46 protein-coding genes and 1 pseudogene are annotated in these 49,428 nt (G+C 72.1%); 26 read left to right on the top strand and 21 right to left on the bottom strand.

The annotated features are described in order from the left end of the window. Positions 1-205: 205 nt before the first annotated feature. Both QCZ28_RS31575 and QCZ28_RS31570 read left to right on the top strand, forming a co-directional pair. A complete protein-coding gene (locus QCZ28_RS31575; RefSeq protein WP_279520020.1) occupies positions 206-622 on the top strand; it encodes a YchJ family metal-binding protein in 417 nt (138 codons plus the stop codon). Positions 623-777: 155 nt separating this feature from the next. Next, entirely contained in the window at positions 778-1,164 is a 387-nt protein-coding gene (locus QCZ28_RS31570; protein WP_279520019.1) for a VOC family protein, read from the top strand. A gap of 46 nt (positions 1,165-1,210) precedes the next feature. Here QCZ28_RS31570 and QCZ28_RS31565 read toward each other — a convergent pair whose 3' ends face one another. The 3 genes and pseudogenes from QCZ28_RS31565 to QCZ28_RS31555 form a co-directional block, all read right to left on the bottom strand. After that, a complete protein-coding gene (locus QCZ28_RS31565; protein WP_279520018.1) occupies positions 1,211-2,584 on the bottom strand; it encodes an MFS transporter in 1,374 nt (457 codons plus the stop codon). A gap of 495 nt (positions 2,585-3,079) precedes the next feature. Continuing rightward, a pseudogene (locus tag QCZ28_RS31560) lies at positions 3,080-3,802 on the bottom strand (hypothetical protein); the annotation flags it as partial. Positions 3,803-4,157: 355 nt separating this feature from the next. Next, a complete protein-coding gene (locus QCZ28_RS31555; RefSeq protein WP_130400706.1) occupies positions 4,158-4,628 on the bottom strand; it encodes a DIP1984 family protein in 471 nt (156 codons plus the stop codon). 184 nt (positions 4,629-4,812) lie between these two features. Between QCZ28_RS31555 and QCZ28_RS31550 the strand changes: the two genes are divergently transcribed. The 4 genes from QCZ28_RS31550 to QCZ28_RS31535 all read left to right on the top strand — a co-directional run bounded on the left by QCZ28_RS31550 (position 4,813) and on the right by QCZ28_RS31535 (position 8,791). Continuing rightward, positions 4,813-5,943: an N-acetylmuramoyl-L-alanine amidase gene (locus QCZ28_RS31550; RefSeq protein ID WP_279520017.1), complete on the top strand. Its 1,131-nt coding sequence runs from the start codon at positions 4,813-4,815 to the stop codon at positions 5,941-5,943. 88 nt (positions 5,944-6,031) lie between these two features. Next, positions 6,032-7,549 (top strand): FMN-binding glutamate synthase family protein, encoded by a 1,518-nt coding sequence (locus QCZ28_RS31545; protein ID WP_279520016.1) that lies wholly within the window; start codon positions 6,032-6,034, stop codon positions 7,547-7,549. 124 nt (positions 7,550-7,673) lie between these two features. Next, positions 7,674-8,198, top strand: coding sequence for an N-acetyltransferase (locus QCZ28_RS31540; protein ID WP_279520015.1), 525 nt, complete (start codon positions 7,674-7,676; stop codon positions 8,196-8,198). Then, a complete protein-coding gene (locus QCZ28_RS31535; RefSeq protein ID WP_279520014.1) occupies positions 8,195-8,791 on the top strand; it encodes a GNAT family N-acetyltransferase in 597 nt (198 codons plus the stop codon). The genes QCZ28_RS31540 and QCZ28_RS31535 overlap by 4 nt, the downstream gene beginning before the upstream one ends. Here the strand turns inward: QCZ28_RS31535 and QCZ28_RS31530 are convergent. Further along, positions 8,683-9,660 (bottom strand): YafY family protein, encoded by a 978-nt coding sequence (locus tag QCZ28_RS31530; protein ID WP_279520013.1) that lies wholly within the window; start codon positions 9,658-9,660, stop codon positions 8,683-8,685. The genes QCZ28_RS31535 and QCZ28_RS31530 overlap by 109 nt on opposite strands. Before the next feature lie 61 nt (positions 9,661-9,721). Between QCZ28_RS31530 and QCZ28_RS31525 the strand changes: the two genes are divergently transcribed. The 3 genes from QCZ28_RS31525 to QCZ28_RS31515 all read left to right on the top strand — a co-directional run bounded on the left by QCZ28_RS31525 (position 9,722) and on the right by QCZ28_RS31515 (position 11,924). Beyond that, positions 9,722-10,192 (top strand): VOC family protein, encoded by a 471-nt coding sequence (locus tag QCZ28_RS31525; RefSeq protein ID WP_279520012.1) that lies wholly within the window; start codon positions 9,722-9,724, stop codon positions 10,190-10,192. A gap of 57 nt (positions 10,193-10,249) precedes the next feature. Further along, positions 10,250-11,437 carry a DNA polymerase IV gene (gene dinB / locus QCZ28_RS31520; protein ID WP_279520011.1) on the top strand — a complete coding sequence of 396 codons (1,188 nt, stop codon included), beginning with the start codon at positions 10,250-10,252 and terminating at the stop codon, positions 11,435-11,437. A 121-nt stretch (positions 11,438-11,558) separates the two neighbouring features. Then, positions 11,559-11,924 (top strand): hypothetical protein, encoded by a 366-nt coding sequence (locus tag QCZ28_RS31515; RefSeq protein WP_279520010.1) that lies wholly within the window; start codon positions 11,559-11,561, stop codon positions 11,922-11,924. A gap of 94 nt (positions 11,925-12,018) precedes the next feature. Here QCZ28_RS31515 and htpG read toward each other — a convergent pair whose 3' ends face one another. Then, positions 12,019-13,947 (bottom strand): molecular chaperone HtpG, encoded by a 1,929-nt coding sequence (gene htpG / locus QCZ28_RS31510; protein ID WP_279520009.1) that lies wholly within the window; start codon positions 13,945-13,947, stop codon positions 12,019-12,021. Positions 13,948-14,097: 150 nt separating this feature from the next. On the opposite strand from htpG, the gene QCZ28_RS31505 reads away from it, so the two are divergent. Next, a complete protein-coding gene (locus QCZ28_RS31505) occupies positions 14,098-14,796 on the top strand; it encodes an SDR family oxidoreductase (protein ID WP_279520008.1) in 699 nt (232 codons plus the stop codon). 56 nt (positions 14,797-14,852) lie between these two features. Here the strand turns inward: QCZ28_RS31505 and QCZ28_RS31500 are convergent, their stop codons facing one another. Continuing rightward, positions 14,853-16,304: a M28 family metallopeptidase gene (locus tag QCZ28_RS31500; protein WP_279520007.1), complete on the bottom strand. Its 1,452-nt coding sequence runs from the start codon at positions 16,302-16,304 to the stop codon at positions 14,853-14,855. A 202-nt stretch (positions 16,305-16,506) separates the two neighbouring features. Between QCZ28_RS31500 and QCZ28_RS31495 the strand changes: the two genes are divergently transcribed. After that, positions 16,507-19,284 (top strand): ATP-binding protein, encoded by a 2,778-nt coding sequence (locus QCZ28_RS31495; RefSeq protein WP_279520006.1) that lies wholly within the window; start codon positions 16,507-16,509, stop codon positions 19,282-19,284. Between the two features lie 14 nt (positions 19,285-19,298). Here QCZ28_RS31495 and QCZ28_RS31490 read toward each other — a convergent pair whose 3' ends face one another. Together QCZ28_RS31490 and QCZ28_RS31485 are read right to left on the bottom strand one after the other, a co-directional pair. Next, positions 19,299-20,060 (bottom strand): hypothetical protein, encoded by a 762-nt coding sequence (locus QCZ28_RS31490; RefSeq protein WP_279520005.1) that lies wholly within the window; start codon positions 20,058-20,060, stop codon positions 19,299-19,301. After that, positions 20,057-20,557, bottom strand: coding sequence for a SigE family RNA polymerase sigma factor (locus QCZ28_RS31485; RefSeq protein ID WP_279520004.1), 501 nt, complete (start codon positions 20,555-20,557; stop codon positions 20,057-20,059). Before QCZ28_RS31485 ends, QCZ28_RS31490 begins: the two co-directional genes overlap by 4 nt. A gap of 138 nt (positions 20,558-20,695) precedes the next feature. Between QCZ28_RS31485 and QCZ28_RS31480 the strand changes: the two genes are divergently transcribed. After that, positions 20,696-21,526: a DUF3152 domain-containing protein gene (locus tag QCZ28_RS31480; protein ID WP_279520003.1), complete on the top strand. Its 831-nt coding sequence runs from the start codon at positions 20,696-20,698 to the stop codon at positions 21,524-21,526. Positions 21,527-21,548: 22 nt separating this feature from the next. Here the strand turns inward: QCZ28_RS31480 and QCZ28_RS31475 are convergent, their stop codons facing one another. The 3 genes from QCZ28_RS31475 to QCZ28_RS31465 form a co-directional block, all read right to left on the bottom strand. Further along, positions 21,549-22,217 carry a hypothetical protein gene (locus QCZ28_RS31475; RefSeq protein ID WP_279520002.1) on the bottom strand — a complete coding sequence of 223 codons (669 nt, stop codon included), beginning with the start codon at positions 22,215-22,217 and terminating at the stop codon, positions 21,549-21,551. A gap of 124 nt (positions 22,218-22,341) precedes the next feature. Further along, complete coding sequence (locus QCZ28_RS31470; protein WP_279520001.1) at positions 22,342-23,523, bottom strand: snapalysin family zinc-dependent metalloprotease; 1,182 nt, start codon at positions 23,521-23,523, stop codon at positions 22,342-22,344. A 162-nt stretch (positions 23,524-23,685) separates the two neighbouring features. Next, positions 23,686-24,669, bottom strand: a complete 984-nt coding sequence (locus QCZ28_RS31465) for a winged helix-turn-helix domain-containing protein (protein ID WP_279520000.1) — start codon at positions 24,667-24,669, stop codon at positions 23,686-23,688. A gap of 72 nt (positions 24,670-24,741) precedes the next feature. Between QCZ28_RS31465 and QCZ28_RS31460 the strand changes: the two genes are divergently transcribed. Both QCZ28_RS31460 and QCZ28_RS31455 read left to right on the top strand, forming a co-directional pair. Continuing rightward, entirely contained in the window at positions 24,742-26,004 is a 1,263-nt protein-coding gene (locus QCZ28_RS31460; protein ID WP_279519999.1) for an MFS transporter, read from the top strand. Between the two features lie 130 nt (positions 26,005-26,134). Further along, on the top strand, positions 26,135-26,695 hold the full coding sequence (locus QCZ28_RS31455; RefSeq protein WP_279519998.1) for a hypothetical protein: 561 nt from the start codon (positions 26,135-26,137) through the stop codon (positions 26,693-26,695). 119 nt (positions 26,696-26,814) lie between these two features. Here the strand turns inward: QCZ28_RS31455 and QCZ28_RS31450 are convergent, their stop codons facing one another. After that, a complete protein-coding gene (locus tag QCZ28_RS31450) occupies positions 26,815-27,129 on the bottom strand; it encodes an L-rhamnose mutarotase (protein ID WP_245233636.1) in 315 nt (104 codons plus the stop codon). Between the two features lie 166 nt (positions 27,130-27,295). Between QCZ28_RS31450 and QCZ28_RS31445 the strand changes: the two genes are divergently transcribed. From QCZ28_RS31445 to QCZ28_RS31420, 6 genes are all read left to right on the top strand, one after another. Then, positions 27,296-27,976, top strand: coding sequence for a response regulator transcription factor (locus QCZ28_RS31445; RefSeq protein ID WP_279519997.1), 681 nt, complete (start codon positions 27,296-27,298; stop codon positions 27,974-27,976). A gap of 16 nt (positions 27,977-27,992) precedes the next feature. Beyond that, positions 27,993-29,462, top strand: coding sequence for a HAMP domain-containing sensor histidine kinase (locus QCZ28_RS31440; RefSeq protein WP_279519996.1), 1,470 nt, complete (start codon positions 27,993-27,995; stop codon positions 29,460-29,462). Further along, positions 29,459-30,364 (top strand): Gmad2 immunoglobulin-like domain-containing protein, encoded by a 906-nt coding sequence (locus tag QCZ28_RS31435; protein WP_279519995.1) that lies wholly within the window; start codon positions 29,459-29,461, stop codon positions 30,362-30,364. The genes QCZ28_RS31440 and QCZ28_RS31435 overlap by 4 nt, the downstream gene beginning before the upstream one ends. A gap of 138 nt (positions 30,365-30,502) precedes the next feature. After that, positions 30,503-31,132, top strand: coding sequence for a TetR/AcrR family transcriptional regulator (locus QCZ28_RS31430; protein ID WP_051708495.1), 630 nt, complete (start codon positions 30,503-30,505; stop codon positions 31,130-31,132). Positions 31,133-31,165: 33 nt separating this feature from the next. Next, the gene (locus QCZ28_RS31425) at positions 31,166-32,659 is read left to right on the top strand and encodes an MFS transporter (RefSeq protein WP_279519994.1); all 1,494 of its coding nucleotides are present in this window, start codon (positions 31,166-31,168) and stop codon (positions 32,657-32,659) included. 108 nt (positions 32,660-32,767) lie between these two features. Continuing rightward, entirely contained in the window at positions 32,768-33,559 is a 792-nt protein-coding gene (locus QCZ28_RS31420) for a maleylpyruvate isomerase family mycothiol-dependent enzyme (RefSeq protein WP_279519993.1), read from the top strand. 41 nt (positions 33,560-33,600) lie between these two features. Here the strand turns inward: QCZ28_RS31420 and QCZ28_RS31415 are convergent, their stop codons facing one another. The 3 genes from QCZ28_RS31415 to QCZ28_RS31405 all read right to left on the bottom strand — a co-directional run bounded on the left by QCZ28_RS31415 (position 33,601) and on the right by QCZ28_RS31405 (position 37,086). Continuing rightward, the gene (locus QCZ28_RS31415; protein ID WP_279519992.1) at positions 33,601-34,800 is read right to left on the bottom strand and encodes an RtcB family protein; all 1,200 of its coding nucleotides are present in this window, start codon (positions 34,798-34,800) and stop codon (positions 33,601-33,603) included. Between the two features lie 492 nt (positions 34,801-35,292). Further along, the gene (locus tag QCZ28_RS31410; RefSeq protein WP_279519991.1) at positions 35,293-35,754 is read right to left on the bottom strand and encodes a hypothetical protein; all 462 of its coding nucleotides are present in this window, start codon (positions 35,752-35,754) and stop codon (positions 35,293-35,295) included. A gap of 21 nt (positions 35,755-35,775) precedes the next feature. Continuing rightward, positions 35,776-37,086 carry an RICIN domain-containing protein gene (locus QCZ28_RS31405; RefSeq protein WP_279519990.1) on the bottom strand — a complete coding sequence of 437 codons (1,311 nt, stop codon included), beginning with the start codon at positions 37,084-37,086 and terminating at the stop codon, positions 35,776-35,778. Between the two features lie 157 nt (positions 37,087-37,243). Here QCZ28_RS31405 and QCZ28_RS31400 point away from each other — a divergent pair, with 157 nt between their 5' ends. Continuing rightward, positions 37,244-38,431, top strand: coding sequence for a spore photoproduct lyase family protein (locus tag QCZ28_RS31400; protein ID WP_279519989.1), 1,188 nt, complete (start codon positions 37,244-37,246; stop codon positions 38,429-38,431). Here QCZ28_RS31400 and QCZ28_RS31395 read toward each other — a convergent pair whose 3' ends face one another. After that, positions 38,432-39,268 (bottom strand): M15 family metallopeptidase, encoded by an 837-nt coding sequence (locus QCZ28_RS31395; RefSeq protein WP_279519988.1) that lies wholly within the window; start codon positions 39,266-39,268, stop codon positions 38,432-38,434. It lies immediately after the preceding gene. 43 nt (positions 39,269-39,311) lie between these two features. Next, entirely contained in the window at positions 39,312-39,968 is a 657-nt protein-coding gene (locus tag QCZ28_RS31390; protein ID WP_279519987.1) for a TetR/AcrR family transcriptional regulator, read from the bottom strand. A 79-nt stretch (positions 39,969-40,047) separates the two neighbouring features. Here QCZ28_RS31390 and QCZ28_RS31385 point away from each other — a divergent pair, with 79 nt between their 5' ends. From QCZ28_RS31385 to QCZ28_RS31370, 4 genes are all read left to right on the top strand, one after another. Beyond that, complete coding sequence (locus QCZ28_RS31385; RefSeq protein ID WP_279519986.1) at positions 40,048-40,527, top strand: cupin domain-containing protein; 480 nt, start codon at positions 40,048-40,050, stop codon at positions 40,525-40,527. 28 nt (positions 40,528-40,555) lie between these two features. Beyond that, a complete protein-coding gene (locus QCZ28_RS31380; protein WP_279519985.1) occupies positions 40,556-41,092 on the top strand; it encodes a hypothetical protein in 537 nt (178 codons plus the stop codon). Positions 41,093-41,208: 116 nt separating this feature from the next. Continuing rightward, the gene (locus QCZ28_RS31375; RefSeq protein ID WP_279519984.1) at positions 41,209-42,171 is read left to right on the top strand and encodes a hypothetical protein; all 963 of its coding nucleotides are present in this window, start codon (positions 41,209-41,211) and stop codon (positions 42,169-42,171) included. A gap of 192 nt (positions 42,172-42,363) precedes the next feature. Then, positions 42,364-43,401 (top strand): LacI family DNA-binding transcriptional regulator, encoded by a 1,038-nt coding sequence (locus tag QCZ28_RS31370; protein ID WP_279519983.1) that lies wholly within the window; start codon positions 42,364-42,366, stop codon positions 43,399-43,401. Positions 43,402-43,521: 120 nt separating this feature from the next. On the opposite strand, the gene QCZ28_RS31365 is transcribed toward QCZ28_RS31370, so the two are convergent. From QCZ28_RS31365 to QCZ28_RS31355, 3 genes are all read right to left on the bottom strand, one after another. Beyond that, positions 43,522-44,370 (bottom strand): peptidylprolyl isomerase, encoded by an 849-nt coding sequence (locus tag QCZ28_RS31365; RefSeq protein ID WP_279519982.1) that lies wholly within the window; start codon positions 44,368-44,370, stop codon positions 43,522-43,524. A 70-nt stretch (positions 44,371-44,440) separates the two neighbouring features. Further along, positions 44,441-45,649 carry a serine hydrolase gene (locus QCZ28_RS31360; RefSeq protein WP_279519981.1) on the bottom strand — a complete coding sequence of 403 codons (1,209 nt, stop codon included), beginning with the start codon at positions 45,647-45,649 and terminating at the stop codon, positions 44,441-44,443. Positions 45,650-45,658: 9 nt separating this feature from the next. Continuing rightward, positions 45,659-46,414 (bottom strand): MerR family transcriptional regulator, encoded by a 756-nt coding sequence (locus QCZ28_RS31355; protein ID WP_279519980.1) that lies wholly within the window; start codon positions 46,412-46,414, stop codon positions 45,659-45,661. Positions 46,415-46,580: 166 nt separating this feature from the next. On the opposite strand from QCZ28_RS31355, the gene QCZ28_RS31350 reads away from it, so the two are divergent. Next, positions 46,581-48,854 carry an excinuclease ABC subunit UvrA gene (locus tag QCZ28_RS31350; RefSeq protein ID WP_279519979.1) on the top strand — a complete coding sequence of 758 codons (2,274 nt, stop codon included), beginning with the start codon at positions 46,581-46,583 and terminating at the stop codon, positions 48,852-48,854. On the opposite strand, the gene QCZ28_RS31345 is transcribed toward QCZ28_RS31350, so the two are convergent. After that, positions 48,847-49,266: a protein-tyrosine phosphatase family protein gene (locus tag QCZ28_RS31345; protein WP_279519978.1), complete on the bottom strand. Its 420-nt coding sequence runs from the start codon at positions 49,264-49,266 to the stop codon at positions 48,847-48,849. The two genes, QCZ28_RS31350 and QCZ28_RS31345, sit on opposite strands and share 8 nt — an antisense overlap. Positions 49,267-49,428: the final 162 nt, after the last annotated feature.

Genomic DNA, 49,428 nt, shown 5'->3' with positions numbered 1-49,428 from the left:
GCAGCGAACACCCCCGCAGCTACCGACACCGTCCGAGTTATGGCAATCTGATCAGCCAGCGGAGCTCCAGGTTCGAGGGCGTCTTAGAGTGACCACCCTCTATACCGGAGCTCCGCTGCTTTCCGTCTCAGACACGCCTTGACACCCACACCCGCCGCTTAACTGAACGGCGTTGGGACTAGAACGGGTGCGGAAGGATAGCCACGTGGGCAAGGGTGGGGGACGCCGGCGGGCGAACGCGACGACGGGACGGGTGTGCCCGTGCGGCTCCGGCCGGGCGTACGCGGACTGCTGCGCCCCGGCGCACGCTGGCGACGCCCCGGCGACGGCCGAGGCCCTGATGCGCTCCCGGTTCAGCGCCTTCGCCCTCGGCGACTCCGGTTACCTGCTGCGTAGCTGGCACTCGTCGACCCGGCCGGCCGCCCTGGAGCTCGACCCGGGGCAACGGTGGACCCGACTGGAGATCGTGCGGACCGAGCGGGGCGGCCTGCTCGACGCCGCCGGCACGGTGAGCTTCCACGCCCACTACCGGCACGGGGGCCGGCCCGGCACGGTGACCGAACACAGCCGGTTCGTCCGCGAGGACGGCCGGTGGGTCTACCTCGACGGTGACCAGCCCTGACGTCGCCGGCTTCGACGCTGCCGGCGCGTCGAGGGCCGGCGCGACTGCGCGCGGGAGAAGCTGACCGGGGCTGAGCAGGCCGCGGAGCTGAAGGCGTACTGGCGGGAACGGCTCGCCGCACTGAAGGCACTGCTCGAAACGGACGGAGGCCACCGATGACCATGACGTTCATCAACCTGCCGGTGCGCGACCTGACCACCGCCGCCGAGTTCTACCGAGCGATCGGCTTCACCAGCGACCAGGGCGAGCCGGACGGCGACAGCATGGTGCTCACCATCTCCGACACCACCCGGCTGGTGCTGCACCTCCGCTCGGGTTTCGAGAGGTTCACCGGTGTCGCCACCCCGGACACGGCGACCAGCCGGGAGGTCATCGTCGGGCTGTCGGCACAGAGCCGGGGGCAGGTCGACGAGCTGGTCGACCAGGCGGCGGTCGCCGGTGGTGAGTCGCTCGGGCCGGGGATGGCCAACGGGCCGATGTACATGCGTGGCTTCCGCGACCTCGACGGCCACCAGTGGTCGTTCCTGCACCTGGACGGCTGACCACTCGGCCCGGCGGCGGCCTCCTCGGGCCGCCGCCGGGCCCCGGTCAGTGCCGGCCAGGCGTCACCGCCGCGACCACACCGGTGGGCACCACCGCCCGGCGCCGGCGGCGGGTCAGCAGCACCAGCGCCACCACGAGGTACGCCCCGGCGGTCAGCGCGAACGCCACCGCGTTGCCGGCCACCGTGGCGAGCAGGCCGTAGCCGGCGTACGTCACGATGATCAGCACGTCGGTGGCCATCCCGGCCAGGGATGTGACGGTGGCGCGACTGGTGCCGGTGATCCGGGCCTGCAACCGGGCGTCGGCCAGCACGGTGGCCAGCTGCGCCGCGCCGAAGGCCACCGCGAGCAGCACGAACCCCGCCGGGTGCCGAAGCAGGGCACCTCCGGCCAGCGCGACGCCGACCAGCCCCAGCAGCGCGGCGTACCCCCGGCTGCCCAGCCGCTCCCCCGCCGGGGCGAGCAGCCCGCCGACGGTCACCCCGGCCCAGAGCAGCAGGAGCAGCAGTGGGACGGCCTGCGCCCCGACACCGGTGTCCAGGGCGAGCAGCGGGGTGTACTCGTCCAGGGCACCCCAGTCGGCGGCGACCACGGCCACCAGCAGCACTGCCGACCGCACCGGCGCGCGGGTGCGGACCTGCGCCACCCCGGCCCGCAGCGTGTCCCACCATCCCGGGTCGGCATCGTCGTCCGGGCCTGTCGGCGGGACGGTGTCCGGCTGGTCCGGGTTCGCGGGTGGGGAACTGTCCGGCTGGTCCGGTCGGGGTGGAGCGGCATCCACCGGCCCGGCGGCCGGCACCGGCTCGGCGGCCGTGACGCGCCCGGCGGACGGCGCGCGGTGCTCCGGAAAGCGGGTGGCGGCGATCGCGGCGAGCAGGCAGGCGGCCACGCTGGCCGCGCCGACCGCCGGGTACCCGCCGACGGCGAGCACCGGGCCGGCGAGCACTCCGGAGAGCACCACGCCCAGCACACCCGCCGTCCGTGCCCGCCCGAGCACCCGGGCGTACCGGCCGACCGCGCCGAGCCGGTCCAGCTCGGTCCAGACCAACGCCTCCAGGGCACCGGACACCAGCGCGCCGGCGGCGCCCCAGAGCAGGAAACCACCAGCGAACGCCGGGTACGACGGCAGCAGCACCCAGAGCGCGAAACCGGCGGCGGCCACCAGCGGGGCGAGGCACAGCAACAGCCGGCGGGACAGCACGTCGGCCCATGCGCCGGAGGGCACCTCGAACACGATGCCGGCGGCCGACCAGATGACGAACAGCGACGCGATCTGCCCCACCGACAGCCCGGTGTCGGCGAAGAACACCACGTACAGCGGGTAGAGCAGGACAAGGTCGCTGAGGAACGCGTACCCGTAGAGGGTCGCCGTCAGCCGGCGGACCGCCGGGTCGGGCGAGCGCGAGACGATGGAGATCATGGGACCTTCCCGTGGGAGTGGAGACGGACACCGCAGGTGCGGTGCCCGTGGCGGCCCACGGGATCGGCCTACGCCGGTGGATCAATGTCGCCAGGTCATGCCGCGATGCTAGACAACCGGCGCGGCGGCGGCCAGCGCTTTCGGCGTGCCGGAGAACGCGAGGCGGGGCGGGATCAGGTCGATCCCGCCCCGCCGTGACGCCGGATGTCAGCGCCGGTCGACCGGCGGAATGACAGTGGTGGTCTCGCTGTCGTCGCTGGTGCGCTGACCGGGCACCGCGCGGTCGGTGTCGCCGGTGACCACCTGGGTCGCGTCGGGGTCGGCACCGGCGCCCACCACCTGCGTGACGTCGGGGTCGGCTGAGCGGCTGACCACCTGGGTGGTGTCGTCGGTTCCAGAGCTGACCGGGAAGCGCACGACCTGGGTGGCGTCGGTGTCGGCGGGCCGGGTCACCACCTGGGTGGCCTCCGGGTCACTGGTGGGGGCCGACGCGCGGGCCAGTTCGGCCTCGGCGTCACGGCGACCGGCCCGGTACGCCTGGGCGTGCTCGGCGATCAGCCGCGACTCCCGCTCTGCGCGGGTCAGCCAGGACTCCCACCGACTCTGCATCGGACGGATCAGACCGCCGCCGACACCCACGACGAGGATGCCGCCGATCGTGGCCAGCACGGCGATCAGCACGGGGGTGGTGACCGCGGTGGCCACCCCGATCTGGTTCAGCGCGGCGATGACGCCGAGGCCGAGGATGAACACCGAGGCGATGGTGGCCAGCACCCTGCCGTACGACAGGCCGCCGAGCGCGCCGCTGATGATGTCCTTGACCGCGTTGGCGATGGCGGCGGCGACCACGACGATGACGATCGCGACGAAGGCCCGGGGCAGCCACGAGATCACCGCGCCGAGCAGGTCGGAGATCGGGTTCGGCCCCCAGATGCCGAAGGCGAGCTGGAGGGTGAACAGCAGCACCGCGTAGTAGGCGAGCTTCGCGACGATGTCGCTGGCGTCGTACCGGGAGCGGCTCAACGCGCGGCGGATGCCGCCGCGTTCGACGGCGCGGTCGAAGCCGACCCGTTCGAGGACCTTCTCCACGATCTTCAGTACGGCCTTGGCGATCAGCCATCCGGCCACCAGGATCGCCAGGAAGGCGACGGCCTTGGGCAGGAAGAGCATCACCGAGCGGAGAGCGTCGCCCACCGCGTCGCTGACGTTGTCACTCATCTGGTCATTCCTTAAGGGGCAGCCGGAACGGTCAGCCCCGGACCTACCCCCGACCCGACGCGCGGAAACGCCGAGCAGGCACTGTCACCCGCGCCAGCGGGTGCTGGTGAGCGACCAGCACGCGATCGCGGATGTGGAGTGCCCCGAACCCGCCCTCGCCGTCATGGACCTGTACGTGGTGATGTGGTGTACGTGCTGCGGTGTTACCTGTCCTCGGTGCTGGGCTGCGTCGTGCCTGGGGAGTCGAACCCCGCGCTGCCCACCGCGCGCCAAGAAGGGTGCCGGGGTTACAGCCCGGCCCTGTGTGTACACGCCCCCACGACGGCTACCTGCTCCACATCGCTGCTGGAGTTGGTCAGTCCAGCAGGTCAGCCTCCCAGTTGGTGCGCTGAATCTGCACCTCGAGTTGCCGGAGCTCCCCGGCGAGTCGGTCGGCACGCTCCCGAAGCTCGGCGACCGGCAAGCCGGCGAGCATCTTCAGCTCGGAGCGGAGCTGCCGGGTCACGTGGCCGCGTCCGCTGCCGGCGGCTGCGTCGGCGGCCGCCGTGATGGCGGCGTGCCGCAGTCGCAGGATGTCCCGCCGGGCCAACGCGTCGGTGAGTGTGCCGAGGTCGTCGACCGGCACCGCGGCGTTGGTCCGGTTGATGCGCCGGATCAGTGACTCCAGGTGGTCGAGGATCTGGTCCAGTTCGGTCAGGAGCACCGCGGCGTCCTCCGGCGGCAGCTCGCCCTCCTGGTACCGGGCGCTGCCGTTGATCCGGGTCCGTAGCTGCTCGACCCGTCGTGCCGCCTCGGCGCGTTCTGCCAGCGCCTCACCAAGTTTCATCTTCCACCCCCGGGTCAGTGGCCAGGTTAGCGGAAGGTTGATCTTTTGGCCGACCGGTTTTCCGGTCGCCCGTCGGGCTCGGACGCCCTCTAGCGCGCGGGCGAGTCTTGGCAATATTCTCCGGAGTGCGTGCGGCCACTGGAGCTACTTTTCATCCCCGCCGTCGGCCGCAGGAGGAGATGCCATGCACGTCGACCATTCCGAAGTGGATCGCCGGACGCTGCTGCGGGCCGGTCTCGGCGCCGCCACGGTCGCCGTCGTCGGGAGCGAACTCGCCTTCCCGGGCGCCGCGCAGGCCGCGCCGGGCGCCGACCTGGACTGGATCATCAGCTGCGACGAGTGGGCCGCCCGCCCGCCGAAGGATCCACTGTCGGTGAGCGCCATCGCCACCAACAAGATCATCGTGCACCACATGGCGTTCCCGAACGTCACCGACTACTCCCGCGAGCAGGCGGTGAAACTCGCCCACGACTGCCAGGACCTGCACATCGACGGCAACGGCTGGTCGGACACCGGCCAGCACTTCACGGTGAGCCGCGGCGGCTACGTGCTGGAGGGCCGCCGGGGCAGCCTGGAACGGCTCGAAGCCGGCGACCGGCAGATGATCTCGGCGCACTGCCCGGGTGAGAACGGCCGGGCGATCGGCATCGAGAACGAGGGCACCTACGTCACCGAGACCCCGCCGAAGGCGTTGACCGACTCCCTGGTCAAGCTCTGCGTCGCGATCTGCCGGCAGTACGGGCTGCACGCGCACGACATCTTCGGCCACTGGGACTTCCGCACCACCGAGTGCCCGGGCGCCGCCTTCTACCGGCAGTTCCCCGAGCTGCGGCGGCGGGTGCACGCCGCCCTCGGTACCAAGCTCGGTGACGTGCCGGCGCGCCGCTGGCCGGACCTGTGGCGCTTCGTCAACTCGCCCTCGGTCCGGGTGGTGCAGCACCTGCTCGCCTTCCGGGGCTACCCGGTGACCGTCAGCGGCACGTTCGACGCCGCGACCGTCGCGGCCGTGCAGGACTGGCAGGCCCGCAACGGCATCGCGGTGGACGTGGACGCCACCCTCACCGTCCCGACCTGGGAAACCCTGGTTCCGGAGTTGGACCAGCACGCCAGCGGAGCGCCGGTCACCGCCGTGCAGGAGATCCTCGCCACCAAGGGGTACGCGGTCACCGTGACCGGGGCGTACGACCACGCCACCCGGAGCGCGGTGCAGGACCTTCAGGCACTGCACGGGCTGCCGCGCAACGGCAAGCTCAGCACGAGCACGTGGTGCGCTGTCGTCGGCGGGTCGGTCCGCGAGTCGTTCCGGCACCGCTGAGCACGGGGTGGCGGTGTGGGGCCCACCCGCACCGCCACCAGCCAGCTCACCGGTTTGATTCGCCGCCCGGGCGGAAAGACTCCCCGGCATGACCTGGGCCCGTCGAGCCGTACCCGCCGTCGCCACCGCCGTCGCGGCGCTCGCCGCGCGGGACCTGATCCAGCGCGATCACGCGCTGCTGCGCAACTTCCCGATCCTCGGCCGCGCCCGTTATCTGTTGGAGACGATCGGGCCGGAGCTTCGGCAGTACATCGTGGCCGGCAACAACGAGGAGCGGCCGTTCACCCGCGACCAGCGCCGCTGGGTGTACGCGTCGGCCAAGCAGGAGAACAACTACTTCGGTTTCGGTACGGACAACGACATCGAGTACACCCCCGGGTACCCGATCATCAAGCACCGTACGTTCGGCCGTGCCGTGCCGCCGTCGTCACCGGCCGCCGGGCACGATGTGCGGTTGCCCTGCGCGAAGGTGCTCGGCGCGGCACGGGGGCGGGCCCGGGCGTTCCGCCCCGAGTCGGTCGTCAACATCTCCGGGATGAGCTTCGGCTCGCTCTCCGGCAACGCCGTCACCGCGCTCAACAAGGGCGCGGCCCTCGCCGGCTGCCTGCAGAACACCGGCGAGGGCGGCCTGTCGCCGTACCACCGCAACGGCGGTGAGCTGGTCTTCCAACTCGGCACGGCGTACTTCGGCTGCCGCGACGAGCACGGCCGGTTCAGCCTCGACCGACTGAAGGACCTGGTCGCCGGTGCCCCGGTCAAGGCGTTGGAGATCAAGCTGAGCCAGGGCGCCAAGCCGAGCCTCGGTGGGTTGCTGCCCGGGGCGAAGGTGTCCGCCGAGATCGCCGCCACCCGGGGCATCCCGGCCGGTCAGGACTGCGTCAGCCCGTCCCGGCACGCCGAGTTCTCCGACTGCGACAGCCTGCTGGACTGGGTGGAGCTGCTGGCCGCCGAGACCGGTCTCCCGGTCGGCATCAAGTCGGCCGTGGGTGACCTGGGCTTCTGGCAGGAGTTGGCCACCCTGATGCGGGACACCGGCCGGGGTGTGGACTTCGTGACGATCGACGGCGGTGAGGGCGGCACCGGCGCCGCACCGCTGATCTTCGCCGAGCATGGCCTGCACGAGCAGGTGGTCTTCGTCGGCGCCGGCAAGCTCGGTCTGCCGGACAACGCCATCGTGGCGTTCGCGCTCGGCTGCGACCTGGTCAACGTCGGTCGGGAGGCGATGTTGTCGATCGGCTGCATCCAGGCGCAGAAGTGCCACACCGACACCTGCCCCACCGGAGTCGCCACGCAGAACGCGTGGCTCGCCCGCGGCCTGGACCCGGCGTCGAAGTCGGTCCGGGCGGCCAACTACGTGCGGACCCTGCGCCGGGACCTGACCAAGGTCGCCGAGGCCTGCGGCGTCGAACACCCCGGCCTGATCGGCACCGACGCCGTGGAGATCCTGGACGGCCGCACCGGCTCCACGCCACTGCACGAGGTGTACGGCTACCGGCCGGAATGGGGGCTGCCGTCGCCCGCCGACCAGGCGGAGATCATCCGACTGATGGTCCCGGAGGCGCCGAAGGGCGGCAGCGCCCCGCCCTCCGCCACCGCCGTCGGTTGAGATCACGCCCGACGGCCGGCGAGGGCCGCAGGCGCGGACCACAGAAGTACCAGGCCTGGAATCGCGGATCGGTGCCGGCGATAAACGCGTAGAACCGGCAACCCACCGAGTCTATGGTGGCGCGGTGCTGATCAGACGCGAGACACCCGCCGACGTCGACGCGATTCGCGCGGTGCACTCCGCGGCCTTCGCCAAGGCCGATGGCGGTGACGGCGTACCGGTCGAGGCGACGCTCGTCGACGCGCTGCGCGCCGACGGGGGCTGGCTGCCCGCGTACTCCCTGGTGGCGGTCGATTCGGACGGCCAGGTGGTGGGGCACGTGGTGGCCACCCGCGGCCTGGTGGGCGGCGCGGCGGTGGCCCTGGGCCTGGGGCCGCTGGGCGTGCTGCCGGACTGGCAGCGGCGCGGCGTCGGCAGCGCGTTGATGCACGCGGTGCTCGGCGCGGCCGACGCGCGGGACGAGCCGCTGGTGGTGCTGCTCGGGCACCCCGACTACTACCCGCGTTTCGGGTTCCGGCCCGCCGTCGAGCTGGGTGTCACCCCGCCGCAACCGTGGGGGCCGCAGTACTTCATGGCTCGGCCGCTGCACGCCTGGAACGAGTCGATCCGGGGCGAGTTCCGCTACGCCAGCCCGTTCGACGACCTGTGAACACACCGCGCATCCGCCGACGACGCGCCACCGACCTGGACGGCTGCGTCGCGGCGCTCGCCGAGGTTCACCGGGTCGACAGGTACCCGCTGAACTGGCCCGCCGACCCGCACCGCTGGCTCCGCGAGCCGCAGCCGGCGCGGGCCTGGGTGGCAGTCGATGCCGACGCTGCCGTCGTGGGGCACGTCGCCGTGCATCGCCTGCCCGACCCGGCGGGCGGGCCGCTGGCCCCGCCGACGGCCGAGGTGGCCCGTCTCTTCGTGGTGCCGAAAGCCCGGGGGTTGGCGCTGGGCAGCGCGCTGCTGGACCGGGCCCGTCGGTGGGCGGCCACACGCGCCACGGACCTGGTGCTGGAGGTGACCGCCGGTGACACCGCGGCCGTCGCGCTGTACGAGCGCGCCGGATGGCGGTGTGTCGGCACCAGCACTGCGCCGTGGACCGCTCCCGACGGTGGCCAGGTGTCGCTGCGGCACTACACGCTGCGTCACCGCGTGTCGGGCTCCGACGTCGCGCCGGCCAGCACCGCGAGGCGACGGGCGAGCCGGCCCGCGGCCTCGCGCAGCTCGGCAGGCTCCAGCACCTCGACCTCGTAACTCAGCCGGGCGAGATGCGCGGCGAGCCAGTCCAGGCTGTCGCCGCCGAGGACCAGCACCGACCACCCGTCCCGATCCTCCTCGACCCGCCCCACCTGGGGCGGAACCACCTCGCGCAGCTGGTCGGCCGGGGCGTGCACCCGCACCCGGGCGAGGTACCGGTACGGCGCCCCGGTCACCGCCCGCTGCACGAAGGCGACCGGATCGGGGTGCTCGCGGGCCCGGAACCGCCAGGTGGTCGCCACCGGCGCCCGCATCCGGTCCAGCCGGAACGTCCGCCAGTCGTCGCGGTCGACGTCCCAGGCCATCAGATACCAGCGGCGGCCGGTGGTGACCATCCGGATCGGTTCGACAGTCCGTTCCTGGCCCCCGGCGCCCCGGCCGGGATAGTCGAACCGAACGCGCACCCCGTCCCGGCAGGCGCGGGCCAGCGTCACCAGCAGCTCCGCGTCGATCTCGGCGACCGGGCCGATGAGGGTGTCGGTGGCGCCGTGCACCGCCCGCACCTCGGCGCGCAGCCGCGACGGCATCACCTGGTCGAGCTTCGCGAGTGCCCGTAGCGCCGCCTCGCCCGCCCCGGCGACGGTGCCGCCGGAGGCCAGCCGCAGCGACACCGCCGTGGCGATCGCCTCCTCGTCGTCGAGGAGCAACGGCGGCAGCCGGGTGCCCGCACCGAGTTGGTAACCGCCGCCGACGCCCGACACGGCGTGCACCGGGTAACCGAGCGTCCGCAGGCGCTGCACGTCGCGGCGCACGCAACGGCCGGTGACCCCCAACTCGACCGCGAGTTCGGCGGCCGTCCAGGACGGTCGTCGTTGCAGCAGCGCCAGCAGGCGCAGCACCCGCTCGGTCGTCGCCTCGACGGTCATTCGTCGATCGTTGCACGGATAGCGGAACAACCCTGTCCGCTATCCGCGAGAGGCTCAGATCATGACCGACCAGATCAGACACCAGGGATCCGCCGTGATCCGCGACGTACAGATCACCTTCGACTGCGCCGACCCGGCCCGGTTGGCCACGTTCTGGGCCGAGGCGCTCGGCTACCAGGTGCAGGCCCCACCCGGAGACTTCGAGTCCTGGGACCAGGCACTGGAGGCAATGGGTGTGCCGCCGGAGAACCGCAACGACGCGTCGGCGGTCGTCGACCCCGAGGGCACGCGACCACGGCTGTTCTTTCAGCGGGTGCCGGAACGCAAGCAGGTGAAGAATCGCGTCCACCTCGACGTCCGGGCCGCCCCCGGGCTGACCGGCGACGAGCGGATGGCGGCCCTGGAGACGGAGGCCGAACGGCTCGTCTCGCACGGCGCGAAGCGCCTCGGCCGGCACGAGCCCACTCCCCCGTTGGCCGCCGGTCACCTCATCATGGCCGACCCCGAGGGCAACGAGTTCTGCCTCGACTGATCGGGCGTTCGCCCAGCTCACTGCCGCATCGGCCGGGCGTCATGCGAACATGTGTACGTGTCGCCCGGCGCCAGCATCCTGCACGCCGACCTGGACGCGTTCTACGCGTCGGTCGAGCAGCGCGACGACCCACGCCTGCGGGGCCGACCGGTGATCGTCGGTGGCGGAGTGGTGCTCGCGGCCAGCTACGAGGCGAAGGCGCGGGGTGTCCGCAGCGCGATGGGCGGCCAGCAGGCGCGTCGACTCTGCCCGGACGCGATAGTGGTGCCGCCCCGGATGTCGGCGTACACGGCGGCGAGCCGCGCGGTCTTCGAGATCTTCCGGCAGACCACGCCGCTGGTCGAGGGGCTCTCCATCGACGAGGCGTTCCTCGACGTGGGTGGGCTGGGGCGGCTGGTCGGGCCACCGGCGGAGATCGCCGAACGGCTGCGCCGGGAGGTCCGCGACCAGGTCCACCTGCCGATCACGGTGGGGGTGGCCCGCACGAAGTTCCTGGCCAAGGTGGCCAGCGGGGTGGCGAAACCGGACGGCCTGCTGGTGGTCGCGCCGGACGACGAGCTGGCGTTCCTGCATCCACTGCCGGTGGAACGGCTCTGGGGAGTCGGCCCGGTCACTGCCGCCAAGCTGCGGGAACGCCGGATCCGTACGGTCGGGGAGGTGGCCCGCCTCGGCGAGGCGGCGCTGGTGTCGATGCTCGGGGCGGGTGCCGGCCGGCACCTGCACGCGCTGGCCCACAACCGCGACCCCCGGGCGGTGCAGGTGGGGCGGCGGCGCGGGTCGATGGGCGCGCAGCACGCGCTCAGTCGCACCCCGCACGCCTCGACGGAGTTGGAGGCCATCCTCGCCGGCCTGGTCGACCGGGTCAGCCGGCGGATGCGGGCGGCCGGGCGGTCCGGCCGCACGGTGGTGTTGCGGCTGCGCTTCGGTGACTACACCCGGGCGACCCGCTCGCACACGGTGGGTAAGGCGACGGCGGACACCACGCCACTGCTCGCCGCCGCGCGTGCGCTGCTGCGCGCGGCGCTGCCCGAGATCGATCGCCGTGGTGTCACCCTGATCGGTGTCTCGGTGGGCAACCTCGACGACAACCCCGTCCAGCCTGAGCTGCCGTTCCAGCCTGACGCCGGTTCCGAACTGGACGCTGCGGTGGACGCGGTCCGCGACCGGTTCGGATCGGCGGCGCTGACCCGGGCGGTGTTACTCGGCCGGGAGCCGGGGGTGGAGATGCCACTCCTGCCGGACTGACCGATACGCGTGCGGCGTCCGCGGCCGAGTTGCGAGCAGAGACACATCACAGCAGGTCGGCGGTTTAGCTGGCGGCTGACGGGTGACCCTTGGGGGGTACAGCCTGACGAGGGGGGCCATGATGTCCGACGACACCAGCAACCGACCGAGCCGCACCGCCGAGCGTCCGCACGACGTGACCGACCCGCTGCTGTGGCAGTTGGCGATCGACGTGCTGAGCGCACACGAGCCGGACGACGAGGGCCGGTGCCGCAACCTTCAGTGCGCCGGGCAGTCCTGGCCGTGCGCGGCGCGTGCCGGTGCCGAGCACTCACTGCGACTGGCTCGCCGCACCCCCGCCTCGGTCGAGCTGACCGTCGACGGCGCCGACAGCGACGACGTCGAACCGGACGGACGTCGTGACGCCTCGGTGCCGGCGCCGCGATGGGGCTGGAACGCCGGCCCGGCGGCGTCGCACCGGGGGTCGAAGGCCGCCTCCGCGGCCTGACGGCCGTCGACACCCGAGTTGCTTTCGCACCACCCAGGCGAACGCTCGGCCGGATCACCGGCCGAGCGTTCGCCTGTTGTCGGTCGGCCGACGGTTACAGGGTGCGGGCCAGCCGGTCGGCGAGCGTCCGGGTGAAGCGGGCCGGGTCGGTCAGCTCACCACCCTCGGCGAGCACCGCCAAGCCGTAGAGCAACTCGGCGGTCTCGGTCAGGGCGGCCGGGTCGCTGCCCTGTTCGTGGGCCTTGCGCAGCCCGGACACCAGCGGGTGCCCGGGGTTGATCTCCAGGATCCGCTTGGTCGGCGGAATCTCGTGCCCCATCGCCCGGTACATCTTCTCCAGGGTCGGGGTGAGGTCGTGGGCGTCGCCGACGACGCAGGCCGGCGAGGTGGTCAGCCGCGATGACAGGCGAACCTCCCGGACACTGTCGGTGAGGGTGGTCCCCAGCCAGTCGAGCAGCGCCGCGAACTCCTGTCGCTGCTGCTCACGCTCGGCCTCGGCCTGCTGCTTCTCCTCGTCGGTGTCCAGGTCGATCTCGCCCTTGGCGATCGAGCGCAGCGTCCTGCCGTCGTACGTGCCGACCCGCTCGACCCACACCTCGTCGACCTGGTCGGTGAGGAGCAGCACCTCGTGCCCCTTGGCCCGGAACGCCTCCAGGTGCGGCGAGTTCTCGATGGCGGCCCGGGACTCGCCGGTGGCGTACCAGATGTCGCTCTGGCCGTCCTTCATCCGGGACACGTAGCCGGCCAGGTCGGTGGGCTCGGCCGGGTCGTTGGTGGAGGCCACCGACAGGATGTCCAGCAGGGTGTCCCGGTTGTCGGTGTCGTCGATCAGCCCTTCCTTGACCACCGCGCCGAACTCGGTCCAGAAGGTGCGGTAGCGCTCGGCGTGGTTGGCCTTGAGGTCCTTGACCGTGGCGAGGACCTTCTTGACCAGGCGGCGGCGGACGATCTGGATCTGCCGGTCCTGCTGGAGGATCTCCCGGGAGATGTTCAGCGACAGGTCGTGCGCGTCGACCACGCCCTTGACGAAGCGCAGGTACGTCGGGACCAGCGCCTCGCAGTCGTCCATGATGAAGACGCGCTTGACGTAGAGCTGCACGCCACGGCGGCCCTGTGGGGAGAACAGGTCCAGTGGGGCGTGGCTGGGCAGGAACAGCAGCGCCTCGTACTCGAAGGTGCCCTCGCCCTTCATGTGCACGACCTCGAGCGGGTCGGCCCAGTCGTGGCTGACGTGCTTGTAGAACTCGTTGTACTCGGCGGCGTCGACCTCGTCGCGGGGCCGCGCCCAGAGCGCCTTCATGGAGTTGAGGGTCTGCACCTCGCTGGTGGCGGGCTCACCGTCGGCGCCGGGCCGCTCGACCGTCATCCGGATCGGCCAGGCGATGAAGTCGGAGTAGCGCTTGACGATGTCGCGGACGGTCCACTCGGCGGTGTAGTCGTGCAGGTTGTCCTCGGTGTCGGCCGGCTTGAGGTGCAGTGTCACGGCGGTGCCCTGCGGCGCCTCGTCGACCGCCTCGATCGAGTACGTGCCCTCGCCGGTGGACTCCCAGCGGGTGCCGCCGGTCTCGCCGGCCTTGCGGGTCAGCAGGGTGACCCGGTCGGCGACCATGAACGCGGCGTAGAAGCCGACGCCGAACTGGCCGATGAGGTCCTGCTTGGCGTGGGCGTCGGCGGACTCACGCAGCTGGCGCAGCAGCTCGGCGGTGCCCGACTTGGCGATCGTGCCGATCAGCTGGACGACCTCGTCGCGGGTCATCCCGATGCCGTTGTCCCGCACCGTGAGGGTGCGGGCGTCGCGGTCGATCTCCAGGGCGACGTGCAGGTCGTCGGTGTCGGCGACGAGGTCCTTGTCGACGAGGGTGGCCAGCCGCAGCTTGTCCAGCGCGTCGGACGCGTTCGAGATGAGTTCCCGCAGGAAGACGTCCTTGTTCGAGTAGATCGAGTGGACCACCAACTGGAGGAGCTGACGCGCCTCGGCCTGGAATTCCAACGTTTCGGCCTGGTTGCTCACACCGTCTCCCATCTCGGCTCGTACGGAGGTTCGCGGAAAGGATACGAGTCGTCACCGGTCCGGCTGTGGGCGCGTCCGGGTCGTATTCCCGATTCGGTCGGCCCGCTCCGGTGAGATAGCTGACTTTGCCTAACAAAAGTCAGCTCGGATAGCGTGACGGCCATGAAGCTTGCTGGAAGCACCGCCCTCGTCACCGGCGCCAACCGTGGCCTCGGCCGCCACCTGGCCGCCGAACTCCTCGCCCGGGGCGCCACCGTCTACGCCGGCGCCCGCAACCCCGACCGCGTCGACCTGCCCGGCGTGACGCCGGTACGCCTCGACATCACCGACCCCGCCTCGGTGGCCGCCGCCGCCGCGCTGGCCGGCGACGTGAACCTGCTGATCAACAACGCGGGCACCGATTTCCGAGCCGACCTCCTCGACGGCGACCTGGACGTGCTGCGGCAGGAACTGGAGACCCATTACATCGGCACGCTGTCGATGGTCCGGGCGTTCGCGCCGATCATCGCCGGCAACGGCGGCGGGACGATCCTCAACGTGCTGTCCGTGCTGTCCTGGTTCAGCTCCCCGATCCACGGGGCCTACGGCGCCGCCAAGGCCGCGCAGTGGTCGATGACCAACGGAGTGCGCGTGCGCCTCGCCGACCAGGGCGTCCGGGTCGCCGGCCTGCACGTCGGCTACCTGGACACCGACATGGCCGCCGACATCACCGGCCCGAAGTCCGACCCGGCGGAGATCGCCAGGATCGCGGTCGACGGCGTCGAGGCCGACGCGTACGAGATCGTCGCCGACGAGATCAGTCGGCGGGTCCAGGCCGGGCTGGCCGGCGGTGTCGCCGCGCTCTACCCCCAGCTTCCCTGACCACGACGCGACGGGCCGCCGCCGGGTTGCCGGCGGCGGCCCCTGTCGGTACGCGGTCAGTTCGCCTGCAACGTCACGTCGTCGATCACGAAGCTGGTCTGCAACGACGAGTCCTCGGTGCCGGTGAACCGCAGCGTCACCGTCTGCCCGGCGAAGCCGGCCACGTTGAAGCTGCGCTGCACGTAGCCGGTCGCGGCGTTGAGATTCGAGTACGTCGCCAGCGTGGTCGAACCCACCTGCACGGTCAGCCGGTCGTACGCCGTCGAGCTGGTGGTCTCGGCGGTGTCGATGTGCAGCCAGAACGACAGCGTGTAGGTGGCGCAGCCGGCCGGCACCGTCACCGACTGGGTCAGGCTCTCGGTGCCGCTTCGGCCGTTGCCGCCCAGCCACGCCTTGTACGACCCGGTCCGGGCCGACTGGGCGCTGGCGTTGGTGATCACGCCGGACGACGCGGTCCACGGCGTACTGCCGTTCTCGAAGCCACCGTTTCCGACCACCTGACCGCCGACGCAGGTCGGGGTGCCGCCACCCACGGCGAGTTGCCACAGCGCGTACGCGACACCGTCGGCCGCCCGGTTCAGCACCGTGGCGCTGACGTTGGCGGTGGTGTCACAGGACCGGTGGTAGCACGGGTCGTACGCGGAGTTGGCGGTGCCGCCCCACTTGGCCGCCTGGGCGCTGGTCTTACGGGCGCTGGCCCCGGCGGCGTAGCCCGAGGTGGGGATGCCGGCCTGCTGGAAGTAGTAGTCGTCGGAGCGGCCCTGCCCCTCGACGTTCTCCTCCGGTTGCAGGCCCAGGGAGTCCCAGTACGCCTTCAGCGGCGCCGCCGTGGTCGAGGTGACCCGGTTGATGAAGTAGCCGCCGTTGACCGAGCCGACCATGTCGAAGTTGTAGTAGCCCTTGATGTAACCGCGCTGGGTGGTGGTGAGCGAGTTGACGTAGAACCGGGAGCCGTTGAGCCCCTGCTCCTCGTCGGTCCACCAGGCGAACCGCACCCGCTTCGTCATCGCCGGGTTCTGGGCGGCCAGGACCAGCGCGTTCTCCAGCAGGGTCGCCGAGCCGGTGGCGTTGTCGTTGATGCCCGGACCGGCCGAGACGCCGTCCAGGTGCGCGCCGAACATGACCACCTGGTCGGCCGGACCGCCGGGCCACTCCGCGATCAGGTTGTTCGAGGGGTACCTGCAGCTGGAGCAGTACTGCTCGCTGACGGTGTAGCCGGCCGACTGGAGTCTGGTCTTGACGTAGTTGAGCGAGGCGGTGTAGCCGGCCGAGCCGGCCCGTCGGTTGCCACCGTTGCTGGTGGCGATGGCGTTGAACTGGGTCAGGTGCGCCTGGACGTTGCTGACGGAGATGTCCGGCGCTGCGAGTGCGGCGACGGACCCGGCGATCGGCCGGGCCACCGTCGTGGCGGTCGGGGGTGACGCGGTCACCGGTTGGGCGGCCAGCGTCACGGTCGTCGCGGCGAACACGGCGAGCGCGACTCTCGCGCTCAGCGTTCTGCCTCTCATGGGGGCTCCTCGGGGTCGGAGGGATACCCGAGACAATTACAGACGTCGATGCACTAGGCATCGGTCGTTCGTCCCGAACCGCCGCCGGTTCGACGGTGGGTACCGGCGTCAGCACAGCTGAGTAGAAGTGTCAGGATGGGTAGGTAACGCGGCAGGGGTCGTCAGGCCCGGAACGGGGGCTTGCGATGGGGCCGGATCGAGCGTGACACGACCCAGCGGCGACCTGTTCCTCGGCGGCGGCGAAACCGGGCGGTTGATGGCCGAGCTGGACTGGGCCCGCACCCCGCTCGGCCCGGTCAGCGAATGGCCGCAGAGCCTGCGCGCCGCCGTCCGGATGGTTCTCTCCTCCCGGTACCCCATGCTGCTGCTCTGGGGCGAGAACTACTCCCAGCTCTACAACGACGCCTATTCGGCGCTGATCGGCGACAAGCACCCCGCCGCGCTCGGCGACGACGTGCGGGTGACCCTGGCCGAGGTCTGGGACGTGCTCGCCCCGCTGGTCGAGGAGGCCATGGCGACCTCGGTGGCCAGCTGGGTCCCCGCGCTGCAACTGCTGCTGAAGCGGGCCGGCTACCGCGAGGAGGCGTACTTCACCGTCTCGCACGCGCCCGCCCGCGACGACGACGGGCGCACCGTCGGCGTGCTGACCGTGTGCAGCGAGGTCACCCAGCAGGTGATCGGCGAACGCCGGCTCCGCCTCCTGCGCGACCTGTCCGTGCTCGGCGACGGGCGCACCGTCGACGTGGACGCCACCGGCGCACGGCTGGTCGGTGTGATCGACGACCACCCCCTGGACGTGCCGTTCGCCGCCATCTACCTGCGCGACGGCACGACACTGCGCCGGATCGCCTGCACCGGCGGCGACCGGCGGCACGCCCAGACCCTGCCGGACGCCGTCGAGCTGACCGACCCGGGCCCGCCCGCGTACGCCTGGGGGCTGGCGGACGCCGCCGAGGGCCGGGCGACCGCGGTGACCGACGTCGCCGACCGGTTGCCGCTGCCCGCCGGCCCGTGGGACGACCCGGTCCGCACCGCGCTGGCGCTGCCGCTGTCCTCCGCCGACGAGGGTCAGCCCCGCGGCGTCCTGCTCGCCGGGGTGAGCCCCAGCCGTGGGCTCGACGAGGCGTACCGCTCGTTCCACCAGCTCCTCGCCCAGCAGATCTCGGTGGCGTTGCGCAACGCCCAGGAGTACGAGGAGGAGCGGCGCCGCATCGAGGCGATGGCGGAACTGGACCGGCTCAAGACCGACTTCTTCGCCAACGTCAGCCACGAGTTCCGTACCCCGTTGACCCTCATCCTCGGCCCACTGACCGACGCCCTCACCGACGCCACCGCGCCGCTGGCACCGGCGCAGCGGGAGCGGGTGGAGACCGGCTGGCGTAACGCCACGCGACTGTTGACGCTCGTCAACAGCCTGCTCACCTTCTCCAGCCTGGAGGCCGGGCGGGCGCGCAGTGACGCCCGGGTGGTCGACCTGGCCGCGCTGACCGCCGAACTCGCCGGGGTGTTCCGGGCCGCCGTCGAGCGGGCCGGGTTGACCCTGGAGGTGAGCTGCCCACCGCTGCCCCGACCGGTCGCCGTCGACCCGGTCAACTGGGAACGCATCGTCACGAACCTACTCTCCAACGCCCTCAAGTACACGTTCATCGGCCGCATCCGGGTCACCCTCGACGCCGACGACGAGGAGGTGCGTCTCACCGTCGCGGACACCGGCATCGGCATCGCGGAACGGGACCTGCCGAAACTCTTCGAACGCTTCCACCGGGTACGCGGCGCCCGCTCGCGCAGTCACGAGGGCACGGGCATCGGCCTGGCCCTGGTGCACGAGTTGGCCCGGCTGGAGGGCGGCGACGTCCGAGTGACCAGCCAGGTGGGCGTGGGCAGCCGGTTCACTGTGACGCTGCCGTGGTCGGCGACGCACCGCACCGCGGTCAGCGGCCCGACGGTCGGCGGGCGGGGTGACGCGGCCCGGGCCGCCGTCGAGGAGGCGGTGGGCTGGCTCACCGAACCGAGCGACGCGGTGACCGAACCCGACCCCACGACCCGAACGACCACGGACGAGCTGGCCGGGGCCCGGATCCTGCTCGCCGACGACAACGCCGACATGCGGGCGTACCTCACCCGGCTGCTCACCGCGCAGGGCTGGCGGGTGCGGGCCGTCACCGACGGCCAGCAGGCCCTCGACGAGATCCACCGCGACCTGCCGGACCTGGTGCTGACCGACGTGATGATGCCGGTGATGGACGGCTTCGACCTGGTGCGCCGGCTCCGGGCGGACCCGGCGACCCGGGCGCTGCCGGTGCTGGTGCTCTCCGCCCGTGCCGGCGGTGAGGCCAGCGTGGAGGGCCTGAGCCTGGGCGCCGACGACTACCTGGTGAAGCCGTTCGCCGCAGCCGAGCTGGTCGCCCGGATCCGGGCCAGCATCCGCCGGGCCCGCGACCGTACCCCTGCCGCGGCCCTCGGCGGCGAACCGGCGACCGTCGCCGCCTCCGCTCCCCCTTCGCACCCGGCCCCGGTCGGCCCCGTCACGGCGGACCCGGCTGTCGAAGCCGTCCGCGAGGCGGCGGTGCTTCCGCCGACGTCGGCCGACCCGGACGCGCTGGGCGATCTCCTGGACGTCGGGTGGACGTACCCGTCCGAACCCACCTCGGCGGCGGCGCTGCGTCGGGACGTACGCGGCGTCCTGGGCGAGCTGGACGTCGACCCGGAGGTTCTGGAGGATCTCCTGCTCGCCGCCTCCGAGGCCATGAACAACGCCGTCGAGCACGCGCAGCGGCCCAGCCGCCCGGAGGTGCGGGTGCGCGTCCAGCTGGGTGGCGGCCTGGTCCGGATCTCGGTACGGGACTTCGGCACCTGGCGGGACCGCCGACCGGCGATGGACCGGGGGCGCGGCGCGCTGCTGATGAACGCCTACGGCGACGTGCGACTGGTCTCCACCGCCGAGGGGACGACGGTGACCATCGAGCGTCGGCTGGCCTGAGCGGCGGCAGCGCGTCAGAGTCGACGACCGCCGCCGTCGCGGGCGATGATGCCGTCCAGCCGCTCCCCCGGGGTGAGGTGCGCCGGGTCGAACCAGAAGATCATCACCTGGCTGTCGAGACTCCACCGCGTCACCCGGGCGTCGACCTGCCGACCGTCGACGGTGCCGATGATCCGCTTGGCGGGGCCGACGAAGTAGCCGAAGGTGGGCACCGGCGCGACGGCTGACCCCTCGTCGTAGCCGATCTGGTGGAACCCGGCGCTGCGGTCACTGCCCTCGACGTCGTTGACCAGGATGTCCGTGGTCAGCGAGCCGCCGGGGGTTTGGCGACCGGCGGCGAGGCCGATCGACACCTTGGGTGCGCCGGGCACGGACACCGGGACGAAGTAGTACATGCGGCGTTCGCCGCCGTGCCGTACCCCGCTGTCCACCAACTGGCCCAGGGGCTTCGCCAGCGGCTTGTCGCTGGCCAGCGTCGGCGGTGGCGTGTGGTCCTGCGACTTCTGCGCCGACGGCGAGTCAGCGACCGTCGGTGGAGCGACGGCGGCCGGCGGCAGCGGCTCGGTCGGCGTCGGATCACCCGGCCCGGCCACGCCGACCGCCACCGCGACGACCGCGGCGGCCAGGCCGGTCGCGAGCGTCGCCGCCCCGGCCGCGGCGACGCGCCGACGGGTCCGCAACCGACGTCCCTCGCGCATCACGGCGCTCAGATCGAGCCCCGCGTCGGGACGCTCGGTCGCCCGCATGGCGTGGCGGAGCCGTTCCAGCTCGTTCATCGGCGCGCCTCCTCATCGGCCATCCGGGGCGTGGCGCTGCGCAGCTTCTCCAGAGCCCGCGAACTGGTGCTCTTGACGGTGCCGACGGATACCGAAAGTTCCCGGGCCACCTGCGCCTCCGGCAGGTCGAAGTAGTAGCGCAGGACGACGATGGCGCGCTCCCGGGGGCTGAGCGCACCGAGGATGGCGATCAACCAGCGCCGGGTTGCCACGTCGTCGGCCACGTCGCCACGCCGCTGCTCCGGGACCTCGTCGGTCGGGTACTCCCGCATCGGCCGCCGCCACCCGTCCACCAGGTGGTTGACCAGCGTGCGGCGCGCGTACCCGTAGGCGTCGTCGTCGTGGATCCGCGACCACGACGCGTAGGTACGGACCAGCGCGGTCTGCGCGGCGTCCTCGGCCTGGTGGTGGTCGCCGGTCATCAGGAACGCGGCGTGCACCAGTCGCGCGGACGCCGCCCGCGCGAACTCCACGAAATCCGCGTCCCCCCGCGCCACCGCGAACCCTCCCCGTGCCACAGAGCTAGAGACGGGCGGGGCCGGCAAAAGGTTGAGCGCTGGGTCACATCAACTTTTCGCCACGGTCACCCGTCTTCTCCTCCGCGCCGCCGCCGAGCGTTGCGCGAGGGGAGAGACATGTCGACGAAGGTTACCCGCCGCTGGGGTCCCGCATCGGTGGCGTCGCTGCTGGTGATGACGTTGCTCACCGGATGCGGTCTGCCGGCCGCCGGGGAACCGGCCACCGGTCCGGTCGCCGCCGCAGGGCTGCCCGCCGGGCCGGCGACACCCACCGGGCGGCCGAGCGCGGCCACCGAGGTGCGGTCCAGTTCCGCACCGGCCATCCCGGTGACCTACCCCGCCACCGGCGGCAACCGCTGGTCGGTGGCGTCCGGCGAGACGACGCCGGGACGCGCGACGGGCGGCCGGTTGCTGCGCTACCGGGTCGCCGTGGAGCGCGACATCCGGGGCCTGGCGACGGCTGACATCGCGACCGCGATCACCACGACGTTGAACGACCCGCGCGGGTGGACGGCGGGCGGGCTGTGGCGGCTGCGCCGGGTCGGTGCCGGTGAGCCGACCGACTTCACCATCTACCTGGCGACTCCCGGCACCCGTGACACGCTCTGCCAGGACGTGCCGGACGCCTACACCTCGTGCCGCAACGGTGCCCGGGTGGTGCTCAACGTGGCGCGTTGGGTCAAGGGGGTGCCGCGGTACGGCGCGAGCCTCGACACCTACCGGCAGTACATGGTCAACCACGAGGTGGGACACAAACTCGGGTACGGCCACGAGCGGTGCCCCGGGCGGGGCCGGGCCGCGCCGGTGATGCAGCAGCAGACGCTGGGCCTGCACGGGTGCGCCGCGAACGCCTGGCCGTATCCGAAGGGCAAGACCCGCTACAGCGGCCCGGTCGGGGCGTACGACGACGAGATCCCCCGGCGTGAGGGCGGCTACCCGGCGCGCTGAGACCGTCGGCGGCGGTGTGCCCTCAGGTGCGCCGCCGCCGTTCCTGTTCGAGTCGCTCGTCCAGCCGGCCCATCTCGTAGATGGCGTTGAGGCTGGTCGGCAGGCGGCTGACGTTGTCGTTGTCCGGGACCGGGTCGGGGTCCGGTGCGGGACCGGAATCCGGCACGGGACCGGGGTCCGGCGCGAGTGCGGCAACGGCGGGGGCCGGGGCCCGGCGGCGCAGGAGCAGCAGCGCCAGCACCGCGAGCAGCGCCACGACCAGCAGGTACGACGCGGGTGGCCAGGCATCGCGGGTGGGGCTGGCGAACACCGGCGGGGCGGCCGGTTCGGGGGTGTCGCCATCGCGCTGGGGCACGACGACCTCGCGGGTGTCGGTGCTCTCGCCGACGGTGCGGCGATCAGGGGCGGGGGCGGCGGGTGCGGGGACACCACCCACCGAACCGGCGGGCGCCGGGACCGCTGTGGTCCGCACCGGGGTGGGCTGACCGGCGGCCGGTGGCCGACTGGGCGTGGGCACCCCGGTCGCGGTGGCGCTCGGCGTCGGAGCGGCACTGGGCGGATCGCCGCCGAGCAGGTCGTCGACGATCTGACCGACCCCACCGATGATGTCGCCGAGCGGATTCGACGTGGCCGACGGCGAGGGCGCCGGGGCGAGGGCGAGGGTCAGCGCGAGGACGACGACGGTAGGCATGAAGCGACCTCCGATGTGCCGAGATGCCACGCACCGTACCGCGTCCGGCGAGCGCGTGGTGACACCGGCACACCGGTGCGGGGGCGCGTGCGTCGCGCGCCCCCGCCCGCGGTGTCAGTGCCGGTCAGACGGGCAGGCCGCCGACCTGAGTGGAGATCCACGAGCGGATGGACGGCAGGTCCACATAGATGGACGGGCCGGTGGCGCAGGTGGAGTTGTTGTTGCCGGCCCGACTCGTCGCGCCGATCAGGTTCCACACCCCGTTGACCTTGCGCACCTGCGGCCCACCCGAGTCGCCGTAGCAGGCGCCGGAATTGCCGTTGGTGTTGTTGGTGCAGATCTCGTACGGGCCATTGATGCCGGAGCACCGGCTGTCGGCCACGATGGAGGTGTCCAGTTCGTTGGCCACCGTCGGCGCCGACCCGCAGCCCCGGGGGGCGCAGGTCTGACCCCAGCCGATGATCCGGGTGGCGGTGCCGACCGCGCCGGAGGTGCTCGGGATCGGTGCCGGGGCGTACGTCACCGAACTGGCGAGTTGCAGCAGCTTGACGTCGACGCTCGGGTGGTTGACCGCCCGGGTCACCCGCACGACGGTCCCGCCGCTGGTGCGGTTGATGCTGCCCACCCGCACCGAGGACGGCGTCGAACAGTGCTTGGCGGTGACCGCCCAGTTGCCCTTGATCAGCGTGCCGGTGCAGCCGGAGACGTACACCATGAACGGGTAGTTCTCCGACGCCGGCCGGCCGCCGACCACCAACGGCGCGATGTCCGAGTCGGCGGTCCAGGTGTACGTCGTGCTGGCGGGCGCGGCCAGGCTGCCGGCGAACAGCGAGTTCACCCGGCTCGCCTCGGTGGAGCTGGGGTTCGCGTTGCGGCAGGACACCGGGGCGCTGCTGCCGGACATCAGGTCGGTGCACAGCCCGGTCCGCCGGTCCGGCAGGCCCAGGATGTGGCCGATCTCGTGGGCGGCGATGCGGTTGCGGTCGTAGCCCTGGTTGACGGCCGTGCGGCCCATCCAGATCCGGCCCGAGCCGAGGCCGGTCGGTTGCGCCCGGGGCCAGCCGTCGTCGACGTAGATGGTGATGCTGGCCGGGGTGCCGGCCAGCAGCCGGACGTTGCTGACCCGGCTGTTCCAGATCTGCGCCGCCTGGTCGAAGTTGGTCCGGAACTCACCGGTCCGGCTCGCGTCGTAGTAGACGGTCCGGACGGCGGCGGCCGGAGCGCCGGTGGCGAGCTGCATCCCGGCCGCCGCCAGGATCGCCACCAGCATGGCCAGCGCCGCACGTCTCAGTTGTCGTCGAAGCATCACGCACTCCCCTGCGGTCGTCCGGCGATCATCAGCCACCGGGTCATCGATGCACGTAGATGTTACTGTGACGGCGATCGATGTCAGGCATAGCGGAAGCGTCATACCGTGGCCGCGTCCAGCAGCTCGGCCGCCGGCAGTCGCCGGTCGCGCGGACCGGCGTCAGGTGGCACCCGCACCGCTGGCGGCGATCAACGCCTCAGCCGCGGTGGTGCGGGCGTAGAGCACGAAGCGTCCGACGCGGTGCGCGCCCACCAGGCCGGCTTCGCGTAGCGCACCGAGGTGCTGCGACACGGTGCCCGGCGCGAGGCCACACCGACCGGCCAGTTCCAGGGTCGAGGTCGGGACCGCCAGCTCGTGCAGCAGCGCCGCCCGGGTTCGACCCAGCACCCGCGCCAACCCTCGCCCGTGCGGGGTCGGATCCCGTTCCCAGAGCGTGCCCACCGCCCGCGCCGGAAACCGCAGCACCGGCTGCCCCGGAGAGTCGAAGTTCGACCACACCCGCGCGCCGATGAACACCGACGGTACGAGCAGCAGACCCCGCCCGTCGAGTCGCACCGAGCCGGCCAGGGTGACGTGTTCCACCGTCAGCGTCTCGGCCTCCAGCCGGACGAACTGGTTGAGGTGATTGAGCAGGCCGTGCACCCCGTCGGTGGCCATCCGCTGCGCGCCGAGCAGCACCTCCCGCTCCAGCAGGGCTCGCATCCGGGGCCAGTAGGGCGCGATGACCGCGTCGGCGTACCCCCGGATCGCCGTGGCCAGCCGGGGCAGCTCGGTCGCCGGGTCGGCATGCAGCGCCGCCAGGCGCGACGAGCGCGGCCCGGGCAGCGCCTCGACACCGGCCCGAACCACCTCCGCGGAGGTGGCGACGAGGGTCGCCAACTCGACGTCGAGGGTGGGCTGTGACATGGCCGGGGGCGGGCAGAGGAAGGCGGGGATGACCGGCGTCGGCATCCGCACCAGGTCGGCGAAGAGCCGCCAGTCCACCCCGGCCAGCCGGGGCCGGACCCGCTCGTACCAGGCCAGGTGCTCCGGGAACTGCTGCGGCCGCTTGACGACCCGCACGCTGGCCACCGCCTCCCACAACGGCGACACCGCGAAGCGGGTCATCGCCAGGTCCCGCGCGGCCAGGCCGACCAGCATCATTGGCGCTCCCGGTGGATTCGGCGAGAGTCGAATCTATCGGTTCGACGCGCCACTGCCGGCACCGTGGACGGTGTGACCACCGCCCCGACGACAACCACACCGGCGCACCGGACCAGTGCCTGGCCGCGCTCCTTCCGACTGCTCTACGCCGCGGCCCTCGTCGACGGCATCGGCTTCCACATCGGCCAGATGGCCGTACCGGTGATGGCGGTGTCCCTGCTGGCGGCAACCCCCGCCGAGGTGGGCCTGCTCGGTGCGCTGAGCACCGCCGCGTTCCTGCTGATCGGTCTGCCGGCCGGGGTCTGGGTGGACCGGCTGCCACGGCGCGCCGTCCTGGTCACCGCCGACCTCAGCCGGGCCGCGCTGGTGGCGTCCGTGCCGCTGGCGTGGTGGGCCGGTGTGCTGAGCATCCCCCAGCTGTACCTGGTGGTGCTGCTGACCGGAGTCGGCACCGTCTTCGCCGACGTCGCCGCGCAGAGTTGTCTGCCGCAGGTGGTCGGCCGGGACCGACTGGTCGCGGCGAACGCACTGATGATGAGCACCAACGCCACCATGCAGATCGCCGGACGAGGGCTCGGCGGGATCGTCGTGCAGGCGCTGACCGCGCCGGTGGCGATCGTGGTGGACGCGGCGGCCTACGTGGTCTCCGGGGTGATCCTGACCCGGATCCGCGCCGAGGCGCCCCGCCCGCGCCAGCCCCGGGCACCGGGCGGTTTCGCCCAGCAGCTCGGCGCCGGTGTCCGGCACGTGACCGGCAGCCCCCTGCTGCGTCCGCTCGCCCTGTCGACCGCGAGCATCAACCTGACCATGCAGCTGACCACCGCCATGCTGCCGGTGGTGTTCCTGCGCGAGCTCGGGCTGGGCGCCGCCGCGCTCGGCCTCTTCCTCGGTACGGGCGGAATCGGCGCTCTCCTCGGCGCGGTGACCGCCCGCCCACTCGCCGAGCGGATCGGTCACGGTCGCGCGCTGTGGCTGCCCGGCCTGCTCGTGGCGCCGCTCGGTGGGCTGGTCACGCTGATCGACACCGGGCCGATGCTCTGGGTGGCGGCGGGCGGCTGGCTGGCACTGGCCTGGCGGACGGGGGTGGGCAACGTGATCGGAGTCAGCCTGCGCCAAGGCGCCACCCCGGACGAGTTGCTCGGCCGGATGAACGCCACCTTCCGGTTCCTGCTCACCGGGGCGCTCGCCATCGGCGCGGTGCTCGCCGGGCTGCTCGGCCAGTACGCGAACGTCCGCACCGCACTGGTGGTGGGCGCGGCCGCGAACGCGTTGACCTGGCTTCCGGTGTTCTTCTCACCGTTGCGCACCCTGGACCGGCCGCCCTCGGTCGACTGACCCCCGTCCGCTGTTACCCAGCGGTTACGCCACGGCGAAGCCCCTGTGGCGGGGCGGGACGACGGTGGCGGCAGAGGGTCACCGGCAGCGCCGCCGCGACGTGGCCCCGACACCGAACGGAGAAACCACAATGAGGATCAGGAGCGCACTGACCGCGCTGGCGGTCGTCCTCGCCGGCCTGGTCGCCAGCGCCGGCAGCAGCACCGCGGCGGGCGGCACGACGGCCGCGTACTGCGGGATCACCTGGGGCAGCGCGGAGAAGTCGGCCGGCGCGTTGAGTGACGCGCCGCTGGTCGAGGTCCGGACCGGCCGGCACGACTGCTACGACCGGGTGGTGTTCGAGTTCGCCGGCCCGGTCGACGGTTACGCGATCGGCTACGGCGAGACGTGGACCGAGGGCGAAGGGTTGGCCCTGTCGCCGTACACCGCCGGGGGCGCGCTGCTGCGGGTCTCGCTGCGGGCCCCGGCGTACGACGACGACCGCCTGGGCACCGTGCCGTACGCGGTCGGCGAGCACGTGAGCAACCTGCTGCGCTATCCGACACTGCGCGACGTGGTCTTCGGCGGCAGCTTCGAGGGCTACAGCACCTTCGCCGTCGGCGTACGGGCCCGGTTGCCGTTCCGCGTGCTCGTGCTCACCGGCCCCGGCACCCACAGCCGGATCGTCCTCGACGTAGCCCACCAGTGGTGAGTCGAGCTAACCTCCCCACCTCGTCGATCATGGAGTTGTGGCGGGCAACAAAGTACCCGCAGCCCGATCAGACTGGGCACCACAACTCCATGATCGACCTCAGCAACCGCCCGAGGGAGCTAGGCCTCGTCGGCGAGGTGCCAGACCTCGCGCATCGGAGCCCACCAGTCCCCCGACCCCGGCTCGGCGATCGACTCCTGGCACGGGTCGGTCAGCTTCCACCACTCCTGCGTGTGCGGGTCCGCGGCGATCAGCCGCTGGTCGGCCTCGTAGTCGTCGCCGACGTACTCGTAGTAGCCGAACAACAGGTCGTCGTGGAGGAAGATGGTGTAGTTGCGGAAATTCGCCTCGCGCAGCGTCTTCTCGACGCTCGGCCACACTTCGGCGTGTAGCCGCAGGTAGTTTTCCCGCTGCTCGGGGCGGAGTCGGATCACGCAGCCATGACGTTGCACGTCGTGCCCTTTCGAGTGAGCTGATTCACTGGTGCCGAAGGCACCTGACCGTAGCGGTTGGACGGTGCCGGCGGGGGGGCCAGCCGGCCACCGATGCCGACCGTTCCGCCAGGACTACGGACGGTCGCAGCGGGTCTACCCTCGGGTGATGGAGGGCCGCGTGCTGGTCGTCGAGGACGACTTCTCGATCCGGGAGGTCACCGCCCTCGGTCTGCGCCGCGCCGGCTTCCGGGTCGACACCGCTGTCGACGGGCGGCAGGCCCTGGCCGCGTTCCGCGCGCACCCGGTCGACCTCATCGTCCTCGACATCATGCTGCCGGGGCTGGACGGTCTGGAGGTCTGCCGGGAGATCCGGCGCAGCAGTCAGGTGCCGATCCTGATGCTGACCGCGCGCACCGACACCATCGACGTGGTGGTCGGGCTGGAGTGCGGCGCGGACGACTACCTGCGCAAACCCTTCGACCTGCCCGAGTTGGTGGCCCGGGTCCGCTCGGTACTGCGCCGGGTGAACGTGCCGGCGGCGGCGACAGTCATCGAGGTCGACGGCCTGGAGATCGACCCGGGCGGCTTCGTGGTCCGCCAGCGCGGTCGGGAGGTGACGCTGACCGCCACCGAGTTCCGCCTGCTGCTGGAGCTGGCCCGGCGACCCGGCCAGGTCTTCACCCGGGAGCTGCTGCTGGACCTGGTCTGGAACTACGACTTCCTCGGCGACTCCCGACTGGTCGACGTGGCCGTGCAGCGACTACGCGCCAAGATCGAGGACGATCCGGCGCAGCCCCGGCTGATCCGGACCGTGCGCGGCGCCGGCTACAAACTGTCGACGGGCTGACCGGGAGGGGGCGGCGATGGCCGGACGCGCGGTGCTCCCCGGCCGGCTGCGGCTCCGGCTGACGATCGCGTTCGTCCTGGTCGCCGGCGTCTCGGCCGGCTTGCTCGCCGGCGGGACCGGGCTGCTGCTGCGGCAGTCCTGGTTGGACGCGTCGTTGCGCGAGGCCGCCGCCGACGCCCGCTACCAACTCGTGCTCGCTGGGCAGTTCCTGCCGCTGACCGAGCAGCGCAGCACCGAGCTGTTGACCAGCTTCGAGGCCAGCGGCCGGCACGTGGTGCTCGTCGACGGCCCGGCCCGCGCCTCGCATCCCGCGTACGCCCCGGTGCTGGGCACCCGGTTGCGGGCCGTCGTCGCGGACGGGCGGCTCGGCTACCAACGCTCCGCCCCGGCGGAGCGTCCCCGGCTGCTGATCGTCGGCGGGCGCATTCCCGGCTCGGCCGCCGAGCTGTACGTCCTCACCGTGGAGGACGACGTCGCCGCCGACCTGGGTCAGCTGCGCACCGCGCTGCTGGCCGGCTGGGCGCTCGTGGTGCTGCTCGCCGCGGCGGTGGGTCACGCGCTGGCCCGTCGCACGTTGGAGCCGGTGGGCCGGGCCAGCCGGGCCGCCCGAGCGCTCACCGAGGGCCTGCTCGCCACCCGCCTGCCGGTACGCGGGCGTGACGAGTTCAGCATCTGGGCGGCGACGTTCAACGAGATGGCCGAGGCGTTGGAGTCGAAGATCGCGGCGCTGTCGGCCGCGCAGGCCCGGGAGCGGCGGTTCACCGCCGACGTCGCGCACGAGCTGCGTACCCCGGTGACCGCGTTGGTGGCCGCGGCGTCGCTGCTGCGCGAGCACCTCGACCAGTTGCCCGAGGACGCCCAGCCGTCCGCCCGGCTGTTGATCGGCGACGTGGTCCGCTTGCGGCGGCTGGTCGACGATCTGATGGAGATCTCCCGGTTGGACGCCGGGCGGGAGCGGTTGACGGTGCGGCCGGTCGACGCGGTGGCGCTGCTGCACGGCATCGTCTCGGCACGCGGCTGGTCGGCGCGGGTGCGGGTCACCGGTGACCCGGTGGCGTTGCGCACCGACCCGCGCCGACTGGAACGCGTGCTGGCCAACCTGGTCGCCAACGCTGTCGAACACGGCGGTGGTGAGATCACGGCCACCGTGACGGGTGCGGGCCCGCTGGTCGTCTTCGAGGTCACCGACCAGGGGCCCGGCATCCCGGCAGAGCATCTGCCCCGGGTGTTCGACAGGTTCCACCAGGTCGACACGTCCCGCTCGGCGCCGGGCAGTGGGCTCGGGCTGGCCATCGCGCGCGAGCACACCGATCTGCTCGGCGGCGCGCTGGGCGTGCACAGCGAACCGGGCGAGGGCACCCGGTTCCGGCTGGAGCTGCCCGCTGACGGTCCCGCCGACCCGCACGGCGACGTGCCGCGTCAGGCTGGGTGCGCCGACCCGGGTCCGGGTGGGCGTACCGCTGACCCGGTGGGCGGTGTGGGATGAGCCGCCGCGGCACCGTCCGGCTGGGCGTACCGGTGCTCGTCGCGGCGCTGCTGCTCGGCGGCTGCGGCACGTCCCGCTCCGGTGACCTGGGCCCGGCTCCGACCGCACCGCGGACGAGCGCCGCACCCGGCAGCCGCCCGGCACCCGTCCCGACCGTGGCCGCGGAGCCGACGCCACCACGGCCACCCACCGAGCGCCCACCGCGTCCGTCGGCGACGGCGTCCTCCGGCACGCGCCGGCCCGACCCGGTGACCATCGAGCTGTGGTACGTCCGCGCCGGGCTGTTGGTGCCGACCCGGCGCACCCGGCCGGCCACCGTCGCGACGTCCCGGCTGGCGCTGACCGAACTGGCCGCCGGGCCGAGCCCGGCCGAGGCCGCCATCGGGATGACCACACTGCTTCCGGCCGGCGTCGAGGTCACCCGCATCGCCGACGGCGTCGCGACACTGCGGGTGCCGTCCGTCGGCGACCCGGCCACTCGACGGCTGCGTGCGGCCCAGGTGGTGTGGACGTTGACCCAGTTCCCCACCGTGCGGCAGGTCCGCCTCGACGGCGCGGCCGCGGTCGATCGGGCGGACTACGCGGATCTGCTGCCGCCGATCGTGGTCACCGGCCCGGTCCCCGGTGAGCGCGTCTGGGCGCCGCTCGTCGTCACCGGCACCGCCGTCGTGTTCGAGGCCACGGTGAGCGTCCGGGTGCTGGACGCCGCCGGCCGGGAGGTGGCCACCGGCTTCGGCACCGCCAGTTGCGGCAGCGGCTGCCGGGGTGGTTACCGGGTGGTGGTCGGCTGGCGCGCGGTCCGCGAACAGCAGGGCACTGTCGAGGTGTACGAGGTGTCCGCCCTCGACGGCGCACGGATCAACATGACGGCCGTGCCGGTGGTCCTCACCGCCGGCGACTGACCACCCCGGCCACCCGGCGGACCCCTGATGGAAACGTCATCGTTTCGTCGGCCAGATGCGAGGCAACTCACGAAAGCCTGCACGATCAGCGAACCGCGAACTAGGGTCAGTACGACATCGTTTCGCAGGGGGGTCGGGATGCTGGGTGGTCAGCAGGTGGACGCGGGTGCCGGGGTGCCGGCTGCCCGGGCTCCGCGCTGCACCGACAGCGACCTGTTCACCGTCGTCATCGACACCCTGCGCGAGGTCGGCTACGACCGGATGACCATCGACGCCGTCGCCGCCCGCGCCCACGTCAGCAAGGCCACCATCTACCGGCGCTGGGACGGCAAGGCGGAGCTGGTCGTCGCCGCCCTGCGCGACCAGCGCGTGGGTGTGCACAACCCGCCCGACACCGGCTCCCTTCGCGGTGACCTGATCGAGTTGCTGCGGGCCACGGCCGCGATCTGCACTGCCGACTGCGACCTGATGCAGGCGTTGACCTTCGCCATGCGGACCAACCCCGAGCTGGAACGTCTGGTGCGTCACCAGGTGCTGCCGGCCGGGCGGGTGGCCAGCACCGCCATCCTGGTCCGGGCCGCCGCCCGCGGGGAGATCCCGCCGGAGGCCGGCGAGCGGGAGATGTTCCACGATCTGGCGCCCGCGCTCACCATGTCCCGCATCGTCGCGCACGGCCTACCCGCCGATGACGCGTTCCTCACCCAGGTCGTCGACCAGGTGCTGATCCCGGTGCTCCGCTATCAGCACGACGGTCCGTCGCCGGCCTGATTCACCGATATCCGTAACACGGAAGGCTTCACCATGCCCGGAACCACCTCGACCGCCCCCGGCGCGCCCAACGCCGGGGTGTCGACCGGCGCCCCGCATCCGCGGCGCTGGATCGCGCTGGCGGTCATCGCGGTCTCACAGCTGATGGTCGTCCTGGACGCCACCATCGTGAACATCGCACTGCCGCAGGCCCAGGCCGACCTGGGGATCACCGACGCGAACCGGCAGTGGGTGATCACCGCCTACACGCTGGCCTTCGGCGGTCTGCTGCTGCTCGGCGGTCGCATCGCCGACTACTGGGGGCGCAAGCGCACCTTCATCGTCGGCATGACCGGTTTCGCGCTGGCCTCGGCCCTGGGCGGTCTGGCCACCACCGGTGAGATGCTCTTCGCCGCCCGCGCGTTGCAGGGCGCCTTCGGCGCGCTGCTCGCCCCGGCCGCGCTGGCGCTGCTCACCGTTCTCTTCACCGAGACCACCGAGCGGGCCAAGGCCTTCGCGGTGTACGGCGCGATCGCCGGCGGTGGATCGGCTGTCGGTCTGCTGCTCGGCGGGGTGCTCACCGAGTACGCCGACTGGCGCTGGTGCCTGCTGGTCAACATCCCGGTCGCCGCGATCGCCATCGCCTTCGCCCTCCCGCTGGTGCCGGAGAGCCGGGCCCACGGCAACACCCGCTACGACGTACCCGGTGCGATCGTGGTGACCGCCGGCCTGGTCTCCCTGGTGTACGGGTTCACCAAGGCAGCCGAGGACGGCTGGGACGCCACCGCGACGCTCGGTTTCATCGCCGCGGGCGTGCTGCTGCTCGCCGCGTTCGTGGTGATCGAGCTGCGCTCCAGCCACCCGCTGCTGCCGCTGCGGATCCTGCTCGACCGCAACCGGGGCGGGGCGTTCCTCACCTCGACGCTGATCGGCGCGGGCCTGTTTGGGGCGTTCCTCTTTCTGACCTTCTACTTCCAGGTGGTGCTGCAGTACAAGCCCCTGGAGGCCGGGCTCGCCTCCCTTCCGGTCACCGCCGGTGTGCTGATCGCCGCGGGTGGCGCCAGCCAGCTGATGCCCCGGTTGGGTGCCAAGCCGCTGATGGTCGCCGGTTCGGCGCTCGCCGCCCTGGGCATGCTGGTGCTGACCCAGATCGACGTGGACACCCCGTTCCTCACCCACCTGCTGCCCGCGCAGGTCATTCTCGGCCTGGGGCTGGGCTTCACCTTCGTTCCGCTGTCCAGCCTCGCCCTGGTGGGGGTGCCGGAGCACGACGCCGGCGCGGCCAGCGCGACGCTCAACGCCACCCAGCAGATCGGCGGCTCGCTCGGCACCGCGCTGCTGAACACCTTCTACACCAGCGCGGTCGCCGCCTACCTGGTCGGCCGGGCGCCGAACCCGGTCAACCAGGTCGAGGCGCTGGTGCACGGCTACCGGGTGGCCTTCGCCTGGGGCGCGGCGCTGATCGTGCTCGCCGGGCTGGCCACACTGGTGCTGGTGAAGGTCCGCAAGGAGGACATCCCGACCGGCAACACCGTGCACATGGGTTGAGCTGACCGCCGCGGCCGCCGGCTGGAGCGCCCCGAGCCTGGGGTGGGCCGGCCGACGGCCACGTCCGGTAACGTCCCGATCATCGTCGAAAATCCGTTGAGGAGACCCATGTCGACCCCTGCTGACCAGATCATCACCGCTCTGCGCGCGGGCCACGAGGAGCTCGCCGCGCTCGTGCGGGACCTCAAGGAGGACGACCTGCTCCGCCCGTCCGGGGCCAGTGAGTGGCAGGTGTCGCAGGTGCTGAGCCACCTGGGCAGCGGCGCCGAGATCAACCTGGCGACGCTGGACGCGGCGCGCACCGGCACGCCCGGCCCGGACGGGGACTTCAACCGTGGCGTCTGGGCCCGCTGGGACGCGATGTCCCCGGCCGAGCACGCCGCCGGCTTCCTCGCCAGCAACGAACGACTGGTCGAGGCGTACGAGGCGCTGGACGCCGAGAGCCGGGCCTCGACGCGGGTCGACCTCGGCTTCCTGCCGGAGCCGGTCGACGTGGCCACCGCGGCCCGGTTCCGGCTCAGTGAGTTCGCCCTGCACCAGTGGGACGCCGAGGTGGCGTTCAACCCGTTCGCGGCGGTGACGCCGGGGGCGGTGGCGCTGCTGCTCGACCAGATCGGCGGCATGCTGGCCTGGACCAGCCGACCGCATGAGCTGGACGGTCGGGGGGCCACCCTGCTGGTCCGGCTGCACGCGCCCGAGCGGACGTTCGGGCTGCGGCTGGGTGAGCAGGTCGAGATCGTCGACGCGCCCGAGCATCCCGATGGCGAGCTGGTGGCGCCGGCCGAGGCGTGGCTGCGGCTGGCCACCGGACGGCTGGGTCCCCAGCACACCCCCGAAGGGGTGCTGGTGACCGGTTCGGTGACCCTCGACGACCTGCGCCGGGTCTTCGTCGGCTTCTGAGGCGGTGCCGCGCGGGCCGGTGACCCGGCCCGCGCGGCGTCTCAGCCCTTCACGCAGACCACCTGCTTGAGGTGCGCGACCACCTCGACCAGGTCCTCCTGCTGGGCCATCACCTCGGTGATGTCCTTGTACGCGCCGGGGATCTCGTCGACCACCCCGGCGTCCTTGCGGCACTCCACCCCGGCGGTCTGCGCGGCCAGGTCCGCGGTGCTGAACGTCCGCTTGGCCTGCGCCCGGGACATCCGACGCCCCGCGCCGTGCGACGCCGAGCAGTACGCGTCCGGGTTCCCCCGACCCCGCACGATGTACGACCCGGTGCCCATCGACCCGGGGATGATGCCCAGGTCACCCCGGCCGGCCCGGATCGCGCCCTTGCGGGTCACCAGCACGTCCACCCCGTCGTAGCTCTCCTCCGAGACGTAGTTGTGGTGGCAGCTGATCGGCTCGTCGTAGCCGACCTGCGGGAAGTGCTCACGCACCACGCCGCAGAGCAGGGCCAGCATGACCGCCCGGTTGCGCCGCGCGTACTCCTGCGCCCAGAACAGGTCCCGCCGGTACGCGTCCATCTCGGGCGTCCCGGCGAGGAACACCGCCAGGTCCCGGTCCGGGAGGTCGGCGTTGTGCGGCAGCCCCCGGGCCACGGCGATGTGCCGCTCGGCCAGTTCCTTGCCGATGTTGCGGGACCCGGAGTGCAGCATCAGCCAGACCCGGCCCTCGTCGGCGCCGCCCTGCTCCAGGCAGACCTCAATGAAGTGGTTGCCCCCGCCGAGGGTGCCGATCTGGCGCTGCGCCCGCGTCTGCAGCTGCGCCACCCGCCGGTCCAGGCCGGCGAACCGGCCCCAGAAGTCGACCCAGCCGGCCTGCTCCAGGCCCCGGACCCGGCGCGGGTCGACCGGGTCGGTGCGCTGGGCGAAGCCGACCGGGATGGTGGCCTCGATCGCGGAGCGCAGCCCGGCCAGGTCGTCCGGCAGGTCGGCGGCGGTCAGCGAGGTCCGCACCGCCGACATCCCGCAGCCGATGTCGACGCCGACCGCGGCCGGCGAGACGGCCTGCCGCATCGCGATCACCGAGCCGACCGTGGCGCCCTTGCCGAAGTGCACGTCGGGCATGACGGCGACGCCCTGCACCCACGGCAGCGCGCCGATGTTGCGCAGCTGCTTGGCGGCCTGCGGCTCGATGGCGTACGGGTCGGTCCAGACCCGGACCGGTGCCCGGGTACCAGCGAGCGGGGTGAATCCCATCGTGGTCTCCTTGTGTCGTGCCGGCACCAACGTCGCATGGTGACCGGAAATGATCGCGTACCGGGAAGGCCGGGCGCGGAAGTTCGTCGGATACGAAAAGGCCGCCCGACCCGCAGGGGGTGGGCGGCGACACCGGACGCGTTGGCGTCAGCGGTGGCGTCGCCCTGGTCGCCGGCCCTCAGCGAGCTGACCGGGACAAGTGGGCTGACCGAGATACCGGCACCGTGCGCCCGAGGGCAACCCGGCACCCGCACCTGGCGTGCGCCAGATGGTCGTGGTGCGGTCGCGCTGCGACACGGCGTACTCCCCGGGGTCTGATCGGTCGACCTTGCTTCGATGACGGTAGGCGGGCCGCGGCCTGTCCGCAAAGGATATTGCGCGCCGGTCGCCCCGGGCTCGGGCGCCGGCCCGAGCGGCTCAAGATCGTGCTCGATCCAACACCAGTAGCCCGGGGCACGGCCTCGTGGCGGTGGCCGCCGGGTGGCGGGCCGCTCAGGTGTCGTAGCAGCCGTCCCACGGCGGGTCGAACCCCAGGTCGTCGGGGAGGAACTCGGCGTGGTCGTCGCCGTCGTACTCCTCGGACCAGTCGACCAGCCCGAAGACGTGCCCGTCGACCTCGACCTGGAACAGCGCGATGGCGATGTCGGCGAAGACGCGACCGGGCAGCGCGTCCAGCCACTCGGCGAGGCGGGCCCGCGCCCTGTCGATCGAGGCGTCCTCGTGCTCGCTGGTGCCGGCGAACCAGATATCCGAGTCGGTGTGCGCGCCGTCGGCGTCGAAGCGGTGCAGCACCGCGTACCACCGCTTGTGCCGGTACCAGTCGTCTTCGGCTCCGGCACCGTCGGTGAGGGTGGCGGTGACGGAGCCGAAGAACTGGCCCTTGTCGTAGTGGCCGATGGTGCTGGTGCGGTAGTCGGGCTCGTGCGCGATGGGCACCAGGTCGGGAATCGCCATGGCCGCGAAGCTACCGCCGGGCTACGACACGGACACCACCCGGAAGGACTGCGCGGCGGTGCCGTTGCAGGCGTACTGGATGAGCTGGACGCTGTCCGCCGTCGACGCTCCCGGCACGTCGAGGCACTTGCCGCTGGCACGGTTGACCAGGCGGTAGTAGCCGCCGCCCTCGGGCTCGGCCCGCCACTGCTGGTTGTTGCCGCCGCTGTAGGACCAGAGCTGGATGGGCGCCGAGTCGGCTGTCGACCTGTTGGTCACGTCGAGCACCTGGGCGCTGTTGTTGCGGTTGTTGACCCGCAGGTACCCGCCGCTGGTCGGCACGAACTGGTACTGCTGGGCGGCGCTGCCGTTGCACGCGTACTGCTGGATGGCGGTGCCGTTCGCGCTGGCCGCGGCCCGCGCGTCCACGCACTTGCCGTTGCCCCGGTTGACCACCGTGTGCCACGCGGTCGGCGAGATCGTGCCGTCGGACGGCGGGGGCGTCGTCGGCGGGACGGTGCCGACACCGGCGAGCCAGTGCAGCCCGTCGATCAGCAGCTGGTTCTGCTGCGGGCTGTCGAAGGTGGAGGACAGCCCGGTGTTGGTGCTGTAGTTCATCGCGTTGTGCCCGAAGTTGGCGTAGAGCATCTTGTACTGCCGGTTGCTCCAGACCAGCGGGTAGTAGCCGCCGTACCAGGACTGGTTGGGGTCGGTGCCGACCGGGAAGCTGGACGCGTCGACGGAGGCCAGGATGTCGATGTTGGGGTTCTGCCGCAGGTCGTTGCTCCAGGAGTACCACTCGCTGATCGAGGACGGGAAGGTCGCCGGGAGGTTCCGGGTGGCGGGGTGGGTGCGGTTGTCGGCGCGCATGGTGACCCGGGTGGGCCCCCAGGTGTTGGTCTGGAACGCCCCGGTGCCGAGGAAGGTGTTGTAGTACCAGCTCCAGCTCGACGGGTTGTCGGTCCAGGCGCTGACGTGGAAGCCCAGCCACGCCCCGCCGTTCTGCATGTACTGCTGGAACGCGGCCCGCTGCGCGGTGGGCGGCGCGTCGTCCAGGAACATGATGACCTTGTACTGGGCCAGGTTGGCGGTGTTCAGCAGGCCCCAGTTGGTGGTGGCCTCCCAGGAGAAGCCGTGCTGGGCGGCGGCCTGCGGGAACCAGGCCCGGGCGTCCCTGACGAAGTCGATGTGGGCGGCGTCCCAGGTGCCGTTGTAGAAGGCCAGCACCTTGAACGTCGGCGCGGCCTGCGCACTGCGCGAGGCGCTGACAGCGACGCCGGCGGTCACCGCGACGACCAGGGCGACGAACACCGACAGGATCCTTCTGGTACGGGAGGAGAGTTCTGCGATCACCTGATCGTCCCTTCGGTGGGGACGCGCGCCGCCGCGTCGAGGTACATCTGTTCACAAGGTTTACAGATAGACGAAAGGTTATTCCTCTGACCTGATCGCGTCAATCGCCGATCGCCCGAACGGGTGGGATTCCTACGGCAACGGGTACCCCCGCCGGATGACCAGCCCGGACGCCGTCGACGTCGACACGCCGCTCGCCGTGGACGTGCCCGCCGCGCCGCACGACGCCAGCGGCGAACATGTGCCGATCCGCGACCTGGCCGGCCTCGCGCCGCCGACCCGTTCGGCGCGCCGCTGGACCCCGAGCCGGGTGGTGGCCACCCCCGCCGCGCTCGAACACCCGCACGGCCAACGGGTCGTCGAACGGGTGCGGGCACTCGGCATCGAGGTGGAACACCTGCGCGCCAACCGGCTCACCGGGGTACGCGGGCAGACCGACCGGGAAACCTACGCGCGGGCCAAGTCGACAATGGTGATCGTGGTGAGCCCACCCTCGCGGCGTGTCCTGCAACCCATCGCGCCCAGCGCGGACTGGCGGGTCGACCTGGCCGAGGGCTGCCCGGCGCACTGTCAGTACTGCTACCTCGCCGGATCCCTGTCCGGCCCACCGGTGACCCGGGTGTACGCCGACCTCGACGACATCCTCGCCGGGTTGGCCGCGTACGCCGGGCGCGGTACGGTGACCAGCCGCAACGCGCGGCGTGCCGACGAGGGCACCACCTTCGAGGCGTCCTGCTACACCGACCCGCTCGCCCTTGAGCACCTGACCGGCAGTTGGCGGCGCGCGGTGCAGCACTTCGCCGACTGGGACGCCCCCGTGCAGTTGCGCTGGACCACCAAGTACGCCGACGTGGACGCCTTCGTCGGCCTGCCGCACGCCGGCCGGACCCGGGTCCGCTTCAGCGTCAACTGCGCCCCGGTCAGCCAACGGTTCGAGGGCGGCACCGCCCGGGTGCCGGACCGGCTGGCCGCGCTGCGCCGGCTCGCCCTCGACGGCTACCCGGTCGGGCTGACCATCGCGCCGATCATCGCGCTGCCGGACTGGCGGGAGCACTACGGCGACCTGCTCGACCAGGTCCGCGCGGCGGTCGACGGGGTGCCCGATGTGGACCTGACCGCCGAGCTGATCACCCACCGGTTCACGCCGGGCAGCAAGGAGGTGCTGCTCGGCTGGTACCCGCGTACCCGGCTGGAGATGGACGAGGAGTCCCGCATCCGCAAGCACGGCAAGTTCGGCGCGGTGAAGTACGTCTACCCGCGTGAGCAGATGACCGAGCTGCGCAACTGGTTCACCGCCGAGCTGACCGCCCGCGTGCCGGCCTGCCGGGTCCTCTACTGGACCTGATCAGCCAACCGAGGAGCGGGCGACCGGGGCGGCGAAGAACGTGTCCGGGTACGGCTCGTCGCGCAGGCTGTAGTGCCACCACTCGCGGTCGTAGTTGACGAACCCGGCGTCGGTCATCAGCCGCCGCAACAACCGCCGGTTGTCCCGCGCCGTTCCGGTGACTGAGGGGTCGGCGGTGTGCGCCCGGGGGTCGAAACAGTCGAAGCCCGTACCCATGTCGATGCTGTTGTCTCCGAAGCGCTGCCCGCGCGGCGCGGTGCAGGCGACGAGCGGTTGCCCGACCCGGTACGGGGGTTGGCTGGCGGCGGGCTCGTCGACAAGGGTCAGGTCCAGGGTGCTGCCACGGCTGTGGGCGGTGGGAGCGCCGATGTAGCCGTCGGCGAAGAGCCGGTTCTTGGCCAGGTCCGGGTAGAACTCGGCCTTGGTCTGCTGCTCGTCGGGGCGCTTCGACCAGGCCACGAAGTCGTCCACCGCCGGTTGCGGGCGGTAGCAGTCGTACACCTTCAGGCTGTGTCCGCTGGCCAGCGCGGCGTCCTGTACGCGGCGCAGCGCCTCGGCCGCCTGCCGGGTGAGCAGGCACAGCGGCTCCCGGTATCCGGTGATCGGCCGGCCGACGAAGTTGTGCGCCGTGGCGTAGCGGATGTCGGCGTGGATGCGCGGGTCGACGTCGGCCAGCACCACGAACCCTGGCAGCGGGGCCGACACGGACGGGGTCGGCGAAGGGGTGGGGCTCACCGACGTGGGCTGCGGCCCGGCCGGCGTGGGCCGGGGCTCCGCCCGCGAGCAGCCACCGAGCAGCGCGGTGAGCGCGAGCACGACGCCGACGCGTTGTCGCACCAGTCCTGTCTACCAGCCCTGGCCGGGCCCCGTGCCGGATCGCTCAGCGGACCAGCAGCACGTCCTGCATACGCTCGGACAGCCAGTCGCGGAACGAGTCCTCCGTCCAGCCGCACCGCAGCACCAACGCGTCGTAGTGCGCCGGGTCGTTGAAGATCCACAGAACGTCGACCGCCCGCTCGACGTCGGAGCCTTGGCGCAGCGGGCCGAGCGAGTAACCTCGCTCGACCACCATCCGGGCACCTGCGCGACGGTTGCGCAGCAGCGTCTCCCACACTTCGGCGACCTCAGACGCTTCGTCGGCCGCCCGCCGGACGGTTTCGAAGATCCGCGCCGCCCGCCTGCCGATCAGGGTGCACACACCGGCGTACGCGTGCAGGACCCCGGCCTGCGTATCGGCCTCGAAGACCGGCCGGAACCAGGGCCGTTGGGCCACCGGCACCGGCTCGTCGTCGCCGGCGAGCGCCTCGTCGAGGACCTGCCGTAGCAGCGCCGGCTTCGACCCGAACGCGGCGAACACCGTCGGACGCGCGACGCCCGCCGCGGCCGCCACATCAGCCAGGGAGGTGCCGGCGTAACCACGTGCGACGAACAACTCGGCTGCCGCGTCGACCACCACCCGTCGGGTACGGCGTGCGCTCTCTTCACGCACCGCGGACCGGTAGCGCCGGGTCGGCTTTCCGTCCTTGACATCGCCCATGACTTGGCCATACTAGCAACATATTCGCTAGACACCGGCTAGTGAATAGACGCCATCCATCAGGTAGAGAGGCAGCGAGATGTCTGTCCGCCCGTATCTGCGCCGCGCTGGCGAGGGAGAGGCCCACTGGTTCGTTGGCAGCCTGATGACCGTCAAGGCGACCGGCGAGCAGACCCACGGCCGGCTCGCCGTGGTCGAGTTCATCAACCCGCCCGGCTTCGCGGCGCCTCTGCATCGCCACCAGCACGAGGACGAGATGTTCTACCTGTTGTCTGGCACCACCGAGTTCCGCTGCGACGGCGAGGCTTTCACCGCCGGACCCGGCGACTTCGTCCTGCTGCCCCTCGGACTGCCACACACCTTCCTCGTCGGACCTGACGAGCCCCTGCATGCCCTGCAGATCACCACGCCGTCCGGGTTCGAGCAGTTCGCCGCCGAGGCTGGCACCGCCGCACTCGAGAGGCGGCTGCCCGACCCCGGGCCGATCGACCCGGCCGCCCTCGGCCACGCCGCCGCCCGACACGGCATCGAACTGCTCGGGCCACCCCCTCAGCACTGAATGAATCGACAGCACAGGAGGCCAGCACATGACGGACGGAGAGGTCCGAGCGCGGGAACGGTGGGCTCGCGCCGCCGCCGCGGTAATGCTCAGCGGCGTGGCGGCCTGCGGGTCCGCACCGGCGGACCGGCCGGCCGCAGTGGGCGGCAGCCCGACCGGCTCGACCGGTGCGGCGACAGTCGAGGCGAAGCCGGTCGACGCCTGCGCGCTGCTTTCCATCGACGAGGTCAGGCAGGTGATCGGAGCCACCGGCGCCACCGGCCCTCGGGCCGGCGACAGCGGCGACGGAGGCAGCTCCTGCACCTGGGAGAACCCGGACACCTACCATTCGATCACCATCGACATCGGCAGCCCCGGCACCGCCGTCGGCGGCAACCTGCCGGCCGAATCCGCGTACGGGCAGACCGAACCCGACTCCGATGGCATCCGCTTCGCCTCGGGCGGCATCGCCGAGTTCGCTCTGCGGGACCGCGCCTGCGAGGTTCAGGTCGTCACCAAGGTCACCGACAACACCGACCGGTCCACCGCGGTTCGGCTGATCGGCCTGGTCCGCGACCGTGCCTGAGCGCCCCGCACAGACAGTCCGACTCCCTGGCCGACGCCACCGCCTACCAGTTCGACGACACGTTCTGGTCCCACCCGGGCACAGCAGCAGCACCGCGGTCCGAACCGACGGCGACCGTGGACCGCGCCCCGGCCGCAACCGTCAACGCGCTGACGCTGGCCGGTGGCCGGCCGGTCACCGCCGCCGCGCCGCTCACCACAGGCGCGGCCCGGCCCGGCGAGCTGGAAGCCACTGGTTTCTGCTGCACCGACGGTGTCGGTGCCCGCTTCTCCTACCGGGACAGCGGGCTCGACCTGTCAGGCACCATCACCTTCGTGATGCGGCAGCCCTCGGCGAAGTTCCACCTGGTGATCGACGGTTCCACGGTCACCGTTGCCGAGTTGCGGATCCACGGCGCCGCCGGAGTCCGGATCCAGGTCGACGCCACCACCACAACCGGCCGAAACGTCCATCCCGTTGTCTTCGTCCCGGTCGACTTCACCGTCCCCCTGGAATCCGTACTGGGCATCCCGTTCTCCGCGACCGTTCGGCAGTCGATCGGCATCCGCACCGGCTTCAGCGCCGGGCACACGACGATCAGGGCCACCGGTGAGTACTCGCTCGGCGGCACGATGGGGTTCGGCTATGCCAACGGCACGTTCGGCCCACGCTGGCCCGGCGGTCTGCAGGTGAAGAGCAGCCTCGTCGACTCCGTCGACGGCACCTCGGTGGGGGCGAACGCTCTGCTCGTCGACTACGACGTGAAGTTCTTCATCGGCCTCGGCGCGGTCGTGTTCAGCGCCGGACTGTACGTCGCGCTCACCACCACCGTGGGGATCACCCGCGGGTCGAGCGTCGGCTTCGGCGGTCTGCAGGGCCTCGCGAACCGCGAGGGGTGCAACCGCGCCGATCTCACCATCAACGCCAAGTACGGCATCGGCTATACCATCCCGGCCCTGGTCGCCAAAGTGATCAATTTCTTCCTGCGGATCTTCAACGCCCGGCCCATCGCCGCCGACGGCGGCATCCCTGACCCGCCGCCGGTCGCCAACCTGGTCAACCAGCACTGGGTCACGAACCGTCCGGTGTGTCAGCACTGAGGCGAGCCGACGACGAAAGTGGCCGAAAAACTCCGGAACTTTTCCGCAAATCAAGCGAAGCTTCGGTCGATCTGGCATGTCGTCAACCCCCGTCGGTGAGGCAAGATGACGCGTGGAACGGGCACGCCGTTTCGGGACACACGGTGGGCGACGACTTCTGGTCGCTTCTCCGGCTCGGTGAAGGAGACGCGGGTGGGCGCGGACGACGGACGCAGGGTGACCATCACCGCGATCGCACGGGAGGCCGGGGTGTCGGTGCCGACCGTGTCACGGGTGCTCAACGGACGCTCCGATGTGGCCCCGGACACCCGCGAGCGGGTCGAGGAGTTGTTGCGCCACCACGGCTACCGGCGTCGGACCAGCCGCAGCGTCCGCCGCGCCGGCCTGGTCGACCTGGTCTTCAACGACCTGGACAGCCCCTGGGCCGTGGAGATCATCCGCGGTGTGGAGGACGTCGGGCACGGGGCGGGTGTCGGCACCGTGGTCTCCGCGATCCACCGGCAGCCCACCGCGGCCCGGCAGTGGTTGCAGAACCTGCGCACCCGGGCCACCGACGGCGTCATCTTCGTGACCTCGCACCTCAGCGCGCCGCTGCACGCGCAGCTGCGTCGCCTCAACGTGCCGGTGGTGGTCGTCGACCCGGCCGGCGTGCCGGCCATGGACGTGCCGACGATCGGCGCGACCAACTGGGCCGGCGGGCTCGCCGCCACCGAACACCTGCTCGCCGTCGGGCACCGGCGCATCGGTTTCGTGGCCGGGCCGACGCATCTGCTGTGCAGCCGGGCGCGACTCGACGGTTACCGGGCCGGGTTGGAGGCCGCTGGCGTGCCGGTGGACGACGCACTGATCTACCCGGGCGACTTCTACCACGCCTCCGGGTTCGCCGGCGGGACCGCGCTGCTCGACCTTCCCGACCCGCCGACCGGCATCTTCGCCGCCAGCGACCAGATGGCCTTCGGCGTCTACGAGGCGATCCGCCGCCGCGGGCTGCGCGTCCCGGACGACGTGAGCGTGGTGGGTTTCGACGACCTGCCGGAGGCCCGCTGGGCATCCCCGCCGCTGACCACCGTTCGCCAGCCGTTGGTCGAGATGGGACGGTTGGCGGCCCGGACGGTGCTCCGCCTCGCCCAGGGCGAGGGCATCGACTCGCCCCGGGTGGAACTGGCCACCGAACTTGTCGTGCGCGACAGCACCACCGCCCCGCCGACCGGGTCATCTGCCCCGGCGTGACGGCCGGAACTGCCGCAGAAACCGGTTGGACCGGTTCCGGTCCGTTTCGGAAAGTTCCGGCCAGGTCGTGGCCGGCCCGGGCGCGGTGAGCGACCGACGGTCACCCACCGCGCCGTACGGTCAGTGGTGGTGGTGCCAGCGGACCGCCTTGCGGATGGTCACCGGCAGTGCTGGCGCACCGTCGACCGGTGCCGGGTCCTCGGCGGTCGGCGCCACTCCCCCGGCGGCGATCCGGTCCAGGGTGGCCAGGCCGGCCGCGTCGACCTCGCCGAAGATCGTGTAGTTCGGGCGCAGCGCGGAGTTGGCGTAGACCAGGAAGAACTGGCTGCCGTTGGTGTCCGGCCCGGCGTTCGCCATCGCGAGGACGCCCCGGGCGTACACCCGGCGTTCCCCGGTCGGGTCGGTGGGCGCGGGCGGCAGGTCGGTCGGCAGTTCGTCGCGGTACCGGTAGCCCGGGCCGCCCTCGCCGGTTCCGGACGGGTCACCGCACTGCAACACGCTCAGCGTGGGGTACGCGGTGAGCCGGTGACACGGGGTGCGGTCGTAGAAACGCTTGCCGATCAGGTGCAGGAAGCTCTGCACCGTGCACGGCGCGGCGGCGCGGTCCAAGGTCAAGCCGATCGGCCCGTGATTGGTCGCCAACGTCACCCGGACGCTGCCCCGGGCCGGGGTGCGGCGCGGGTCGGGCGGCAACGGCACCGGTCGGGCCGCGGGCTCGTCCGGGGTCTCGGTGTACGCGCACGGGCCGTGGGTGGTGCGCGGCGGTTTGGCGGCGGCGTCGGCGGCGGTGGGCGGCGCGGCGGACACGCGCACCGCGGCGGCCGACGGGCCCGGCGCGGCGAGCGCGGTGGCGGACACGCCGACGACCAGTGCCCCGGCGAGCACTGTCACCCCCGCGAAACGGGTCAGGGCGCGCACCGGCCGGCGGGGTGCCGCCACTGCGGGGCGCGGTTCGGGTTCACTCGGCACAGGGATCCTCCTGGACTGGTGGTGCCAGAAAGACCGGAGTCTATGGACGGCAGCGCCCGATGTCGATTCGTCAGGGCAACCGGCGGCGACGCCGCCACAGCAGACCGCCCATCAACGCCACCACCGTCGCGCCGCTGAGAGCGATCACCGACCAGAGCCACCCCGCGTCGCTACGCGCCGGTCCGCTGGCCGCCGCCGGCCGGGGCGCACCGGGGGCCGCCAGCGCGGACGGCGCCGCCGACGGGGTGGCGGTCAGCTCACCGGGCTCGACCAGCCGGCCCACCGCGGCGTCCCGGGGCAGCGTGAAGCCCCAGTCCAGCAGCGCGGCGCCCTGCTCCCAGCCGCGAGCCGGCGCCGACTCGGCGCCCAGCAGGGTCACCACCAGCCGCCGCCCGCCGCGTTCCGCCGCCCCCACATAGGTGTGCCGGGCCAGGTCGGTGAAGCCGGTCTTGCCGCCGAGCGCCCCCGGGTACCGGTAGATGAGCTGGTTCTCGTTCTGGATCTCGAAGCCCTTGGTCCGTTGCGCCGGCTGGGCCGGGATCGACGTCTGCTCGGTCAACGCGTACCGGCGGAAGGTCGGCTGGGCGAAGCAGGCCCGGGCGATCAACGCCAGGTCGTACGCGCTGGTGAACTGCCCCCTGCCGTCCAGCCCGGACGGGGTGACCGCGTGCGTCTGCAACGCGCCGAGGTGGTGCGCCTGCTCGTTCATGGCGCGGACGCCGGCGGCGCTGTCCGTCCCGCTGCCCAGTCGCGCGAGGGCGTTGGCGGCCTCGTTGCCGGAGTTCAGCAGCAACCCGAGCCAGATGGTCTCGATGGTGTACCGGCCACCCGCGACCAGTCCCACGGCCGAGGAGCCGGGTTCGATGTCCATGTCCGCCTCGGTGACGGTGATCGTCTGCTTCGGGTCGAGCTTCGGCAGCATGGTGGCCGCCAGTAGCAGCTTCTGCACGCTCGCCGGCGTGCCGTACTCGTGCGGGCCGCAGCCGCCGAGCACCTGGCCGCTGTCCAGGTCGGCGACCAGCCACGACGTGGCGGTGATCTTCGGCGGCGCGGCGACGCCGGTCGGCACGACCAGGCCGGTCGTGTCGAGCGCCGCGCCGCCGACCATCCGCTGCGCGGGCACTGTGGGCGGGGGCGACGGCCGGGGTGGGCGCGACGCCGCCGGCGCCGGGACCCGGGGGCAGCGCACCGTCGGCGCGGCGGACGCTCCCGCCGTACCGACCGGCACGGGAGCGAGCAGGACGGCGGACGTCGTGGCCGCCAGCAGCGCAGCTCTCATGAGCCGACCCTAGTCACGACGATCGCTGCGCGGGACGGGATGCGGGTCATCCCGAGCGCTCAGATAGTCGTGCAACGCGGCGCTGCCGCGCAGCCTGCGCAGGCTGCGGGCGTGCAGCTCCTGCTCACGGCGGGCCAGCTCGGCACGGACCCGCTGCGGGCTTCCGGTGGTTCGCAGCTCACCCAGCACCGCCTCGATGATCTCGAACGGGTACGCGCCTCTGCGCAGCAACGCGATGACCTGCGCGGCGCGTAGCTCCGCCTCGTCGTACACCCGGTAGTTGGTGCCCGGGGTGCGGCCCGGCCGCAGCAGCCCGCGCTCCTCCCAGAGCCGCAGCTGCGCGGTGCGGACCCCGACCAGGGCGGCGACCTCGCCGATGCGCGCGCCGTGGCGGGGCGCGGGCCGGGCCGCCGGTGGGCTGGCCAGCACGGTCTCGAAGGCGCCGAGCACCCGGCGGATCTCGGCGCGTTCCCGGTCCAGCTCGGCGTGGCCGCCGTCGAGCGCCGCCAGGGCCGCCGGCAGGTCACCGGAGTGCACCGCCGCCATGATCTCCCGGGTACGGGACCAGCCGTGCCCCTCGGCCAACCGCCGCGCCACTGTCAACGCCCGGGCGTGTTCGCCGGTGAAGATGCGGTAGCCGCTCGCGGTGCGGCGCGCCGGCGGCAGCACCCCCGCCTCGACGTAGTTGCGCACCTGCTGCACCGAGATCCCGACGGTGGCCGCCAGGTCCACGGCGCGCAGCCGATCCTTCGGAGCGACGTCCACGTGAGCCACCGTACCGCTTACGACGTGATTTGAGACTTTCCCGGACGTCCTGCCCGCAGCGCCCGCTCAGACGTCGGTGAAAGTCTCTACGTAGGGATGAATGAGACAATTGAACCTGCCAGTGCCCGGCGGGAGGGGTCCCGCCACGATTCCGTGAAGGGTTCGAATGTCGCAGCCAGCATGGTCCGCCGCCGACAGCCACGACATGATCGAAGTACGCGGGGCGCGGGAGAACAATCTCGCCGACGTCTCGGTGGACATCCCCAAGCGCCGGTTGACCGTCTTCACCGGCGTCTCCGGATCGGGCAAGTCGTCGCTGGTCTTCGGCACCATCGCCGCCGAGTCCCAGCGCATGATCAACGAGACGTACAGCGCGTTCCTCCAGTCGTTCATGCCGAACCTCAACCGGCCGGACGTCGACTCGCTGCGCAACCTCAGCGCGGCCATCGTCGTCGACCAGGAACGGATGGGCGTCAACTCCCGCTCCACCGTCGGCACCGCCACCGACGCGTACGCCATGCTGCGGATCCTCTTCAGCCGGCTCGGCCAGCCGTCCATCGGTGGCGCCGGGGCGTTCAGCTTCAACCTGCCCGAGGGCATGTGCCCCACCTGCGAAGGGTTGGGCCGGGTCTCCGACCTCGACATCAACGAGTTGGTGGACGTCGAGCGCTCCCTCAACGACGGCGCCATCACCGTGCCGAACTTCGCTGTCGACTCCTGGTACTGGCAGACCATCGTCGGCTCCGGCCTGTTCGACCCGGACGTCAAACTGCAGGACTTCACCCCACAACAGTGGGAGGACTTCCTGCACAAGCCGGCCACGAAGATCAAGGTCGGCGGCAACAGCTGGACGTACGAGGGCCTCGCGGTCAAGGTCAAACGGCTCCTGCTCGCCAAGGACCGCGAATCCATGCAGCCGCACATCCGCGCCTTCGTCGACCGGGCGGTCACCTTCACCAGCTGCGGCGACTGCGGCGGCACCCGGCTCAACGCGGCGGCCCTGTCGTCGCGGATCGCCGGGCACACCATCGCCGACTGCTCCGCCATGCAGATCAGCGACCTGGCCGCGTTCGTCCGCACCATCGACGACCCGGGCGCCGCGCCGCTCGTCGCCAACCTCCGCGACCTGCTGGACTCCCTCGTCGAGATCGGCCTGGGCTACCTCAGCCTGGACCGTGAGTCGGCGACCCTCTCCGGCGGAGAGGCGCAACGGGTGAAAATGGTCCGCCACCTCGGCTCCAGCCTCTCCGACGTCACGTATGTCTTCGACGAACCGACAGTCGGCCTGCACCCGCACGACATCGCCCGGATGAACGACCTGCTGCTACGGCTGCGCGACAAGGGCAACACCGTGCTGGTGGTCGAACACAAACCGGAAACCATCGCCATCGCCGATCACGTCGTCGACCTCGGGCCGGGCGCCGGCACCGACGGTGGCCGGATCTGCTTCACCGGCGACGTCCCCGGCCTGCGCCGCTCCGACACCCTCACAGGGCGGCACCTGGACCACCGGGTGCGGGTGCGCGAGACGGTACGCCAACCGACCGGGCAGCTCGCCATCCGCAAGGCCGACCTGCACAACCTGCGCGACGTCGACGTGGACATCCCGCTCGGGGTGCTCACCGTGGTCACCGGCGTGGCCGGCTCCGGCAAGAGCTCACTGATCCACGGGTCGCTACGCGGCCGATCCGAGGTCGTCATCGTCGACCAGTCCCCGATCCGTGGCTCACGACGCAGCAACCCGGCCACCTACAGCGGGCTGCTCGACCCGATCCGCACCGCCTTCGCCAAGGCCAACGGGGTCAAGGCCGCGCTGTTCAGCGCCAACTCCGCGGGCGCCTGCCCGGCCTGCAAAGGCATCGGGCTCATCTACACCGACCTGGCGATGATGGCCGGCGTCGCCAGCATCTGCGAACGCTGCGAGGGGCGACGCTTCACCGACGAGGTGCTCACGTACACGCTGCGCGGCAAGAACATCAGCGAGGTGCTGGCCATGTCCGTCACCGAGGCGTACGCGTTCTTCCCGCACCCCATCCTCAGTCGACTGGTCGATGTCGGGCTGGGCTACCTCAGCCTCGGCCAACCACTGACCACCCTGTCGGGCGGGGAGCGGCAACGACTCAAGCTCGCCATCCACCTCGCCGAGAAGACCACCACGTACGTCCTGGACGAGCCGACCACCGGTCTGCACCTGGCCGACGTGGACCAGCTGCTGGCCCTGCTCGACCGCATGGTCGACGCCGGCAACACGGTGATCGTCATCGAGCATCACCAGGCGGTCATGGCCCACGCCGACTGGCTCATCGACCTCGGCCCCGGCGCCGGCCACGACGGTGGCCGCATCGTCTTCACCGGCACACCAGCCGAACTGGTCGCCACCGGCGACACCCTCACCGCCAGACACCTCCGCGAGTACGTCACCGATCCGGCGGTCAGCTGACGCGGCGCAGCCAGCGCCGCTGCCAGGGGGTCTCCACCGCCTTCGGGTGGTAGCCAGCCCGAACCCACGGCACCGCCCTCTCGACCGGCAGACCGTCGAGGATCGCCAGCGCGGCCAGGGCCGTTCCGGTGCGGCCCACCCCACCCCGGCAGGCCACCTCGACGCGTTCACCATCGTGCGCCCGCCGCAGCGCCTCCCGCAGGGCGTCGAGGGCATCGGCGCGGTCGAGCGGCACCCAGAAGTCGGGCCACCGGATCCGTCGATGCGCCCAGGCCGGCTCCGGACCAGGGGCCAACAGCACGGCGAAGTCGGCGGGCGAGGTCGCGGCAACGATGCGGCGTCCGCGCACCAACGCCCCACTGGGGAGTACGAGTACGCCCGACTGCTCAGACCACGGCAGCGTCTCAGTCACCCGGACATTGTGCCGCCACGCTCTGACGAATGAGCACAGACAGTGCCGCCCCCGGCCGGTGAGCCGGGGGCGGCACTGGTGTCGGTGTGCAGGTCGCCTCTCGGCGAGTGGCACGACGCGGCTCCAGCCGAACGGTATTCCGCGAAGGCGATATTAGGTGAG

Source organism: Micromonospora sp. DH14 (assembly GCF_029809455.1).
Taxonomy (GTDB): Bacteria; Actinomycetota; Actinomycetes; order Mycobacteriales; family Micromonosporaceae; genus Micromonospora; species Micromonospora parva.
The sequence above is the reverse complement of the archived record's forward strand: the minus strand, read 5'-3'. Positions and strand labels throughout refer to the sequence as shown.

Bases quoted from the DNA above. Each gene is read 5' to 3' on its own strand.
- QCZ28_RS31570 (WP_279520019.1), top strand. From the start codon at position 778: ATGACCATGACGTTCATCAACCTGCCGGTGCGCGACCTGACCACCGCC.
- QCZ28_RS31565 (WP_279520018.1), bottom strand. From the start codon at position 2,584: ATGATCTCCATCGTCTCGCGCTCGCCCGACCCGGCGGTCCGCCGGCTG.
- QCZ28_RS31555 (WP_130400706.1), bottom strand. From the start codon at position 4,628: ATGAAACTTGGTGAGGCGCTGGCAGAACGCGCCGAGGCGGCACGACGG.
- QCZ28_RS31550 (WP_279520017.1), top strand. From the start codon at position 4,813: ATGCACGTCGACCATTCCGAAGTGGATCGCCGGACGCTGCTGCGGGCC.
- QCZ28_RS31545 (WP_279520016.1), top strand. From the start codon at position 6,032: ATGACCTGGGCCCGTCGAGCCGTACCCGCCGTCGCCACCGCCGTCGCG.
- QCZ28_RS31530 (WP_279520013.1), bottom strand. From the start codon at position 9,660: ATGACCGTCGAGGCGACGACCGAGCGGGTGCTGCGCCTGCTGGCGCTG.
- QCZ28_RS31525 (WP_279520012.1), top strand. From the start codon at position 9,722: ATGACCGACCAGATCAGACACCAGGGATCCGCCGTGATCCGCGACGTA.
- QCZ28_RS31515 (WP_279520010.1), top strand. From the start codon at position 11,559: ATGTCCGACGACACCAGCAACCGACCGAGCCGCACCGCCGAGCGTCCG.
- htpG (WP_279520009.1), bottom strand. From the start codon at position 13,947: ATGGGAGACGGTGTGAGCAACCAGGCCGAAACGTTGGAATTCCAGGCC.
- QCZ28_RS31505 (WP_279520008.1), top strand. From the start codon at position 14,098: ATGAAGCTTGCTGGAAGCACCGCCCTCGTCACCGGCGCCAACCGTGGC.
- QCZ28_RS31500 (WP_279520007.1), bottom strand. From the start codon at position 16,304: ATGAGAGGCAGAACGCTGAGCGCGAGAGTCGCGCTCGCCGTGTTCGCC.
- QCZ28_RS31490 (WP_279520005.1), bottom strand. From the start codon at position 20,060: ATGAACGAGCTGGAACGGCTCCGCCACGCCATGCGGGCGACCGAGCGT.
- QCZ28_RS31480 (WP_279520003.1), top strand. From the start codon at position 20,696: ATGTCGACGAAGGTTACCCGCCGCTGGGGTCCCGCATCGGTGGCGTCG.
- QCZ28_RS31475 (WP_279520002.1), bottom strand. From the start codon at position 22,217: ATGCCTACCGTCGTCGTCCTCGCGCTGACCCTCGCCCTCGCCCCGGCG.
- QCZ28_RS31470 (WP_279520001.1), bottom strand. From the start codon at position 23,523: ATGCTTCGACGACAACTGAGACGTGCGGCGCTGGCCATGCTGGTGGCG.
- QCZ28_RS31465 (WP_279520000.1), bottom strand. From the start codon at position 24,669: ATGATGCTGGTCGGCCTGGCCGCGCGGGACCTGGCGATGACCCGCTTC.
- QCZ28_RS31455 (WP_279519998.1), top strand. From the start codon at position 26,135: ATGAGGATCAGGAGCGCACTGACCGCGCTGGCGGTCGTCCTCGCCGGC.
- QCZ28_RS31445 (WP_279519997.1), top strand. From the start codon at position 27,296: ATGGAGGGCCGCGTGCTGGTCGTCGAGGACGACTTCTCGATCCGGGAG.
- QCZ28_RS31440 (WP_279519996.1), top strand. From the start codon at position 27,993: ATGGCCGGACGCGCGGTGCTCCCCGGCCGGCTGCGGCTCCGGCTGACG.
- QCZ28_RS31435 (WP_279519995.1), top strand. From the start codon at position 29,459: ATGAGCCGCCGCGGCACCGTCCGGCTGGGCGTACCGGTGCTCGTCGCG.
- QCZ28_RS31430 (WP_051708495.1), top strand. From the start codon at position 30,503: ATGCTGGGTGGTCAGCAGGTGGACGCGGGTGCCGGGGTGCCGGCTGCC.
- QCZ28_RS31425 (WP_279519994.1), top strand. From the start codon at position 31,166: ATGCCCGGAACCACCTCGACCGCCCCCGGCGCGCCCAACGCCGGGGTG.
- QCZ28_RS31420 (WP_279519993.1), top strand. From the start codon at position 32,768: ATGTCGACCCCTGCTGACCAGATCATCACCGCTCTGCGCGCGGGCCAC.
- QCZ28_RS31415 (WP_279519992.1), bottom strand. From the start codon at position 34,800: ATGGGATTCACCCCGCTCGCTGGTACCCGGGCACCGGTCCGGGTCTGG.
- QCZ28_RS31410 (WP_279519991.1), bottom strand. From the start codon at position 35,754: ATGGCGATTCCCGACCTGGTGCCCATCGCGCACGAGCCCGACTACCGC.
- QCZ28_RS31400 (WP_279519989.1), top strand. From the start codon at position 37,244: ATGACCAGCCCGGACGCCGTCGACGTCGACACGCCGCTCGCCGTGGAC.
- QCZ28_RS31390 (WP_279519987.1), bottom strand. From the start codon at position 39,968: ATGGGCGATGTCAAGGACGGAAAGCCGACCCGGCGCTACCGGTCCGCG.
- QCZ28_RS31385 (WP_279519986.1), top strand. From the start codon at position 40,048: ATGTCTGTCCGCCCGTATCTGCGCCGCGCTGGCGAGGGAGAGGCCCAC.
- QCZ28_RS31380 (WP_279519985.1), top strand. From the start codon at position 40,556: ATGACGGACGGAGAGGTCCGAGCGCGGGAACGGTGGGCTCGCGCCGCC.
- QCZ28_RS31360 (WP_279519981.1), bottom strand. From the start codon at position 45,649: ATGAGAGCTGCGCTGCTGGCGGCCACGACGTCCGCCGTCCTGCTCGCT.
- QCZ28_RS31350 (WP_279519979.1), top strand. From the start codon at position 46,581: ATGTCGCAGCCAGCATGGTCCGCCGCCGACAGCCACGACATGATCGAA.